The organism is Roseateles cavernae (assembly GCF_040187885.1).
Classification (GTDB): Bacteria; Pseudomonadota; Gammaproteobacteria; order Burkholderiales; family Burkholderiaceae_C; genus Roseateles_E; species Roseateles_E cavernae.
This window is the reverse complement of record NZ_JBDPLH010000005.1, coordinates 1-54313: the sequence shown is the minus strand read 5'-3', so window position 1 is coordinate 54313 and position 54313 is coordinate 1. Positions and strand designations below refer to the sequence as shown.

Sequence of the window (54313 nt, the reverse complement as noted above, 5' to 3'; positions counted from 1 at the left end):
CCGGCGCTGCAGGCTGCGCTGACCGCCGGCAAGCCGACGCTCTTGCATCTGCGCCTGTCCACCGAGGTCTCGACCAGCCGCAGCACGCTGACGGCGATCCGCGAGGCGGCCAGACAGCGTCTGGGACAATGAGAGGATGGAACACATCAACTTCGAACTGCGCGGCGAATTCATCGAGCTGGACAAGCTGCTCAAGGCCACCGGCCTGGCCGATAGCGGCGGCGTGGCCCGCATGATGATCACCGAGCAGCAGGTCCAGGTGGACGGCCAGACCGAGCTGCGCAAGACCGCCAAGATCCGCGCCGGCCAGGTCGTGAGCCTGCAGGGCGCGCGCATCAAGGTGCTGGCCGATCCGCTGCAAGACTAAAAAAGCGCAAGAACTGAAGCACGAGGAAGCTGCCGATGAACTTCTCGACCTGTGATTTCTGCGACGAGCACAAGAGCGATGACAGCGGCGAGGTCCGCGTCATTCCCGGCGGCCTGTATCGCGGCTACGGCGGCCTGGCGCGCTTTGCCGGCCCAGTCACGACGGTGCGCGCCTTGGAGGACAACAGCCTGCTCAAGAGCGCGGTCGAGAGCCCCGGCTACGGCCGGGTGCTGGTGTTCGATGGCGGCGGCTCGATGCAGCGCGCGCTGATCGGCGGCAACCTGGCCGCAGCCGCCGCCAAGAACGGCTGGGCCGGCTTGCTGATCCATGGCTGCGTGCGCGATCTGGCCGAGCTGCGCGCCACCCAGCTCGGCATCCTGGCACTGGGCCACGTGCCCATGCCTACCGAGCGGCGCGGCCAGGGCCTGACCGATGTGGCCCTGCAGCTGCACGGGCTGTGGGTGCGCCCGGGTGACTGGCTCTATGCCGACGAGGATGGGGTCGTGATCAGCGCCAAGCCCCTCAGCCCGCCTTGATCGAACCGGCGCTGGTGAAGAACTCGCCGCCGCCCAGATGATGCAGGGCCCGCTGCGGCGGTGCCAGGTCTTGCCAACGTCCGTTGATGAAGGCCGCGTCGTCGGCCCAGGCCGCCACGACCTCGGCCAGGAACAGGTCGTAGGTCTTCTCGTTGTGCGGCTCGGGGTAGACGCGGCATTCCAGCCAGGCCAGGCAGCCGGCGATCAGCGGTGCCTGCACCTGCGAGGCCGGCGCGGTGGCGAGATTCCAGCGCGCGAACTTGTCCAGATCGCGGCCGCTGCTGTTGCCGACACCGACCACCATCTCGATCTGGGCCGCGCAGGGCACGCTCAGCACGAATTCGCCGGAGGCCTCGATCAGGCGGCGGCTGAAGGTGTTCTTGTCGATGACGACCGCCACCTTGGGCGGCGAGAAATCGAGCGGCATGTTCCAGGCCGCAGCCATCACATCGCGCTGCCCGCCATGCGCGCTGGCCACCAGCACGGTCGGCCCGTGGTTCAGCAGGCGGCTGGCCTTGGCCAGGTCGACGGCGACCCTCATGCAGCGAACACGCTCAGCAAGCGATCGAGCCCACCCGCGTTGATCGCCACCATGGCCTGCTCGCGCACCTTGGGTTTGGCGTGGAAGGCGACCGACAGCGCGGCCGCACCCATCATCGGAAGGTCGTTGGCACCGTCGCCGACCGCGATGGCCTGGGTCTTCGCGTCGGCACCGATCTCGGCGCAGCAGGCCAACAGCATGCGACGCTTCTCCTCGCCATCGCAGATTTCGCCCCAGGCCTGCACACCCAAGCCGCCGGTCAGCGCGCCGTCGACGATTTGCAGCTCATTGCTGCGCACGTAATCCATGCCCAGCTCGGCCGCGACATAGCGGGTGAAGAAGGTGAAGCCGCCCGAGACCAGTACCAGCTTGAGCCCGGCGGCCTTGAGGGCCGCGCACAGCTCGCGAGCCCCGGGGTTGAACCGCAGACGCTCGCGCAAGACCTGCTCCAGCGCGCTGACGGGCACGCCCTTCAAGAGCGCCAGCCGGCGGCGCAGGCTGTCCTTGAAATCGCTGATCTCGCCGCGCATCGCCGCCTCGGTGATGGCCGCCACCTCGGCCTTCTTGCCGGCCGCATCGGCGATCTCGTCGATGCACTCGATATTGATCAGGGTCGAGTCCATGTCGAAGGCAGCGATCCGGAAGTCGGCGAGGCGCAGCGGGGGCGTGAAGCCCTGGATCACGAGATCGTTATTCATCGTCAGTCTTGCTTGATGGGTTGTCCGAGCAGGCGCAGCACCTCGCGGATCGCCTGCGCGCGGTCCTTGGGATCGGAGAGCGCCTTGTCGATGCGCAGCTTGTCGTTGCCGACCAGCTTGATATTGCGGTTCTTCTGCACCAGCTCGATCACGCGCATTGCATCGATCGGCGGATTGGGGCGGAAGTTGATGTTCATCACGCTGGGCGCCGCATCGATCTTGGCCACGCCGTAGGGCTTGGCCAGCACGCGCAGCCGGTGCGTGTCGAACAGGGTCTGGCCCTGGGCCGGCAGCTTGCCGAAGCGGTCGGTGACTTCTTCGAGCAGCTTGTCGATCTGCTCGCTCTTGTCGGCCGTGGCCAGGCGCTTGTAGAGGCTCAGGCGCACATGGACATCGCCGCAATAGGCATCGGGCAGCAGGGCCGGCGCATGCAGATTGATCTCGGTGACGGCGGCCAGCGGGCTCAGCAGATCCGGCTCCTTGCCGGCCTTCAGCGAGCGCACCGCCTCGCTGAGCATCTCGTTGTAGAGCTGGAAGCCGACTTCCATCATATTGCCGCTCTGGTTCTCGCCCAGTACCTCGCCGGCGCCGCGGATCTCCAGATCGTGCATCGCCAGATAGAAGCCCGAGCCCAGCTCCTCCATGGCCTGGATCGCGTCCAGGCGCTGGGTGGCCTGCTTGGTCAGGCCCTGGATGTCGGGCACCATCAGATAGGCATAGGCTTGGTGGTGCGAGCGACCGACGCGGCCGCGCAGCTGGTGCAGCTGGGCCAGGCCGAACTTGTCGGCGCGGGCGATGATGATGGTGTTGGCGCTGGGCACGTCGATGCCGGTCTCGATGATGGTCGAGCACAGCAGCACATTGTGCTTGCCGCCGACGAACTCGCGCATCACCCGCTCCAGCTCGCGCTCGGGCATCTGGCCATGGGCGACGATGATGCGGGCCTCGGGCACCAGCTCCTCGAGCTTCTGGCGCCGGTTCTCGATGGTCTCGACCTCGTTGTGCAGGAAGTAGACCTGACCGCCGCGCTTGAGCTCGCGCAGCATCGCCTCGCGTATCGTGCCGCTGCTCTCGGCCCGCACAAAGGTCTTGATCGCCAATCGCCGCTGCGGCGCGGTCGCGATCACGCTGAGGTCGCGCAGGCCTTCCAGCGCCATGCCCAGCGTGCGGGGGATGGGCGTCGCGGTCAGCGTCAGCACATCGACCTCGGCGCGCATCGCCTTCATCGCCTCCTTGTGGCGCACGCCGAAGCGGTGCTCCTCGTCGATCACCAAGAGGCCCAGGCGGGCGAACTTGACCTCGGCGCTGAGCAGTTTGTGCGTGCCGATCACGATGTCTATCGTGCCGTCGGCCAGGCCCTCCATCGCGGCCTTGATCTCCTTGGCCGAGCGGAAGCGGCTCATCTCGGCCACCTTGACCGGCCACTTGCCGAAGCGGTCGGCGATGTTCTGGAAATGCTGCTCGGCCAGCAGCGTGGTCGGCGCCAGCACCGCGACCTGCTTGCCGCCCATCACCGCGACAAAGGCGGCGCGCAGCGCCACCTCGGTCTTGCCGAAGCCGACATCGCCGCAGACCAGGCGGTCCATGGGCTTCGGGCTGATCATGTCCTGGATCACCGCATGGATCGCGGCGCGCTGGTCGGGCGTCTCCTCGAAGCCGAAGCTGGCGGCGAAGGCCTCGTAGTCATGGCCCGAGTAGCGGAAGGCATGGCCCTCGCGGGCGGCGCGGCGGGCATAGAGGTTCAACAGTTCGGCGGCGGTGTCGCGCACCTGCTCGGCCGCCTTGCGCTTGGCCTTCTCCCACTGGCCCGAACCGAGCCGGTGCAGCGGCGCCTCTTCGGCGGAGACGCCGGTGTAGCGGCTGATCAGATGCAGCTGGGCCACCGGCACGTAGAGCGTGGCCTTGTCGGCGTACTCCAGATGCAGGAACTCGCTGGCCCCATCGCCGATATCGATATTGATCAGGCCCTGGTAGCGGCCGATGCCGTGGTTGCTGTGAACCACCGGGTCGCCGACCTTGAGCTCGGACAGGTCCTTGATCAGCGCATTGACATCGCTGACCTGCTCCTGCTTGCGGCGCCGGCGCGTGGTCGGGGTCGTCGCGAACAGCTCGGTTTCGGTGAAAAGCTGGATCTCTCGGCCTGCCTCGGGCTCGCGCCAGAAGAAGCCGGCGGCCAGCGGCGCTGCGGTGATCGCGAACTTCTCGTCGCTGGCCTCGAACTCGGCCAGGTCCTTCACCGAGGGCGGCTCTATCTTGTTGTCGCGCAGCAGCTCCAAGAGGCTCTCGCGCCGGCCCTCGCTCTCGGCCAAGATCAGCACGCGGTGCGGCGTGCTCTTCAGGTGCGCGGCCAGACGGGCCAGCGGCTCCTGCGCGCCGCGTTCGACCGACACATCGGGCAGTGGCCGCGCATAGTCGACGGCCTCGCTGCCGCGCACCGCCAGCACCGCATGGCTGTGGGTCAGCGCGAAGAATTCCTCCACCTTCAGGAACAGCTCCTCGGGCGGCAGGATGGGCCGATCGGGGTCGTGCTGCAGGAAGCGGTGGCGCTCTCGGGTGTCGGTCCAGAAGCGGGTCAGCGCCGTGTCGACATCGCCGTGCAGCGCCAGGCCCAGCTCGGCGCCGACGAAGTCGAACAGCGTCGCGGTCTGCTCGAAGAAGATCGGCAGGTAGTACTCGATGCCGCCGCTGGCAATGCCCTGGTCGATGTCCTTGTAGATGCGCGACTTGCTCGGGTCGCCCTCCATCTTCTCGCGCCAGCGCGAGCGAAAGGCCTTGCGCGAGGCCTCGTCCATCGGGAATTCGCGGCCTGGCAGCAACCGCACCTCGGGCACCGGGTAGAGGCTGCGCTGGCTGTCGGGGTCGAAGGTGCGGATCGAGTCGACCTCGTCGCCAAACAGATCGACCCGGTAAGGGACCAGCGAACCCATAGGGAACAGATCGATCAGCCCGCCGCGCACCGCGTACTCGCCCGGCGAGACGACCTGGCTGACATGGGTGTAGCCGCCCAGGGTCAGCTGCGACTTCAGGCTGGCCTCGTCCAGGCGCTGCTTCTGCTTGAAATGGAAGGTGGTCGCGGCCAGAAAGCTGGGTGGCGCCAGCCGGGTCAGCGCGGTGGTGGCCGGCAGCAGCACGACATCGACCGGGCGCTGGTCCACCGGCTTGCCTTGGCTCTGCAGCAGGCTCCACAGCGTGGCCAGCCGCTCCGAGATCAGGTCCTGGTGGGGCGAGAAGGTGTCATAGGGCAGGGTCTCCCAATCGGGGAAGACCGCGACGCGCAGATCGGGCGCGAAGAACTTCAGCTCGTCCTCCAGCCGCTGCGTGTCGCCCGGCTCGGCCGTGACGATCAGGCTCAAGCGGCCGGCCTCGCGCTGCTGCAGCGCGAAGCGCGCCAGCAGCAGGGCATCGGCCGAGCCGGTGGGGCGGGGCTGGTTGAACTTTTTTCCGGGGGCGATCAGGGGCAGCTGCATGGATCAGAAACGACAACAGCCCCGTCGCGGGGCCTGGAGGCATTGTAGGCAGGCATGGCATGCTTGCACCCTCACACAGGAGAAGCAGGCGATGAAGCTCGGGATTTATCTGTTCGACGAGGTCGAGGTGCTGGACTTTGCCGGCCCCTTCGAGGTGTTCTCGACCGCCTCGCGCCTGGCCGGGCGCGACGGCAGCGAGCCGCCGTTCGAGGTGCTGACCCTGGGGCCCAGCCTTGACCCGGTGCGCGCCCGTGCCGGCCTGATGGTCACGCCGCAGTACACGCTGGACCAGCACCCCGAGCTGGATGTGCTGATCGTGCCCGGCGGCGTGGTGACGGCCGAGCTGCAGCGCCCGGGCCTGGACGACTGGCTGCTGGTGCAGAGCTGCCGGCTCAAGGTGCTGGCCTCGATCTGCACCGGTGCCTTCCTGCTCGAAAAAGCCGGGCTGCTGACCGAGCGCGAGGCCATCACGCACTGGGAAGATCTGGACGATCTGCGCGCCGCCTCCCAGGCTTCCGGCTCGCTGCTGAAGGTGCTGGCCAAGCAGCGCTGGGTCGAGGCCAAGCCCTGGGTGCACCACGGCGGCACCTGCCGGCTGTTCACATCGGCCGGCATCTCGGCCGGCATCGACCTGAGCCTGCATCTGGTGGCCGAGCTGGCCAGCCCCGAGCTGGCGCGCCGCACCGCCCGCCAGATGGACTATGACTGGCGCGCGGCCAATGGCTCGGTGCTGCAGGCGGCGCTGGGGGCGGCCGACAGCCAATCCTGACCGCATGGCGGGCCGACGCAGCCTGTCGATCCCGCCCGACCTGCTTCGTCGTAGCGGGCGGGGTCAGCGACAAGCCGGTCGCCTGTGACCGGAAGCCTGGCCCGCGATCGGAGGCGGGCATGAGAAAAATCATCGCGGCATTGCAGCTGTCGGTGGACGGCTTGATCGAGGGGCCGGCCGGCGAACTGGACTGGATCGGCAGCTGGGACGACGGCTTTGGGCTGATGCCCCGCATCGACACCTGCTTGCTGGGCGGCGGCATGTATCCGGGCTATGAGCAGTACTGGAACGCGGTCTTGGCCGATCCCGGCTCGGCCGCGCCGGCCGAGCTGGCCTATGCGCGCTTCGCCGCCGTGACCGCCCATCTCGTGCTGTCGACACGCATGGGCCAGCCGGCCTGGCCGAACACCCGTGTGGTCCGCGATCTGGCGGCGATCCGCGCGCTGAAGCAGCAGCCCGGCCGGGACATGCACGCGCTGGGCGGTGCCGCCTTCGTGTCCAGCCTGCTGGAGGACGGCCTGGTCGACGAGCTGTGCCTGCTGATCCATCCGCTGATCCTGGGCCGCGGCAAGCCCTTGTTCCAGGGCCTGGCCGGCCGCCATGGGCTGCGCCTGCTGGAGGCCCGGCCGCTGGCCGGCGGGCTGCTGCGGCTGAGCTATGCGCTCGAGCAGGGGCCGGCCGCCTAGGCCCGCTGCTGTGCCAGCCAGAGCGCGGACAGGGTCTGGTTGCAGTCGGCGATGGTGGCGATGCAATCCAGGCCGCTGCGCTCGACCTCGGCCAGCAGCTGCAGCCAGGCCGGCGCGGCCTCCAGGATCAGCTTGGAGTGGCCGGTGCTGACCCAGCCGCTTGCCGCCAGCTGCTGCAGATAGACCCAGGTCTGACGCCGCGCCAGGCCGGCGAAGGAGCCGATCAGGGCCTGGGCCATCGGCAGATGCAGGCCGCCGCTGCGCCGCGCTGCGGCCTGGCCGGCGGCGCCGGCCGCGGCCATCGCCAGCGTGGCCAGCACGCCGACCAGGCGCTGGAAGCCATTGCCCGACAGGCGCAGCGAGACCTGATCCTGGATGCGGGTCGCGGTGGCGGCATAGAGCTGGAACACATCGGCCTTGCACAGCTGCTCGGCCGAGCCTGTGATGCCTATGCCCTCCTTGGGCATGGTCAGGGTCGAGACCGCCGTCAGCGCGGTGACCTCGTAGCGGGCCAGTTCCTTGCCGACCGGCGAGGTCCAGCCGATCACATCGCCGAACCACAGGATGGCGACCGGCACATCCTCGCCGTCTTCCCCGCGACCATGGGGCCGCGAGCTCAGGCGGATCGCGCCCTCGCGTATCGCCATCCAATGCTGCAGCGGCTGACCGGCCTCGATGATGGCCTGGCCACGGCCGTAGTGCTGCACCGTGGCCAGCTTCAGCCAGCTCTGCGCGGGGGCTTCCTCTACCGCTCCACAGCCGCCGGCCGCGCGCAGATTCGGCATGCCGACCACGCCGGCGGCTGCGGCCGCCTTCTTGTCAATTGCCACCTCGATACCTCTGATTTCTTTGCTTCAGTGTCCATGGCCGCGGCGGCGTCAAAGCCCCGAAAAGCAGGGCTTGCTGCGGGCGGCTGGCGCACACCCGACACACGCGGGAAACACTCGCGTCCGGGCGCGAGTCCCTACCAGATCGACAGGCTGCGCGTCAGCAGGCGCTGGATCCAGCTGCGCGAGGCGGCTTCTGAGACCTCGCCGCGGCCCAGCGACTCCAGATTGGCGCTGGCCACATCGCGCGACTGCACGATATTGCCGGCCTTGATGTCGCGCGGGTCGACCACGCCGGAGAAGCGCAGGGTCTGGGCGCTGCCGTTGAGCGCCATGCTGCGCTCGCCGGCCACCAGCAGATGGCCGTTGGGCAGCACGTTGATGACGGTCACCGCGAGCTGGCTGTTGAAGCTGCTGCTGTTCTCGGTCTGGCCCGAGCCGCGGAAGGAGTCGCTGCCGGCGGCCGTCGCATTGGCGTTCAGCAGCGACTCGAAGAAGCCGCCCGACTTGGCGTCGCCGCTGCCGCTGCCGGGGCCCTTGATCGCGAACTTGTTGTCGCGGCTGGTGTCGGTGGCGTTCTTCTGGCTGGCCTGCAGGCTCTCGGCGATGTCGACCTTCAAGGTGTCCCCGATGTGCTGCGGCCGGCGTTCGCTGGAGAACAGCGAGGCCGTCGGCAGATGGGCCTGGTAGATCGCGCCATTGGGCGTGCGCTCCAGATACTGCGGTGTCGGCAGCGGGGGCGCGCTCAGCGGGCCCTGCACCAGGCGGGGCGAGGGGCCGGCGCAGGCGCTCAGCAACAGGCCCAGAACGGGAAGAAGAGGGAGGGCTTTCATCATGTGCTCAGCTCTCGAAACCGGTGATGACGGCCTTGACGACGGGGGCCAGCTTGCGCCGGGTGCTGGCCCATTTGCTGCTGCGTAGATCGCCGTCCAGCGCATAGCTGCTGTGCGCGATCAGGCGGCCGTCGAGTTTGTGCAGGCTCAAGGTGGCGGCGTTGACATAGGCCCGGTAGTCCTCGGCCAGCGGCGGGATGTCCCACTGGATGCTGGCGGCATAGCGCAGCCAGGTCTCGCAATCGGGCGGCGCGGTGCCGGCCGAGTAGACGCGGCTGCTGATGCGCAGCTCGCGCAGCTCGGCCTGCAGCGCCGGCACCAGGTCGGCCATCTGGACCTCGCGGTTGTATTCGATGCAGACGCTGCGCGGCGGCGCGTCGCCGTGATGCACGGTGTTGACGGCCCGGCCCGGGCCGTAGGCGATGGCGGTCGAGGTGGCGGCGCCGGCGGCCTTGACCAGCTCCCAGGTCGGCAGCGGGCTGACGAGCGCACAGCCGCTCTGTGAGCCGGCCAGCAGCAAGGCCATGCCGGTCGATGCGAGGGCGCGCATCGCTCAGGCCCGCTCGCTCATCAGCTGGCCCAGCACCAGGGCACCGAGGGTCGCGTAAGGGGCCGCACCCTCGACCAGGCTTTGTGCGCTCTCGCTGACCGCACCCAGACCTTGCAGCAGCTGATCACCGGTGTCCTGCGCCAGTTGCACCACCTGCTCGATGCCTTGCTCAAGGCCTTGCTGCGCCACCTCCGACAGGGCGGCCAGGCCGGCCGGACTGAAGGCGCAGATCACATCGCCGGCGCTGGCTTGGCCGGCCGTGGGCTGTGCGGCCTCGGCGGCCGGCGTGCGGGCATTGCCGCTCAGGGGCGCCGCGCTCGCGGCCGGGGGCATTGCGCCTATCGTGTTCGTCATGCAGACCTCCGTTCTGGGATGTCTGCATCCTAGGGAGGCCCGCCCGCCCGAGGTCGGCGCTGAAGCGTCGGAAAGCGACGGTTTGCCGCGCTGTCGGCGCCCTGTTGCTCAGCTGTGCAGCAGGACACAGAAGTGCGGCCAGGGGCTCAGCCGTTCATGCCCTCGAAGGGCATCACATCGACCAGCTCGCCGACCGCCACATCGCCCTGCTCGTGGCCCAGCACCACCAGGCCGTTGGCCTGGCTCATGCTCGACAGAATGCCCGAGCCCTGGTTGCCGGTGATCTGCACCTGCCAGCCGCCATCGCTCGCGCGGCTGACGATGCCGCGCTGATATTCGGTGCGGCCGGCTTTCTTGCGCAGCGGCTGCAGGCAGGCGGCGCGCAGCCAGGGCAGGGGCTGCGGCGCCGCGCCGGCCATGGCCAGCAGGGCCTCGCGCACAAAGGCGTAGAAGGTCACCATCACCGCGACCGGGTTGCCGGGCAGGCCGAACAGGATGGCTTGATTGATGCGGCCGATCGCCATCGGCCGGCCCGGACGCATCGCGATCTTCCAGAACAGCACCTCGCCGAGCTCGGCCATCACGCGCTTGGTGTGGTCGGCCTCGCCGACGCTGACGCCGCCGGTGCTGATGATGGCATCGGCGCTGGCCGCCGCCGTCTCGAAGGCCGCGCGCAGCGCCGCCGGGTCGTCGCGCACGACGCCCAGGTCCAGCACCTCGACGCCCAGCTGCTGCAGCAGCGCCCACAAGGTGTAGCGGTTGCTGTCGTAGACGCAGCCGGCGCTCAGCGGCTCGCCGATCGAGCGCAGCTCGTCGCCGGTCGACAGCATGGCCACGCGCAGGCGCCGGCGCACCGGTACCTCGGCGCGGCCCAGCGAGGCCAGCAGGCCCAGGTCGGCGGGGCGCAATCGCTTGCCGGCGGCCAGCGCCACCTGGCCCAGCGCCAGATCCTCGCCGGCCAGGCGGCGGTTGTCGCCGGCACGCAGCAGGCCGGCGGGGATCACCACCCTGTCGCCGTCAAGCCGGGTGAACTCCTGCGGCACCACGGTGTCCAGCCCCGGCGGCATCAGGGCACCGGTCATGATGCGCTGGCACTGTCCCGGGGCCAGGTCTTGCCCGGCCGGCCCGCCGGCAAAGCTGGTGCCGGCCAGCTGCAGCCGGATATCGCCATGGCCATCGCTGTCGGTGCTCAGATCGCTGCCGCGCAGCGCATAGCCGTCCATCGCCGAGTTGTCGCCGGCCGGCACGTTGATCGTCGAGACGATGTCCTCGGCCAGCACCCGGCCCAGCGCGCTGCGCAGCGCCAGCTGCTCGACGGCCGCCACCCGCGGCACCAGCCGGGCGATGAAGTCCTGCGCCAGCTCGACGCGCAGCGCCTGCGGGTCGTAGCCGGACAGGCAGGAGGCGATCTCTTGGAGGCTGGTGGTCGTTGTCATGGGTGGAGGCTGCGCAGGTCCAGGCGCATCAGGTCTTTGTCGAGGTAGTCGCCCGAGGGCAGCTTGATCGCGCGGGGCAGGCAGCCATAGCGCTCGAAGCCCATGCGGGTGTAGAGGGTCACGGCGCGGCGGTTGCTGCTGGTCACCGACAGGGTCACCTGCTCGATGCCCAGCTCGGCCTGTAGCAGGCGCAGCGCGCTGTAGAGCAGGGCGCGGCCTATGCCCAGCCCCTGCACATCGTCGGCCACCATCATGCCGATCAGATGGGCCAGATGCCGCACCTTCTCGCGCGGCTCGCGCTCGCAGGAGACGGCGCCCACCAGGCGCGGTCCCATCCAGGCGGTCAGCGTGAACAGATTGGCGCCACCGGCGCCCAGGCTCAGCCGGCTGCGGTAGCTCTCGGCGCTGCGCGCCAGCTCGGTGGCGGCATCCGAGGTGAAGGCTTCCTCATGGGCGGCCAGCATCGCATCGCGCAGGCCTTTGTAGGCCTCCAGTTGCTCGGCCTTCAGCACGCGCAGCTCGCAGCCGGGTGGCAGCCGGGGCACGGGCAGGGCGCTGGCGGACTGGGCCTGCATGCCTCAGCCTCCGATGTAGTGCATCTCGACCCGCCGCGCGGTCGCTGCCTCGGGGGCTTGCGAGGCGCGCAGCTGCGAATAGCGGTCGCTGCGGCCACCCCACAACGCCCCCAGTGCGCCGCTGATCTGGGCGTCGCTGTAGTCGCCGCGCAGCAGCGCGCGCAGGTCATGGCCGCTGTGGGCGAACAAGCAGGTGTAGAGCTTGCCTTCGGTGGACAGGCGGGCGCGGTTGCAGTCGCCGCAGAAGGCTTGCGTGACGCTGGAGATCAGGCCGATCTCGCCGCCGCCATCGGCATAGGCCCAGCGCTCGGCGGTCTCGCCCGGCGCGCTGGCCGACAGCGGCCTCAGCTCGAATTCACTGCCCAGCAGCTCCAGCACCTGGCCCGAGGGCAGCACCTCGTCCATGCGCCAGCCGTTCGTCGCGCCGACATCCATGTACTCGATGAAGCGCAGCACGATGCCGGTGTTCCGGAAATGGCGAGCCATTGGCAGGATCTGGTCTTCGTTAGTGCCGCGCTTGACCACCATATTGACCTTGATCGGCCCCAGGCCTGCGGCCTGGGCGGCCTCGATGCCGCGCAGCACCTCGGCCACCGGGAAGCCGACATCGTTCATGCGCTGGAACACCGCGTCGTCCAGCCCGTCCAGGCTGACGGTGACGCGCTGCAGGCCGGCGGCCTTCAGTGTGTGGGCCTTCTTGGCCAGCAGCGAGCCGTTGGTGGTCAGCGTCAGGTCCAGCGCCGCGCCCTCGGGCGTGCGCAGCTCGGCCAGCATCTCGATCAGGCGCTCCAGATGGCGGCGCAGCAGCGGCTCGCCGCCGGTCAGGCGCAGCTTGCTGACGCCATGGGCGACGAACAAGCGGGTCAGGCGCGTGATCTCCTCGAAGCTCAGCAGCTCGGCGTGCGGCAGGAACTCGTGGTACTTGTCGAACACCTCTTTGGGCATGCAGTAGCTGCAGCGGAAGTTGCAGCGGTCGGTGACCGAGATGCGCAGATCGCGCAGCGGCCGGCCCAGCGCGTCGCCCAGCAGGCCGGTGGGGGCCTGCGGATGCTCGGGCACGGGGAGCCGGGGACTGGCGAAGCGCTGGTCCAGCAGAGGTATCACGCGGTCGGTCATGCGGCCATTTTGCCCTGCACCCGGCCCCGCCGTGTGCCAGGGTCTTGCCCGGGCTTGCGCTGGGGCAAGAACAGCAGATGTCGGTGGGGCGTAGGTGGGGCGGCTGGGGCGCTGTAGGACAAGGCCGCGACCCGGCTGCGGCCGGCCGGCGCCGGGCCGCAGGCGACCTACAGTGAAGTCTGTCGAGGCTATCAGAGGAGGGCGCCATGCCTTTGCAAGACTTTGCCAAATCCCGGGCGCTCAGCCTGGGTGTGGAGCTGGAGCTGCAGCTGATCAATCCGGGCGATGGTGATCTGATGCCGGCCGCCAACGAGCTGCTGGCGCGGCTGGACAATGCCGGCCTGCCCGGCGCGGTGACGCCGGAGATCACGCTCTCGATGATCGAGGTCTGCACCGGTGTCTGCGCCAACCATGCCGAGCTGCTGCAGCAGCTCAGTTTCACCCGTGATGCGCTGCTGAAGGAGGCCGAGCCGCTGGGCATCGCGATCTGCGGCGGCGGCACCCACCCCTTCCAGCAATGGACCGAGCGGCAGATCTACGACAAGCCGCGCTTCCTGCAGATCAGCGAGCTCTATGGCTATCTGGCCAAGCAGTTCACGGTGTTCGGCCAGCACATCCATATCGGCTGCCCGGACGGCGACACGGCGCTGTGGCTGCTGCAGGCGATGAGCCGCTATGTGCCGCACTTCATCGCGCTGGCCGCGTCCTCGCCCTATGTGCAGGGGGCGGACACGGCCTTCCAGTCGGCGCGGCTGAACACGGTGTTCGCCTTCCCGCTGTCGGGCACCGCGCCCTTCGAGCTGCGCTGGGAGGATTTCGGCCGCTACTTCGCGCGCATGGAGCGCACCGGCATCGTCGCCAGCATGAAGGACTTCTACTGGGACATCCGGCCCAAGCCCGAGTTCGGCACCATAGAGATCCGGGTGCTGGACACGCCGCTGACTGTGCGGCGCGCGGCGGCGCTGGCCGGCTTCGCCCAGTGCCTGGCGGCCTGGCTGCTCGAAGACAAGCCGATCAAGCCGCATGCCGACGATCAGCTGGTCTATACCTACAACCGTTTCCAGGCCTGCCGCTTCGGGCTTGATGCGGTGCTGGTCTGCCCGCAAAGCGGCGCCCAGCAGCCGCTGGCCGAGAGCCTGGCGGCGCTGCTGCAGACCCTGATGCCGACGGCCGAGCGCCTGGGGGCAGTGGCGGCGCTGACCGAGCTGGCCGTGCTGGTGGCGCAGCGGGGCGGCGATGCCCACTGGCTGCGCAGCCTGCACGATGAGCAAGGCCTGGACCTGCCGGCCCTGGTGACGGCTTCTTGCGAGCGCTGGGCCCAGGACTGAGCGGTCTGCACGAGCAGCGCGCGAGGAATGAATACTGTATATTTAAACAGTATTCATTCCTCGCGCCATGGACCTGAACCGCAAAATCGCCATCCTTGCCGACGCTGCCAAATACGACGCTTCCTGCGCCTCCAGCGGCAGCGACTCGCGCGACTCGCTGGGTGGGCGCGGCATCGGCTCGACCGAGGGCATGGGCATCTGCCACAGCTATGCGCCGGACGGTCGCTGCATCTCCTTGCTGAAGCTGCTGCTGACCAATCACTGCCAGTACGACTGCCTGTATTGCGTCAACCGCTCGTCCAGCAATGTGGCGCGGGCGCGCTTCCGGGTCGAGGAGGTGGTGGACCTGACGCTGGACTTCTACCGCCGCAACTGCATCGAAGGGCTGTTCCTGTCCAGCGGCATCATCAAGAGCCCGGACCACACGATGGAGCAGGTGGTCGAGGTGGCTCGCCGGCTGCGAGAGGCCCATGACTTCCGCGGCTATATCCACCTGAAGACCATCCCCGATGCCAGCGCCGAACTGCTGGCGCGCGCCGGCCGCTATGCGGACCGGCTCAGCATCAATATCGAGATGCCCACCGAGCAGGGCTTGCAGGCCCTGGCGCCCGAGAAGAACGGCGGCGCGATCCGCCGTTCGATGGGTCGGCTGAAGCTGCATATCGATCAGGCGCGGGAGGAGGGCGGCAAGCCGGCGCCGGTACGCGCGCTGCCGGGCGCCGCGCCGCGTGCGGCCACCCCGCCGCGCTTTGCGCCGGCCGGCCAGAGCACGCAGATGATTGTCGGCGCCGATGCCAGCGACGACCGCAGCATCCTGGCCAGCAGTGCGGCGCTGTACGGCCAGTACCGGATGCGGCGCGTCTACTACTCGGCCTTCAGCCCGATTCCCGACGCCGCGCGGGCCCTGCCGCTGAGCGCGCCGCCGTTGATGCGCGAGCACCGGCTCTACCAGGCCGACTGGCTGATGCGCTTCTACGGCTTCGAGCATCGAGAAATAGTCGCGGCCGATGACGGGCTGCTGCGCCTGGATGTCGATCCCAAGCTGGCCTGGGCGCAGGCGCATCCGGAGCGCTTTCCGGTCGACCTGAACGTCGCGCCGCGCGAGCTGTTGCTGCGGGTGCCGGGCCTGGGCGTCGGCTCGGTGGACAAGCTGCTGCAGGCGCGCCGCGTGCGGCGGCTGCGCGCCGAGGATCTGAGGGCGTTGCGGCTGTCGCCGGGCAAGGTGCTGCCCTTTGTCTGCGTGGACGGTCACAAGCCCGGTGCGCCGGCGCGGCCGGCGCCGCGCCAGCAGGCCTTGTTCGCATGATCGTCAGCCTTCAGGGGCCGACCGATATCGACGGTTTCAGGCGCGCGGCGCGCCAGCTGTTGACGCGCTGTGTTGCCCCCGATCAGCTGGTCTGGCGGACCGAGCACGGCACACAAGGGCTGTGGGCGGATGAGGTGGTCATCATCGACGACGCTCCCGCGAAGCCTTTCGGCGTGCCGGCCTGGATGGCGCCGCTGTGCGAGTCCGCGCTGCTGCATCGCGACCCGGGCCGCTTTCATCTGCTCTACAGGCTGCTGTGGCGGCTCGTGAATGAGCGCGACGAGGTCTTGCGGCGGGACGAGCTCGACCCGGATCGCCGTGCCGCCGCCCAGCTGGCGCGCGAGGTGGGGCGCGAGATCCACAAGATGCGCGCCTTTGTGCGCTTCTTCCCGCATGGCGAGGGCGAGGCGCTGCGTCATATCGCCTGGTTCGAGCCCGAGCACCATGTGGTCGAGGCCAATGCCCCGTTCTTCGTGCGCCGCTTCGCGCAGATGCGCTGGGCCATCTTCACGCCTGAGCGCTCGATCGAATGGGACGGCGAGCGCCTGCACACCGGCCCCGGCGTGGACCGTGGCGGCCTGCCGCCGGTCGATCCGGGCGCGGCGCTATGGCTGACCTATTACGAGAACATCTTCAACCCGGCCCGGCTCAAGCTCGCGATGATGACCAAGGAGATGCCGCGCCGCTACTGGAAGAACCTGCCCGAGGCGGCGCTGATCGCCCCGCTGGCCGCCGCAGCGCAGGCGCGCAGCGAGGCCATGGTGGAGGCTCAGCCGACGCCGGCGCGGCGCATCAAGCCGATGCGCCGCCCTTGAGCGCCTGCAAGCTGCCGTAATCGGAATCCGGCAGGCGCGGCCGGTCAGCCTCTTCGGCCGCCAGCGGCTGGACCTCGACCAGGCTGGCCTGGCAGCGCCGGGTCAGCTGCTGGTAGGTCTGGGTGCCCTCCAGCTTCCAGCGCATCTCGTCCTCGCTCAGCGGCCGCATCACCTTGGCCGGCAGTCCGGCGATCAGCGACTTCTCCGGCAGCTTGAGCCCGGCGCGCACAAAAGCGCAGGCCGCGACGATGCTCCAGGCCCCGACCTCGGCCTCGTCCATCACCACCGCGTTCATGCCGACCAGCGCGTCATGCCGCACCATGCAGCCATGCAGCACCGCGCCATGGCCGATATGGCCGTTGGCCTCGACGACGGTCTCCGACTTCGGGAAGCCGTGGATCACGCAAGTGTCCTGAACATTGGCGCCTTCCATCAGCACGATGCGGCCGAAGTCGCCGCGCAGCGAGGCGCAGGGGCCGATATAGCAGCCGGGTCCGACGATCACATCGCCGATCAGCACGGCCGTCGGGTGGACATGGGCGCTGGGATGGACGACCGGGGTGACGCCGTCGATGGCATAGCAGGGCATGGGATCTGTCTCCGGGCAGTGGTTCGGGTGAGTTCGGGATAACCCTTGAATCTTGGGCTTGCGCCAAATCAAGTCGCACCTTACGATCTACCGACCGGTCGGTCAAGAGTGTTTGACCGACAGCGATGGAGTGAGACCAACACGATGACAGCCACCACCGAGGCCTTGCTGCTGATCAGCCAAGAGGGCGCCGTGCGCACCCTGACGCTGAATCGCCCTGCGGCGCTGAATGCGTTCACCACCGCGCTGCTGGTGCAGCTGCGCCAGGCCCTGGAGGCCGCCGCCGAGGACGGCACGGTGCGCTGCGTCGTGATCACCGGTGCGGGGCGCGGTTTCAGCGCCGGCCAGGATCTGTCCGACCCGCTGATCAAGCCGCCGCTGGAGCCCGGAGAGACGCCCAAGGACATCGGTCATCTGCTCGACAACTACTACATCCCGCTGGCGCTGCGCCTGCGCAGCATGCCGATTCCGGTGATCGCTGCGGTCAACGGCGTCGCGGCCGGCGCCGGCGCCAGCCTGGCGCTGAGCTGCGATCTGGTGCTGGCGGCCGAGGGCGCGAGCTTCATCCAGGCTTTCTCGAAGATCGGCCTGGTGCCCGACTGCGGCGGCACCTGGCTGCTGCCGCGCCTGGTCGGCCGCGCCAAGGCGCTGGAGCTGGCGCTGCTGGGCGACAAGCTGCCGGCTGCGCAGGCCGTGGCCATGGGCCTGATCTACCGCGCCGTGCCCGATGCCGAGCTGGCTGCCACGGCCCAGGCGCTGGCGCAGAAGCTGGCGCAGATGCCGGTCAAGGCCCTGGCCGCGACGCGCCGGGCCCTGGACGACAGCCTGCTGATGGACTACGAGTCGGCCTTGAAGAACGAGTCGCAGCTGCAGAGCCGGCTGGGCTTCAGCCCCGACTATCTGGAAGGCACGGCCGCCTTTCTGCAAAAGCGCAAGCCCACGTTCACGGACCGCTGACAGCCCATGGATGCCCAACAAATTGCCGAAGCCGTCCGCGACGCGATGTTCGCGAACGACCGCGCCAGCAAGGCGCTCGGGATGGAGATCCTGTCCATCGCTCCCGGCCGCGCCACGCTGGCCATGACGGTGCGCGAGGACATGCTCAACGGCTTTGAGATCTGCCACGGCGGCCTGATCACCACCTTGGCCGACTCGACCTTTGCCTTCGCCTGCAACTCGCACAACGAGCTCACCGTGGCCTCGGGATTCAGCGTCGACATCGTCGCGCCCGGCAAGCTGGGCGACCGGCTGACCGCCGTCGGCGAGGAAGTGCATCTGGCCGGGCGCACCGGCGTCTACGACATCACCGTGCGCAACCAGCGCGAGGAACTGGTGGCCGTGTTTCGCGGCAAGTCCTACCGGATCAAGGGCAAGCCCATCGTTCAAGGAGTTTCTGAATGACCGTCAAAACGCCCGCCCCCGGCGATCTGGAGCCTATCGAGCGCGCCAGCCTGGATGAGCTGCAGGCCCTGCAGCTGCAGCGCCTGAAGTGGAGCCTGCAGCATGCCTACGAGAACGTGCCGCATTACAAGGCCGCCTTCGATGCCCAGGGTGTGCATCCCTCGGATCTGAAGACCCTGGCCGATATCGCCAAGTTCCCGTTCACGACCAAGAAGGACCTGCGCGACAACTACCCCTTCGGCATGTTCGCGGTGCCGCGCCAGCAGGTCTCGCGCATCCATGCCTCGTCGGGCACGACCGGCAAGCCCACCGTGGTCGGCTACACCGCCAAGGACATCGATACCTGGGCGAATCTGGTGGCCCGCTCGATCCGCGCCTCGGGCGGCCGGCCCGGCGACATCATCCATATCGCCTATGGCTACGGCCTGTTCACCGGCGGCCTGGGCGCGCATTACGGCGCCGAGCGCGCCGGCTGCACGGTGATCCCGATGTCCGGCGGCCAGACCGAGAAGCAGGTCCAGCTGATCCAGGACTTCCGGCCCGACATCATCATGGTCACGCCCAGCTATATGCAGGTGATCATCGAGGAGTTCAATCGCCAGGGCCTGGACGCGCGCGAGTCCTCGCTGAAGGTCGGCATCTTCGGCGCCGAGCCCTGGACCGAGGCGATGCGCCGCGAGATCGAGGCCAAGGCCGGCATCGACGCGGTCGACATCTACGGCCTGTCCGAGGTGATGGGGCCAGGTGTTGCCAACGAGTGCATCGAGTCCAAGGACGGCCCGGTGATCTGGGAAGACCATTTCTATCCCGAGATCATCAACCCCGAGACCGGCGAGCCGGTGGCGGACGGCGAGGAGGGCGAGCTGGTCTTCACCTCGCTCTCGAAGGAAGCCCTGCCCATCATCCGCTACCGCACTCGCGACCTGACGCGCCTGCTGCCACCGACCTCGCGCAGCATGCGCCGCATGGGCAAGATCGTCGGCCGCAGCGATGACATGCTGATCATCCGCGGCGTCAATCTGTTCCCGACCCAGATCGAGGAGCTGGTGCTGCAGGAGGCCCAGCTGAGCGGCCAGTACCAGATCGTCGTCAGCCGCGAAGGCCTGCTCGATGCGGTCGAGGTGCGCTGCGAGCTGCAGCAGGCGGCGGTCGGCGCGGCCGATGTCGGCGCCATTGCCAAATCGCTGCAGCACCGCATCAAGACCCTGATCGGCGTCAGCACCAAGGTGCATATCGGCGCCCCCGATTCGATCGAACGCACGCTGGTGGGCAAGGCCCGCCGCGTGATCGACCAGCGTCCGAAGTAAGGAGCTTTCATATGTATACCCAAGCCATGAGCGTCGGCCCGCAGGACGCGCCGAGCAGCAAGATCAAGAGCGCCGAGGAGATGCAGCGCGAGGCGGCCTTCGAGGCCCGCATTGAAGCCGGCGACTTCATCGAGGCCAAGGACTGGATGCCGGACCACTACCGCAAGACCCTGGTGCGCCAGATCAGCCAGCATGCGCACAGCGAGATCGTCGGCATGCTGCCCGAGGGCAACTGGATCACGCGGGCACCGACCCTGAAGCGCAAGGCGATCCTGCTGGCCAAGGTGCAGGACGAGGCCGGCCACGGCCTGTATCTGTACTCGGCCGCCGAGACCCTGGGCACCAGCCGCGACCAGATGCTGGACGCGCTGCACAGCGGCAAGGCCAAGTACAGCTCGATCTTCAACTACCCCACCGTGACCTGGGCCGATATCGGCGTGATCGGCTGGCTGGTCGACGGCGCGGCCATCATGAACCAGGTGCCGCTGTGCCGCTGCTCCTATGCGCCCTATGCGCGGGCGATGATACGTGTCTGCCGCGAGGAGAGTTTCCACCAGCGCCAGGGCTACGAGAGCCTGCTGGTGATCATGCGCGAGGGCACGGCGGCGCAGAAGGCCATGGTGCAGGACGCGGTGAACCGCTGGTGGTGGCCCTCGCTGATGATGTTCGGCCCGGCCGACAAGGACTCGCCGAACTCCGAGCAGTCGATCCGCTGGGGCATCAAGCGCATCACCAATGACCAGCTGCGCCAGAAGTTTGTCGACGCCACGGTGCCGCAGGCCGACATCCTCGGCGTGACCCTGCCCGACCCCGACCTGAAATGGAATGCCGAGCGCGGCGAACACGACTTCGGCGCGATCGACTGGGCCGAGTTCTGGCGTGTCGTCAACGGCGACGGCCCGATGAACCGCGAGCGCCTGGGCGCCCGCGTCAAGGCCTGGGACGACGGCGCCTGGGTGCGCGAGGCCGCGCTGGCCCATGCGCGCAAGCAAGCAACCAAGGAACAAGCAGCATGACTAGCAATACCTCGACCCAGAACGAATGGCCGCTGTGGGAAGTCTTCGTGCGCAACAAGGCGGGCCTGGACCACAAGCATTGCGGCAGCCTGCATGCGGCCGACGCCAAGATGGCGCTGCAGATGGCGCGTGACGTCTACACCCGGCGCCAGGAAGGCACCAGCATCTGGGTGGTGCTGTCCAGCCAGATCGTCGCCAGCGACCCGGGCGAGAAGGGCATGTACTTCGATCCGATGGAAGACAAGGTGTACCGCCACCCGACCTTCTACGAGCTGCCCGAATCCCTGAACCATATGTAATGTCATGACGACCCCCACGTTCACTTCGTTCACTGCCCCCCGAGGGGGCGCAGGCCTCCCTTGGGGCGGCCCGGCGGGAGTCCTGGCATGAGCCAACAGTCAATCAATGTGGGCGCGAGCCCCGAAGTCCAGTACCTGCTGCGCCTCGGCGACAGCTGCCTGGTGCTGGCCCAGCGCATCTCCGAATGGTGCGGCCACGCGCCCATCCTGGAAGAGGATCTGGCCTTGTCGAATATGGCGCTGGACCTCCTGGGCCAGGCCCGCGGCCTGCTGACCCATGCCGCCAAGCTCGACGGCCAGGGCCATGACGAGGACCAGCTGGCCTTTCTGCGCGACGAGCGCCAGTACCTGAACCCGGTGCTGATGGAGCTGCCGCGCGGTGACTTCGCCTACACCCAGCTGCGCAATTTCGCGGTCGCGACCTGGCTGCTGCTGCTGTGGCAGCGCCTGCAGAGCTCCAGCGATGCCGAGCTGGCGGCGATCGCCGGCAAGGCCGTCAAGGAAGCCGCTTATCACCAGCAGCATGCTGCCGACTGGGTCGTGCGCCTGGGCGACGGCAGCGAGGAGTCCGCCGCCCGCATGCAGGCCGCACTGGCCAGCCTCTGGCCCTACTTCAACGAACTGTTCGACAGCGATGCGGTCGACACCGCCGCGGCCGCGCAAGGCCTGGGTCCCGCCTGGTCCGAACTGAAGCCCGCATGGCAGGCCCAGATGGCCGAAGTGCTGGCCGATGCAGGCCTGGCTTGCCCCAAGGACAGCCCCTATCAGAGCCAGGGCCGTCGCGGCATCCACAGCGAGCATATGGGCCATATGCTGGCAACCCTGCAGTATCTGCAGCGTGCCTACCCCGGAGGCCGGTGGTGATGAACCAGGCCAGCGCGCACGGCCCCGCTTGCGGCCGGCTGGAAGCCGCCTGGGAGGTGCTGCGCCAGGTCCCGGACCCCGAGGTGCCGGTGATCAGTCTGTGCGAGCTGGGCATCGTGCGCGATCTGAAGGAAACCGCCGGTGGCCTGGAGGTGGTGCTGACGCCCACCTACTCGGGCTGCCCGGCCACCGAGCTGATTCAGGACGATGTGCGTGCCGCGCTGGCCGCCTTCGGCGAGATCGAGATCACGATGCAGCGCGCCCCGGCCTGGACCACCGACTGGATCAGCGACGCGGGCCGCGAGAAGCTGCGCGCCTATGGCATTGCCCCGCCGGGGCCGGTCGCGGCGGGCCAGGGCCAGCCGATCCGGCTGGTGCATCGCGCCTCGCTGACCAAGCTGGCCTGCCCACGCTGCGGCAGCGAGCAGACCGAAAAACTCTCGGCCTTCGGCTCCACCGCCTGCAAGGCGCTGTACCGCTGCATGGCCTGCCGCGAACCCTTTGAGCACTTCAAACCGCTATGAGCCTCCACTTCCATCCGCTGCGCGTGCGCGAGGTCCGGCCCGATACCGAGGAGGCCGTGATCGTCAGTTTCGAGGTGCCCGCCGAACTGAGCGAGACCTTCCGTTTCACCCAGGGGCAATACCTGACCCTGCGCCACGAGGTGGCCGGCCAAGACCTGCGCCGCTCCTACTCGATCTGCGCCGGCGTCGATGATGGCGAGCTGCGCGTCGGCGTTCGCAAGGTCGAGGGTGGCGTGTTTTCGTCCTGGGTGCACCAGGCCTTGAAGGCCGGCGACGAGATCCAGGTCTTTCCGCCGCAGGGTCGCTTTTTTGCGCCGCTGGACGCGGCCGCGCGCCGCCACTATGTCGGCATCGCGGCCGGCTCGGGCATCACGCCCATCCTGTCCATCATGAAGACGGTGCTGGCGCGCGAGCCGCTGTCGCGCTTCACGCTGATCTACGGCAACCGCCGCCAGGCCTCGACGATGTTCAAGGAAGAGATCGAGGACCTGAAGAACCAGTACCTGACCCGGCTGTCGCTGCACCATGTGTTCTCGCGCGAAGCGGTCGATTCGCCGCTGATGGCCGGCCGCATGGACCGCGCCAAGATCGCCGAGTTCCTGCAGACCCTGGTGCCGGCCGCCGGCATCGACCAGGTCTTCGTCTGCGGCCCCTTCCAGATGAATGACGAGGTCGAGGCGGCGCTGCTCGGTGCCGGCGTGCCCGAGGAGCGCATCCATATCGAGCGCTTCGGCACGGTCGAGATGCAGACCGGCAAGCCGGCGCCGCACGAGGTGCGCGAGGGCGATGCCGACAGCGCCCGCGTCACGGTGATACGCGACGGCGTCAGCCGGGAGATCGAGTTCAGCAAGACCGACCCCAGCATCCTGGATGCTGCGGCCCGCGCCGGCATGGATGTGCCGTTCTCGTGCAAGAGCGGGGTCTGCTCGACCTGCCGCTGCAAGCTGATCGAGGGTGAGGTGCGCATGGACAAGAATTTCGCGCTCGACAAGAAAGAGCTGGCGGCCGGCTTTATCCTCAGCTGCCAAGCCCATGCGCTGACGCCGCGCGTGGTGATCTCATTCGACGAAAGATAAGCACTCCATGGCCCGAGGCAGAGCCCCAGGTTTCGAATCCACCCGCGAGGAAATCCTCGCCGCCGCCGCGCGGCTGTTCGCGCGCAAGGGCTATCCCGGCACCTCGATGAACGAGGTGGCCGAGGCCTGCGAGGTCTCCAAGCCGACGCTCTACCACTATGTGCGCGACAAGCATGAACTCCTGATGCAAATCTGCGAGAGCCATGTGCAGAGCCTGGCCGGTCTGGTCGAGGAGGTGCGCGCGCAAGACCTGGCCCCCGAGCCGCATCTGCGCGCGCTGATCGCGCGCTTTGTGCGCGAGTATGGCGAGGCGCAGCACCAGCACCGGGTACTGACCGAGGACGTGAAATTCCTCGACGACGCCGACCGCGAGCGCCTGCTGCTGGTCGAGCGCCAGGTGGTGGCGGCCTTTGCCGAGGCGGTGGCCGCAGTTCGCCCGGAGCTGCAGGCCGCGCGCCTGCACAAGCCGCTGACCATGCTGCTGTTTGGCATGATCAACTGGACCTTCACCTGGCTGCGGCCCGATGGTGAGTTGAGTTACGAATCGGTGGCGCCTATGGTGGCCGATCTGTTCTTTGGTGGACTGGGCGCGGTGCAGGCCAGCAAGCCGGCCGCTCTTGTTGAGTAGTTGAGTCAGTGCAAAACAAACCCTTGGAGACGATGACGATGAAGCGCAACCACATGATCAAGAACCTGGTGGCCCTGGCCGCTGCCGCCGTGGCCTTTGCCGCGCAGGCCGACATCAATGTCGGCGTGACGGTGTCGGCCACCGGCGCCGCCGCGTCGCTGGGCATCCCGGAGAAGAACACCATCACGCTGATGCCCACCACCATCGCGGGCCAGAAGATCAACTACATCGTGCTGGACGACTCCTCCGACACCACGGCGGCGGTCTCCAACACCCGCAAGCTGATCACCGAGCACAAGGTCGATGTGGTGGTGGGTTCCACCGTGACGCCGAACTCGCTGGCGATGATCGACGCCGTCTCCGAGGCCAGCACGCCGATGATCTCGATGGCCGCCTCGGCCCGCATCGTCGAGCCGATGGACGCGAAGAAGAAGTGGGTCTTCAAGACGCCGCAGAACGACATCATGATGGCCCTGGCCATCGTCCAGCACATGGTGGACAACGGCGCCAAGACCGCCGCCTACATCGGTTTTGCCGATGCCTATGGCGAAGGCTGGTACCAGGAGTTCGCCAAGATCGCTGCGGTCAAGGGCCTGAAGATCGTCGCCAACGAGCGCTACAACCGCAACGACACCTCGGTGACCGGCCAGGTGCTGAAGCTGGTCGCGGCCAAGCCCGATGCGGTGCTGATCGGCGGCTCCGGCACGCCGGCCGCGCTGCCGCAGAAGGCGCTGAAGGAGCGCGGCTACAAGGGCCAGTACTACCAGACCCATGGCGTGGCCAATAACGACTTTCTGCGCGTCGGTGGCAAGGACGTCGAGGGCACCTTCCTGCCGTCCGGCCCGGTGCTGGTGGCGGCCCAGCTGCCGGCCAGCCACCCGGTGAAGAAGAGCGCGCAGGCCTATATCGCCAAGTACGAGGCGGCCTTCGGCAAGGGCAGCGTCTCGACCTTCGGCGGCCATGCCTGGGATGCCGGTCTGCTGCTGCAGGCCGCCGTTCCGGTCGCGCTGAAGAGCGGCGCCCAGCCCGGCACGCCGGCCTTCCGCGTCGCGCTGCGCGACGCGCTGGAAGCGGTCAAGGAGTTGCCCGGCGCGCACGGCGTGTTCAATATGTCGGCCACCGACCACCTGGGCCTGGACCAGCGTGCCCGCGTGATGGTGAAGATCGAGAACGGCGCCTGGAAATACCAGCCCTGATCGAAGCGGCTTCTGACTGCCGAGCGGGCTGATCTCAGCCCGCTCGCTGCGTCCTTTGCCCACCCGATACCCAGGTCAAGACTGATTTATTTGCTGAGATCGCCATGAGTACTCCCATCCTCCAAAGCCTGATCTCCAACCGCTGGGTGGGGGCCGAGCCGGGCCGCAGCCTGCACAGCGCCATCAACGGCCGCGCCGTGGCCCACACCCATGCCGAGAGCCTGGACTTCGCCGAGTCGCTGGCCTACGCCCGGGGTCAGGCCTTGCCCGCGCTGCTGAAGCTGGACTTCCAGCAGCGCGCCGCCATCCTGAAGGCCCTGGCTGCCTATCTGGTGGAGCGCAAGGAACAGCTGTACGCGATCTCGGCGCATACCGGCGCCACCCGCGCCGACAGCTGGATCGATATCGAGGGCGGCACCGGCACCCTGTTCGCCTATGCCAGCACCGGCCGACGCGAGCTGCCCTCCAGCAATATCGTGCACGAAGGCCCGGCCGTGGTGCTGGGCCGCGAGGGCAGCTTCATCGGCTCCCATGTGCTGGTGCCCAAGCGCGGCGTGGCCGTGCACATCAATGCCTTCAATTTCCCGATGTGGGGCATGCTGGAGAAGTTCGCACCGAGCTTCCTGGCGGGCATGCCCTGCATCGTCAAGCCGGCCACCGCCACCAGCTTTGTGGCCGAGGCCTGCGTGCGCCTGATCCATGAATCCGGCCTGCTGCCGGCCGGCGCGCTGCAGCTGATCGTCGGCAGTTCCGGTGATCTGCTGGACCGCTTGAGCGAGACCGATGTGGTGACCTTCACCGGCTCGGCCGACACCGCGGCGATGCTCAAGGTCAACAAGAACATCGTGGCCCGCAGCATCCCCTTCAATGCCGAGGCCGACAGCCTGAACTGCGCCATCCTGGCGCCCGATGTCGAGCCGGGTGATCCGGAGTTCGAGCTCTTCGTCAAGGAAGTGGCGCGCGAGATGAGTGCCAAGGCCGGCCAGAAATGCACGGCCATCCGTCGCGCCATCGTGCCGGCCCGCCATATCGACGCGGTGGCCGCGATGCTGTGCGAGCGCCTGGCCAAGATCCGGGTCGGCGACCCGGCCGTCGAGGGGGTGCGCATGGGGGCGCTGGCCTCCAAGGAGCAGCAGGCCGATGTGGCCGCGCGCCTGGCCCAGCTGAGCGCCGGCAACGAGATCGTGTTCGGCGAGCGCGACGGCTTTGCGCCCATCGGCGAGGGCGTCGGCGACGGCGCCTTCTTCGCACCGACCCTGCTGCTGTGCCGCGATGCCTTCAGCAACCCGGCGGTGCATGAGCTCGAGGCCTTCGGCCCCGTCTCCACGCTGATGCCTTATGGTGATCTGGACGAGGCCCTGGCCCTGGCCGCCAAGGGCCGCGGCAGCCTGGTCGGCTCCGTCATCACCAAGACCCCGGCGATTGCGGCCGAAGCGGTCTATCACGCCGGCGCCTTCCATGGCCGCTTGCACATCCTCGATCGCGAGGCCGCCAAGGAGTCCACCGGCCACGGCTCGCCGATGCCGGCGCTCAAGCACGGCGGCCCGGGCCGCGCCGGCGGTGGCGAGGAGCTGGGTGGCATCCGTGCCGTCAAGCACTATCTGCAGCGCTGCGCGGTGCAGGGCTCGCCAACGATGCTGACCGCCATCACCGGCGAGTACCAGCGCGGCGCCCAGGTGCAGGAAGAAGCCATCCATCCCTTCCGCAAGCACTTCGAGGAGATCCGCATCGGCGACTCGCTGCTGACGCACCGGCGCACCGTCAGCGAGGCCGATATCGTCAACTTCGGCGGTATCTCCGGCGACTTCTTCTATATGCACTTCGACGAAATCGCGGCCAAGGACACGCAGTTCGGCCAGCGCATCGCGCACGGCTACTTCGTGCTCAGCGCGGCGGCTGGCCTGTTCGTCTCGCCGGCCCCGGGGCCGGTGCTGGCCAATTACGGCCTGGACACACTGCGCTTCGTCAACCCGGTGGCCATCGGCGACACCATCCAGGCCCGCCTTACTGCCAAGCGCCGCATCGACCGCGGCAACCGCCCGGACCAGCCGCCCCAGGGCGTGGTGGCCTGGGACGTGCAGGTGATGAACCAGCGCGGCGAGCTGGTGGCCAGCTATGACATCCTGACCCTGGTGGCGAAGAAACAGGCGGCTTGAGCGCGCGCTGCGGGCCAGCGCATAACCGCCATGCATGGCCGCAGCACAGAATCTCAGCCACCCGGCGCGCGGGGCTGGGCACACTGCGGCCATGCCTGCGAAACCTCTTTCCCCCGATGTGCGGCGCCGCCGTCTGCTGAAGACGGGCGCGCTGCTTTGTGCGATGCCCGGCTGCGCAACTGACAGCGGCAGCGATGCGCGGCTGCCGGCCCGTTTGCAAGACCTGCTCGACGACCCGCAGTGCCCGCTGGCCAGCCTGTCGGTGCTGGTGATGCGCGCCGGACAGCCGGTCTACGAGGGCCAGTTCGGCCGGCGCTGGATCGCGCCGGGCGAGGATCGGGGTCAGGGCTTGCCTGTCACCCGCGACACCTTGTTCCGCGTCGCCTCGGTCAGCAAGCTGGTCGTTGCGCTGGGGGTGATGCGCCTGGTCGAGGCCGGCGTTCTGGACCTGGATGCCGACATCGGCGACGCCCTGGGTTTTGCGCTGCGCCATCCGGCGTTCCCGGCGCAGCGCCTGAGCCTGCGCCTGCTGCTGAGCCACCGCGCCGGCTTGCGCGATGCCGGCGGAGCCTATCTGACGGCGGGGCAGACGCTGGCGTCCAAGCTGCTGCCGGGCGGTGCGCATTTCGGGCGCGGCGAGTCCTGGTCGCCACCCGCGCAGGCGCCGGGCGCGTATTTCGAGTACAGCAATCTGAACTACGGCGTGATCGCCAGCGTGATGGAGCGCGCCGCCGGCCAGCGCTTCGATGTGCTGATGCGCGATCAGGTGTTGGCGCCGCTGGGCCTGGCCGGTGGGTTCGAGCCCAGCCAGCTGGGCGCGGCCGAGCTGGCGAATATCGCCACCCTGTACCGCAAACGCGCCACCGACGACGAGGCGCGCTGGCACACCGCCGGCCCCTGGGTCGTGCAGACCGATGACTTCCGCAGCCAGCGTCCGGCGCCGCCCAGCGGACTGGACGACTATCTGCTCGGCAGCAATGGCTCGCTGTTTGGCCCGCAGGGACGTCTGCGCACGCGGGTGGCCGATCTGGGCACGGTGGCGGCGATGCTGGCCGCCGGTGGGCGCCATCAGGGACGGCGCTTTCTGCAGCCCGCCTCGGTGCAGGCCCTGTTCAGCGAGCAGTGGCGCTATGAGGCGGCGGCGCCCAATGGCGACTCGCTGGGCGGCTTGTTCCAGGCCTGGGGCCTGGGCGTCCAGCACTTCATTGATCGCAGCCAGGGCGGGCGCGGGGATCGCCTGGTCGAAGCCGGCGGCCAGCAGGCCTGGGGCCATCTGGGCTTTGCCTATGGGCTGCAGTCCGGCCTGCTGCTGGACCCGGCCACCGGCCACGGCATCGCCTATGCGATCGGCGGCAGCGGCGCCGACCCAGCCGCGCACCCTGGGCGCTACTCGAGTTTCCCGCGGTGGGAAGAGCGTCTGCAAGCGCTGCTCTGGGGCAGAGCCCGCTGAGGCGCGTCAGAGGCGCGCCACCCACAGCGCGGTGATCGCCAGCGTCAGCACCGTCACCGGCACGCCGGTGCGGGCATGGCGGCGCCAGTCGATCTCGATGCCGCAGCGCCGCGCGGCATCGACGACGATGATGTTGGCGATGGAGCCGACGATCAGCAGATTGCCGGCCATGGTGCTGACCAGGGCCAGCGTCGCGCCGGCATGTGCACCCTCGGCGGCCGGCAGCAGCAGCATCACGGCCGGCACATTGGAAACCAGGTTGGACAGGCCCAGCGTCGCGATGAACAGCGCCAGCGGCTGGCTCAGGTCGATGCCCTGCGCGGCCAGCCAGGCCACGGCCTGCTGGGTCAGCCCGGTCAGCTCCAGCGCATGGTTGACGACGAACAGGCCCATGAACAGGATCAGCAGCTCCCAGTCGATCAGCCCCATCACCTTGGAGGAGTGAAAGCGCTGGCTCAGCAGCAGCAGGCCGGCGCCGACCAGGGCGGCCACATCGCGCGGCCAGTCGGTGAACAGAAAGATCGCCACCAGGGCCAGCGCGACGATCAGGCCTTTGGCGGTCTGCCAGCGGTCCAGCGGCGTGGCCTCGGTCTGCAGCGCCTGCAATTGGGCCGGGCTGGCTTGGAGCGGCGCGGCCGGGCGGCGCAGCGGCCAGGCCAGCAGCGCCCACAGCGCCAGCAGACCGGCCACCACCGGCGGCAGGGCCTGCCATAGATAGGCCGCGAAGGGCAGGCGCAGCACCTCGCCGATCAGCATGTTCTGCGGGTTGCCGATCAGCGTGGCGGCCGAGCCGATATTGCTGGCGCAGGCCAGGCCCAGCAGAAAGGGGATGGGGTCGACCCGGCGGCGCAGGCAGACCTCGGCCAGCACCGGCGCCATCGCCAGGCAGACGATGTCATTGGAGAACACCGCCGACAGCAGGGCCGAGACGGCGATGATCACGCCCATCAGCCCCATCGAGCCCAGCGGCAGCGCGGCGATGCGGCGCGTCACCGCGTCATAGAAGCCGCCCAGCCGCATCTGCGCCGAGATCACCATGAAGGAGAACAGCAGCAGGATGGTAGGCAGGTGGATGGACTGGGCCGCCTGCTCGGGCGTCATCACCTCGAAGCCGACGATGGCGATGGCGCCCAGCAGGGCCACACCGGTGCGGTCTAGATGCAGCCGGGGCAGGCCGCCCAGGATCATGCCCAGATAGACAATGAAAAAGACCGCCAGGACGATGGCGGTCTGCGGATGGAATTCAGACATCCGGCGATTCTAGGCTTGGGGAAAAGTGCCGGGCAGCAGGATGTCTTGGCCCACATTCCTCAACTGCGTATGGCCGCAGAAGGCCATCGTGACATCCAGCTCCTTGTACAGGATCTCCAGCGCGCGGGTGACGCCGGCCTCGCCCATGGCGCCCAGGCCATACACCATCGCGCGGCCAATCATCGTGCCGCGCGCCCCCAGGGCCCAGGCCTTCAGCACGTCCTGGCCGCCGCGTATGCCGCCGTCCATCCAGACCTCGATGCGCGAGCCTACGGCCGCGACGATGGCCGGCAGCGCCTGGATGCTGGAGGGCGCGCCGTCGAGCTGGCGGCCGCCATGGTTGCTGACGACGATGGCGTCCGCCCCGCTGGCCACGGCCAGCTCGGCGTCCTCCACGTCCATGATGCCCTTCAGGATCAGCTTGCCGCCCCAGCGCTCCTTGACCCAGGCCACATCGGCCCAGGACAGGCGCGGGTCGAACTGCTCATTGGTCCAGGCCGCCAGCGAACGCATATCGCTGACGCCCTTCACATGGCCGACCAGGTTGCGGAAGGTGTGGCGGCGCGTCCCGGCCATGCCCAGGCACCAGCGCGGCTTGCCCGCCAGATTGATCAGATTGCGCAAGGTGGGCCTGGGCGGTGCGGTCAGGCCGTTCTTCAGGTCCTTGTGGCGCTGGCCGATCACCTGCAGGTCCAGCGTCAGCACCAGGGCGCTGCAGCGCGCGGCGCGGGCGCGCTCTATCATGCGGGCCATCGCCTCGCGGTCGCGCATCATGTAGAGCTGGAACCAGAAGGGCGCGCTGCTGTGCTCGGCGATGTCCTCGATCGAGCAGATGCTCATCGTCGACAAGGTGAAGGGGATGCCGAACTTCTCGGCCGCCCGCGCCGCCAGGATCTCGCCATCCGCATGCTGCATGCCGGTCAGGCCCACCGGCGCGATAGCCACCGGCATCTTGACCGCCTGGCCCACCATGGTGGTGGCGCAGCTGCGGTTCTCCATGTTCACCGCGACGCGCTGACGCAGCTTGATGGCCTGGAAGTCGGCGCTGTTGGCGCGGTAGGTGCTCTCGGTCCAGCTGCCCGAATCGGCGTAGTCGTAGAACATGCGTGGCACCCGCTTTTGGGCCAGCACGCGCAGGTCTTCGATGCAGGTGATCACGGGCATGGGCAGCGTCTCCTTGTTTGCTTGCCGCATGCTAGACCAGCCGACCCTGGCGGCCGCGGAATCTTGTTCAGGCCAGCACGGAAATTTCTTCCGCCAACCGCCGGCAGTGCGCATGCAGCCAGGCGGCAAAGGCCTCGGCGGCCGCGCTGTCGCTGTGCTGCAGCAGGCCGTAGGGCTTGTCGGCCGGCACGCTCAGCGGGAACAGGCGCACCAGCGCGCCGCTGCGCAGATAGGGCAGGGCCAGGCTGGGCCGGGCCAGTGCCACGCCCTGGCCGCAGACGGCGGCCTCCAGGGTCAGGCCCAGGTCGACAAAGCGTGTGCCCTGGCTCGGCTCGGGCCAGTCCAGACCGGCCGCGCGCAGCCAGGGCGCCCAGGGCTGGAGCGGCGTGCGCAGCAGCGGCGCGGCCGCCAGGTCGGCCGGCCGGGCCAGTGCCGGCAGGCCTGCCAGCAAGGTGGGGGCGGCCATCGGCGTGACGCTGTCCATCAGCAAGACCTGACCCTCGCTCAGCTCGGCATTGCGGATCTCGACATCGGCCTCGGGCGCCGTCTCCTCCAGAAACGGGATGCTCAGTACCAGCTCGAGCTCCAGCTCGGGATGGGCGGCGCTGAAGCCGGGCAGGGCGGGCACCAGGATCTGGCGCGCGAAGGTCGGCGGCACGGTGATGCGCAGACGCTGCTGGCGCTGCGCGGCGCGCTGGTGCAAGGGCATGGCGGCCAGCGCGGCCAGCACGCCGCGCACCTGCTGCAGATATTCCTTGCCGGCGGGGCTGGGGCTGAGCTGCTTGCCGGCGCGCATCAGCAGCGGCGTGCCCAGCAGCTCTTCCAGCGCGGTCAGGCGCTTGGACACCGCGCTGGCGCTGATGCACAAGGCCTCGGCGGCCCGCTCCAGGCTGCCCAGCCTGGCAGCGGCCTCGAAGGCGCGCAGGGCGTCGATGGAGGGGTAGCGCAGGTCGGCGGGCTCGTTCATGGCTGCACTGTAGCCCTGTGCGAAGATTTGGCAGATGACCTCGACCGAGCTGGCCCTGTCCCGACGCCCCACCTGGCTGCGCGCCCTGTGGCTGCTGGCCGGCGGCGTGTGCCTGCTGCTGGGCATCGTCGGCATCTTTCTGCCGCTGCTGCCGACCACGCCCTTCGTGCTGCTGGCGGCCTTCTGCTTTTCGCGCGGCAGCCGGCGCTGCGAGGACTGGCTGCTGAACCATCCACGCCTGGGCCCTGTCGTGCGCGACTGGCGGGCCACCCGCGCCATCCCTTTGCGGGCCAAGCAGTTCGCCACCGGGATGATGGCGCTGAGCTCGCTCTGGGCCGCCTATGTGCTGCCGCTGGCCTGGTGCTGGGTGCCCGGGGCCTGCTGCGCGGCGGTGGCGGCCTGGATGTGGTCCCTGCCTACTCGGCCTCGATCCCCGCCGCCTTGATGATGCGGCCCCATTTGAGGGCCTCCTCGCGCTGGAACTGGGCCAGGCCCTCGGGCGTGGTGGTGTAGGGCTCGGCGCCGCTGCTCTCGAAGAAGCTCTTGGCGGCCGGGCTCTGCACCGCCTTGGCCAGCAGCTCCTGCAGGCGCTGCACCACGACCGGCGGCGTGCCGGCGGGCGTGTAGGCGGCGAACCAGTAGCCCATGTCATAGCCCGGCACACCGGCCTCGGCGATGGTGGGCAGCTCGGGCAGCAGGGCCATGCGCTTGTTGATCGAGACGGCCAGGCCGCGCAGCTTGCCGCCGCGGATCTGCGGCAGGCCGGTGGCGGTGTCGGTGATCATCAGATCGATCTGGCCGCCCAGCAGGTCGGTGACGGCCTGCGGATTGCTCTTGTAGGGCACATGCAGCAGCTGCACGCCGGCCAGCTGCTGCAGCATCTCGCCAGCCACCCGGCTCGACGAGCTGCCGCTGCCGAAACTGAGCTTGCCCGGTGTCTTGCGGGCCTGGGCCAGCAGCTCGGCCACGCTCTTGTAGGGCGAGGCGAGGTTGACGACCAGCACCTGGCCACCCTTGCCCAGTGCGGTGATCGGCGTGAAGTCCTTGACCGGGTCATAGCCCAGCTTCTTGTACAGATGCTCGTTGGCCGCGTGGGTGGTGTTGGTCGTGATCAGCACCGTGTAGCCGTCGGCCGGGGCGCGCGCCACCGCCTGCGCCGCCAGCATGCCGCTGGCACCGGCCTTGTTGTCGACCACCACCGTCTGCCTGCTCTGCTCGCCCAGGCTCTGGCCCAGCGCGCGGGCCAGCTGGTCGGTGGCGCTGCCGGCCGCAAAGGGCACGACAAAGGTCAGCGGCTTGGCCGGGTAGGCCTGGGCCAGCGCCGCCGGGCTCAGCGACAGCGCGGCCAGCAGCAGGGCCAGGCGCTTGAAAGTCATGATCGTCATCTCGCTTGTCTCCTTGTTGAAATTCTTCACATCGGCTCGGGCAGCAGCAGCGGCTGCAGGGCCGGTGGCACGGCCAGCTCCATGTCCAGCAACCAGTAGCTCAGCGCCTTGCCATGGGCATCGAGGTTGAGCGCGCCGTTGACGCCGCCGTCCAGCACCTCGTCGAGCACCAGATTCATGGCCCAGAGCCGGGGCAGCAGATAGCGCTGCACGCCCTGCGGGCGGCGGTGCGCGAAATGCGCGGCCACCGCTTCGGGCGTCAGCTGCTCGACCAGCAGCGGCCACAGTGCGGCATGCCAGGCGGTCACGCTGATATTGCTGCGGTTGCCCTTGTCGCCACTGCGGCTGTGGGCCAGGCGGTAGAGCGGGACTTTCAGTTCATGGCTCATCGCTGCCCTCATTGCAGGAATTCAAACCAGGCCGGCGCGGCCTCGCGCGGCAGCAGGCAGGAGGCCAGCGCGAGGCGCTGGCGCAGCGCGGTGCGCACGCCGCCGCCGCCGGCCGGGCCGCAGGTGTAGAGGGCATTGAGCTCGCGGCACAGGCGCTCGGCCGAGGCCTTGTCGGCATGCTGGGCCGCGATGCGCAGGCGCACATCGCGTGCCGCACCCGCCGGCTGTGCGGCAAGCCACCGGCCGGCGTCATCGCCCAGCAGGCCGGCCACGCCGATCAGATCGACGCGCAGGGCCAGCTCGGGCAGGCGCTCGCGCAGCACCTGGGCCGCCAGCCGTGCGCGGCCCTCGGCGCGCGGCCCGGCATAGGAAATCTCGCCCTCGGCCAGCCAGCCGCTGGGCTGGCAGACATTGACCTTGAGAGTGTCCGGTCGCGGATGGCCGCGCACGCCGGACAGGCGCACGCGGTCCGGGCCCTCCTCGTGCAGCTCGGCCGCGCTGACATCGGCAATCACATCGGGGGTCAGGTAGGCGGCCGGGTCGTGCAGCTCGTAAAGCAGTTGTTCGGTGACGGTGTGGCGGTCGATGCGGCCGCCGCTGCCGGGCGGCTTGGTGATGACGCAGCCGCCGTCGGCATCGATCTCGGCAATCGGGTAGCCCAGCCGGGCAAGACCTGGCACGTCCTTGTAGCCGGGGTCGGCGTAGTAGCCGCCGCTGACCTGGGCGCCGCATTCCAGCAGATGGCCGGCCATCGTGCCGCGCGCCAGCCGGTCCCAGTCATCCGCTGCCCAGCCGAAGTGGGCCATCGCCGGGCCCAGCACCAGCGCCGGGTCGGCGACCCGGCCGCAGACGACGATCTGCGCGCCGGCCCGCAGCGCCTCGGCGATCGGTGCCGCGCCCTGGTAGGCATTGGCCGAGACCCAGGCCGAGCTGTCGGCCTCGCCCAGCGCCTTCTCGAGCAGGGCGCGCTGGGCCGGGCCGCTCAGGTCATCACCGAGCACGATGGCGATGCGCGGCGGCGCCAGGCCCAGCTCGGCGGCCAGCGTGCGGATGCGCCGCGCCGCGCCGCGCGGATTGGCGGCGCCGAAATTGCTGACGATGGCGATGCCGCTGGCCAGGCAGTCGGCCAGCACCGGGCGCAGCAGCTCGTCGAGCAGCGGCTCGTAGCCGCCCTCGGGGTCGGCGCGCCGCGCCAGCTGGGCCAGCGCCAGCGTGCGCTCGGCCAGGGTCTCGAAGATCAGCACGGCCGGCCCGCCGCAGGCTTGCAGCTCGCGCACCAGAGGCAGGGCGGCATCGCTGCGGTCGCCGGAAAAGCCGGCGGCCGAGGCGACACGCAACACAGCAGGTCTTATCGCATCCATGGCATCGACTCTAGGCTCGGACGTCTGAGCTGTGAATTCGATTGTTCAGATCGGTTATTCTGAAATTCAGATGAATGACGATCCCGCTTCCTCGGCCAGCATCTCCAGCCGCCAGCTGCAGGCTTTTGTTGCGCTGGCGCGGCTGCGCAGCTTCACCCAGGCCGCCGTGCACTGCCATCTGTCGCAGCCGGCCTTCAGCGCGCTGATCCAGGGCCTGGAGGCGGCGGTCGGCGCACGCCTGTTCGAGCGCAGCACCCGCCATGTCGCGCTGACGGTGGAGGGCCAGGTCTTCGAGCGCAGCGCCGCGCCGCTGTTGGCCCAGCTGGGCCAGGCCCTGGCCGAGGTGCGCGACCATGCCCAGCTGCGTCGCGGCCAGGTCTCGCTGGCCTTGCTGCCCTCGCTGGCGGCGGGCTGGTTGCCGGGCCTGCTCAGCGAGTTCCGCGCCGCCCACCCGGGCATCGCGCTGCAGGTGGCCGATGTGCTCAGCGAGCCCTGTCTGCAGCGGGTGCGCGAGGGCCAGGCCGACTTCGCGATCGCCGCGGTGCGGGCCGACACGCCCGAGCTGCGCGCCGAGCCGTTCGCCAGCGACCGCTTCCACCTGGTCTGTCCGCAGGGCCACGAGCTGCTGGCGCGGCCCAGCCTGAAGCCGCGCGATCTGCTGCCCTTTCCCTTCATCCACCTGGCCCGCCACAGCAGCGTGCGCCAGCTGCTGGACGCGGCCGTCCATCCCTTGCAGCTGCAGACCCTGATGGAGGTCGAGCAGCTGGCCACCGTGATGGGCATGGTGCGCGCCGGGCTGGGCCTGTCGGTGGTGCCGGCCTTCAGCCTGTTTCATTTCAGCCAGCCGGAACTGGCCACCCGTGAGCTGCGCTGGCGAGGGCTGGCGGACCGGCAGCTGTTTCTGGTGCGGCGGCGTGACCGGGAGCTGAGCACGGCGGCCCGGGCCTTGTACGAGCTGCTGTTGCGACGCCGGCCTTAGAACAAGTCCTGGCTTTCCAGCCGGGGCGCGGCGGCCTTCCGAAGCGGCTTGGGTACCGCCTGGGCGTCGCCCGGCCGCGACAAGCCGCCGATCCGAACGCCCAGCAGCCGCAGCCGCCGGCTCAGATCGACCCGTTTCAGACAGCTGCCGGCCGCATGACGAAGCGCTGCGAAGTCGGCGATCGGCGCATCCAGGGTCAGGTCGCGGGTCACGGTGACAAAACCCTCGAAGCGCAGCTTGATGCCTACCGTCCGGCCCTGGTAGCCCTTGCGTTCCAGATCGCCGGCCAGCTGTTCGCACAGCCGGCTGAAGATGGCGGAAAGCTCGGCGCGGTCATGCACCGCATGCAGATCGCGCTCGAAGGTGGTTTCGCGGCTGATCGAGACCGGTTCGCTATAAGTCACCACCGGCCGCTGGTCGCGGCCATGGGCGGCCTCGTGCAGCCAGCTGCCGTAGCTTGTGCCGAACTGGCTGATCAGCATCGCCGGATCGGCGGCGGCGATCTGGCCGACGGTCTCCAGGCCCAGGGTGGCGAGCTTGGCGGCGGCCTTCGGGCCGATGCCATTGATCTTGCGCGCCGCCAGCGGCCAGATGCGGGTCGGGATCTCGCTGGCCAGCAGTATCGTCAGCCCGTCGGGCTTGTCCAGCTCCGAGGCGATCTTGGACAGCAGCTTGTTGGGGGTGATGCCGATCGAGCAGCTCAGGCCGGTGGCCCGCTGCACCGAGTTCTTGATATCGCGCGCCACCGCGCGCACGCCGCCCAGCGGGTCGTGCCCGACCGGCTCGCGGACGCCGGCGACCTCGCTGAGGTCGATATAGATCTCGTCGATGCCGCGATCCTCGATCACCGGCGCGATCTCGGCCACGGCCGCCTTGAACAGCCGGGAGTATTTGCGATAGGCGTCGAAGTCGGTGGGCAGCAGGATGGCGTCGGGCGCGCGCAGCGCCGCCTTCATCAGGCCCATCGCGGAGAACACACCCAGATCGCGTGCCGCATAGGTCGAGGTGGTGACGACGCCGCGGCCGGTGTAGTCGCGCAGCCGGGCGTACCGGCGGGTGCCGTCGGCCAATGTCTTGGGCTCATGGGCACGGCGGCCTCCGATCACGACGGCCTGGCCCTTCAGCTCGGGATAGCGCAGCAGCTCCACCGAAGCGTAGAAGGCATCCATGTCCAGATGCGCGATCAGGCGGTCGGGGAGGGCAGCGGAATCCGGTGGGCGGGCCATGCGGCGATTGTCAGGCGGCCCTGCTGACAACGCGAAGTCAGCAGCAGGCGCGGCTCACAACCAGACCCAGAGGCTGCGCAGCCAGCGAGGAACACGCAGCACGGGAGCCGGGCTGTAGGTCTGGCGATAGCAGGAACGCATGATGGACCCCTCGAATACTGTTGATGCATACAGTATACGAAGCCAGGCCCGGCTTGCCAAGCGTCTATGCGCAGCTGTTGTTGCCGCAGGAGCTGATGGCCGGGGTTGGCTGAAGCGGCGGCCGGCTCATCCGGCCCGTGCCGGTGTCGAAGCCCAGCTGGCCCATGTGATAGACCAGGGCCGCGTCCATCATCTCGGCATGGGCGGGAAACCAGCCGATCAGCTCCGGCAGCAGCCGGCGCAGCGGTTCCAGGTCTTGCTGCGCATGGGCATGGATCTGTACCTGGCGCATCAGGTCCAGCACCATCGCGTGCTGGCGCGCATGGCAGTTATCTGGCGCGAAGCCGGTGGCGGCCATCCAGCCCTCTTCCATCGCGAAATGGGCCTCGGTATGGGCCAGCAGCTGGGCATACAGGGGCAGGGGGTCGTCACCCCCCTGGGCAAGCAGGGCGGCCAGCGCGTTCAGCAGTTCGACGAACTCCTGATGGGTTCGATCCAGCTGGGGGTGGTCGAGAGCGAGGTCGTCGCTCCAAGTCAGACTGTTCATGGCCGCCAGCCTAGCCCGGCCCTGTCGGGTCGGGCTTGCGCTGGCTCAAGATCAGGCGCCGAGCCGGGCGCGATGCCGCGCCACCTGGGCGCGCACCTGGGCCGGCGCGGTGCCGCCGAGGATGTTGCGGGCGTTCAGCGAGCCGCGCAGCGACAGCACCTCGAACACATCGGAGGCTATGCGGGCATCGAACTTCTGCAGCTCGGCCAGCGGCAGCGCCGACAGATCGACCCCCATGCCGATGGCCGTCTTGACCGCATGGGCGACGATCTCGTGCGCGTCGCGGAAGGCCAGGCCCTTCTTGACCAGGTAGTCGGCCAGATCGGTCGCGGTGGCATAGCCTTTCAGCGCGGCGCGCTCCATCGCCTCGGGCTTGACCGTGATGCCGCCGGCCATCTCGGCAAAGATGCGCAAGGTGTCCTTGAGCGTGTCTACGGTGTCGAACAGCGGCTCCTTGTCCTCCTGGTTGTCCTTGTTGTAGGCCAGCGGCTGGCCCTTCATCAAGGTGATCAGGCCCATCAGATGGCCGACCACGCGGCCGGTCTTGCCGCGCGCCAGCTCGGGCACATCGGGGTTCTTCTTCTGCGGCATGATGGACGAGCCAGTGCAGAAGCGGTCGGCCAGGTCGATGAAGCCAAAGCTCTGGCTCATCCACAGGATCAGCTCTTCCGACAGGCGCGAGATATGCACCATGATCAGCGAGGCGGCGGCCGTGAACTCGATCGCGAAGTCGCGGTCCGAGACGGCGTCCAGGCTGTTCTGGCAGACCTCTTCCATGCCCAGAGTCCTGGCCACGCGCTCGCGATCCAGCGGGTAGCTGGTGCCGGCCAGCGCGGCCGCGCCCAGCGGCAGGCGGTTGACGCGGCGGCGCGTGTCGGCCAGGCGCTCGGCGTCGCGGGCGAACATCTCGACATAGGCCAGCAGATGATGGCCGAAGGCCACCGGCTGGGCCACCTGCAGATGGGTGAAGCCGGGCAGGATGACCTCGGCGTTCTTCTCGGCCACCTCGACCAGGGCCAGCTGCAGCGCACTCAGCAGCGCGTTCAGCTCGTCGATCTCGCCGCGCAGCCACAGCCGCACATCGGTGGCGACCTGGTCGTTGCGGCTGCGCCCGGTGTGCAGGCGCTTGGCCGGAATGCCCACCAGCTCGGTCAGGCGCGCCTCGATATTCAGATGCACATCCTCCAGGTCCAGCTTCCACTCGAAGCTGCCGGCCTCGATCTCGCCGCGGATCTGGGCCATGCCCCGCTCGATCGCGGCGTGGTCCTCGGCCGACAAGATGCCCTGGGCCTTCAGCATCTCGGCATGGGCCAGGCTGCCCTGGATGTCGGCCGCCCACAGGCGCTTGTCAAAGAACACGCTGGCGGTGTAGCGCTTGACCAGCTCGCTCATCGGCTCGGAGAACAGGGCGGACCAGGCTTGGGCTTTGTTGGCGAGTTGGTTGTCTGCGGGCTGGGACATGGTGGGATGGCGACAGGGCCGGCCCGCATGGACGCGAGATCGGCCTGGAGCAAAATAGGGAAAACGCGATTCTATCGAGGGGCTGGCAGACGATGGCGGGACGACATGAGCATGACTGGTCCGACAGTCGCAACCTGACCAGCGTGCTGGGCCTGGCGCCGCTGCCGACCGAGGCGCAGCAGTTCGCGCCGCTGTTCGATGCCCAGCGGGTCTTCGATGTCTGCCACGTCGGCCTGGTGCTGCGTGCCGTGCTGGGCGTGCAGCTGCTGCTGGCGCTGGGGCTGGCGCTGGGGGCCCGCGACTTTTCCCAATGGGCCTTGTGGATGAGCAGCGGCACCGTGGTGACGCTCAGCGGCGTGCTGCTGTGGCTGTTGCTGGTCTGCGGCCTGCGGCGCCTGCTGGCGCGCTGGCGCGAGCCCTGGCAGTGGCTGGTGGTGCTGAGCCTGGGGGCGCTGTGCGCGCTGGGCGGCTGGCAGCTGCTGAACCTGGCCAGCGACGAGCCCAGCGGCTGGTTTCGCCTGCTCAGCGTGGCGCTGGCCGGCGCCGCCACCGCCGCGATGCTGCTGTACTGGCTGAAGCTGCGCGAGCGCACACAGCGCCCGGCCGATGCGCTGGCCCGCCTGGTCGAGCTGCAATCCCGCATCCGGCCGCATTTCCTGTTCAACACGCTGAACACCGCGATGGCCTTGGTGCGTGTCGACCCGCAGCGCGCCGAGGGGGTGCTGGAGGATCTCAGCGAGCTGTTTCGCGTGGCGCTGGCCGAGGCCGACACCGTGGTCAGCCTGGAGGCCGAGGTCGAGCTGGCGCGCCGCTATCTGGACATCGAGCAGATCCGTTACGGCGAGCGCCTGCGGGTGCATTGGCAGCTCGACCCGGCGGCCGCCGGTGCCCGGGTGCCGCCGCTGCTGCTGCAGCCGCTGGTCGAGAATGCGGTGCGCCATGGGGTCGAACCCAATGACGGCGGCGGCGATGTGCAGGTGAGCACGCGCGCGCGCGGCGCCGAGGTCGAGATCCTGGTGGTCAACACGGTCGGCGCCAAGGCCAAGCAGGCCGGCCATGGCCTGGCGCTGCGCAATGTGCGCCAGCGTCTGCGCCTGATGCATGATGTGGCCGCCCGATTTGAGGTGAGCCAGGAGGCCCAGCGCTTCACGGTGCGCCTCCTGCTGCCGCGCTGAGCCCATTGCCATGCATACACAGCCTGCCCTGAAAGTTCTGTTGGTTGATGACGAGCCGCTGGCGCGGATGCGCTTGCGCGGCCTGCTGGAGGCCTGCGACGAGCCGCGCGCCGAGGTGGTGGCGGAGGCCGGCACCGCCTCGCTGGCCCAGGCCTGGTTGAAAGACCATGGCTGCGATCTGGTGCTTCTTGATGTGCAGATGCCCGGCCCGGACGGACTGCAGCTGGCCGAGGCCTTGCGCGAGCTGCCGCTGCGGCCGGCGGTGGTGTTCGTCACCGCCTATGCCGAGCACGCCCTGCGGGCCTTCGAGCTCGATGCGATCGACTACCTGACCAAGCCGGTGCGGCGCGACCGCCTGCAGGCCGCGCTGGCACGGGTGGCGCAGCGCCTGGCCGAGCGGGCGGCGGCGCGCCGCGAACCCGGCGAAGGGGCGGCCGAGGCCGAGGTGATTTCCATCAATGATCGCGGCCGCCTGCTGCGCATCCCGCTGGCCGAGGTGCTGTACCTGAAGGCCGAGATGAAGTATCTGACCCTGCGCACCGCCAGCCAGAGCCTGGTGATGGACGGCAGTCTCTCGGAGCTGGAACAGCGCCTGGGCGAGCGCTTCCTGCGCGTGCATCGCAATGCACTGGTGGCCAAGGCGGCGGTGCGTGAGCTGGAGCGCCATGCGGCGACCGATTTCGGCGAGCTCGATGGCGGCCCGGCGGATGGCGGCGAAGGGGCCGAGGGCTGGGCGGTGCGCATCGCCCATGTCAACGAGTGGCTGGCCGTCTCGCGGCGCCAGGTGGCGGCGGTGCGCGAGGCGCTGGCGGGGCACAGGGACTGAGCCCGGCGCCCGCGGCCCGCTCAGGCGTAGACGTTCAGTTGGGTGCCCAGATTGCCGCTGGTGGCCAGCGGTGGCTGAGGTTGCACCGAGGCCAGCAGCGCCATCGCGCCCTGGCCTTGCAGGTTCATCGCCTTCTTCAGCACCAGCAGCTGGGCGCTGGCTTGCACCGAGCCGGCCTGCGAGCCGTGCAGATTGTTGATCAGGGATGTGGTGTTGATGTCCATGGCGCCTCCGAGCCCTGTTTATCGGCCGCGGATCCGGCAACTTGAGGGGCGGGAATGCCGAAGACCTGGCGCAGATAGGCCAGAAAGGTCTGGTCGTCGCACAAGGTCTTGCCGGTACTGTCGGACAGCTTGGCCACCGGCTGGCCATTGGCCTGGGTCAGCTTCATCACGATGTGCAGGGTGCGCAGGCCCATATCGTTGGACAGCGAGGTGCCGATGCCGAAGCCCAGCTGGGTGCGGTCGGCGAAACAGCGGTACAGCTCCAGCGCCTTGGTGATATTGAGGCTGTCGGAGAACACCAGGCGTTTGGTGTGCGCGTCGATGCGCAGCTTGGCGTAGTGGGCCAGCGCCTTCTCGCCCCACCAGACCGGATCGCCCGAGTCATGCCGCAGGCCGTCGAAGAGCTTGGCGAAATAGAGATCGAAATCGGCCAGGAAGGCATCCATGCCCACCACATCGGTCAGTGCCACCCCCAGATCGCCGCGGTACTCCTGCACCCAGGCCTCCAGCGCCGCCTTCTGGTGGTCGCGCAGGCGCACATCCAGGGCCTGGAAGGTCTGCAGATACTCGTGCGCCATCGTGCCTATCGGCACCAGGCCCAGTTCGCGGGCCAGCAGCACGTTCGAGGTGCCCTTGAAATACTGCGGCAGCTCGGCGGCCAGCGTCGCGATCACCTCGCGATGCCAGTCGCCCGAGAAGCGCCGGCGCAGGCCGAAGTCGAAGAACTCGAAAGGGTGGCCGCGCGCCGGCTCGGCGGCAAAGTCGCGCAGCTGGGCCAGCTTGGCCTGCAGCCGCTCGCGGCCGGTCCGCAGCGCCTCGGCATGGTCGAAGCGGCGGAAATAGAGCTCGTTGACGATGGCCAGCACATAGATCTCGAAGCCCATCACATGGACCTGCGGGCCGCGCGCGATGATTTCCAGATGCGGGCCGTCGGCGCGGGCCCGGATGAAGTCGCGCTGGAAGCGGAAGATGCGCAGGAAGTCGACGAAGTCGGACTTGATGAAGCGCAGCGCGCCCAGATAGGCCAGCTCGTCGGCCGCGAAGCTGAGCGCGCACAAGTGATCGAGCTCGCGATTGACATCGTCCAGCAGCTCGGCCAGCGGGTAGGCCGGGACGTTGCGGCAGACAAAGCTGTACTCGGCCTGGGTCTGCGGGTGCCTATGCAGCATGGCCTGCCACATGGTGAATTTGTAGAGGTCGGTCTCCAGCAGGCTGGAGATGACGGGTCTGCGCGCGCCGCTCATGTGCTCAGCTCGCTGCTGCGGGCGATGCGCAGGCCCTGGGCGCGCATCCGCGCGAGGAACTCGGCCGCCTGGGCCTCGAAGCCGCCGACCGGGCTCATGCCGTCCTCGATCAGCACCAGCTTGCCCAGCTTGCAGCTGGGCAGATGGGCCGCCAGATCCTCCACCGTGGCCTTGACGCAGTGGCTGCTGGCCTCGCCGGCGATCCACAGCTCATCGCAGGCATCCAGGCGCTCGACCAGGCTCTGGTTGAGCTGGGTGCCGGGATCGGTCGGGTCGGGCACCTCGGCCTGCAGCGCGCTGTAGTGCTCGGTCCAGGGGTTCATGCCCTTGAGCACGAACTGGACATGGCGCTGGCGCTGCAGCTGCCAGGCCACGACGGCGGCCTGGACTTCGGCATGGATGTTGTGGCCCCAGCTGCCCAGCTCGCAATGCACGGGCCAGACCATCAAGGTGTAGCGGCCGCGCGCCTCCAGCGCGTCCAGATAAGCCTGGGCGCGGGGCAGGGCCGAGGCATCGCGTGGCCTGAATTCGCCGGCGCGCAGCTGGGCCGCGGTGATCTGGGTGAAGGGCGGCACCGCCGCGCCATCGGCCTTGAACCAGAAGCCGGGATGGGCGATGTCGAGCCGGCGATGCGTGTCCAGCGTGACGGTGATGGCGTCCAGGCCGGCCGACTCGGCGCGTATCAGTGCGGCGATGCGGTGCAGATCGGCATCGGCACCGGCCACCGGCAGGCTGGCGCCATGGATGTCGCAGAAATCGTTCTGCGGGTCGATGATCAACAGATGGCGCGGCAACGCGAACTCCCCAAGTCTCTCGATCGACCCACTATACGAGGCCTCAACCGGTGTTGCGCAGCCCCGCCGCAATGCCGTTGATCGACAGATGGATGCCCCGCTGCACGCGCTCCATCGTCGGGTCCTCGGCGCGCTTGTCGGGCGCGACCGCGCGGTAGCGCCGCATCAGCTCGACCTGCAGATGGTTCAGCGGGTCGATATAGGGGAAGCGGTGCTCGATCGAGCGGGCCAGCGCCGGATTGGCGGCCAGGCGCTGCTTCTCGCCGGTGATCAGGGTCAGCGCTTCCTGGGTGCGGGCGAACTCGGCCTGGATGGCCGCGAAGATCTTCTTGCCCAGGCGCCGGTCCTCGACCAGCTCCAGATAGCGCGCGGCGATGTCCAGATCGGTCTTGGCCAGTACCATGTCCAGATTGGACAGCAGGGTGCGGAAGAAGGGCCACTGCTTGACCATGCGGCGCAGCAGGGTCAGGTTTTGCGTGCGGGCTTCCCCGTCGCCGAGGAAGGCCAGCACGCCCGAGCCGAAGCCGCACCAGCCGGGCAGCGCCACGCGCGACTGGCCCCAGCTGAAGCCCCAGGGGATGGCGCGCAGGTCTTCGATCGCGCGGGTAGCCTTGCGCGAGGCCGGGCGCGAGCCGATGTTCAGCTCGGCGATCTCGCGGATCGGCGTGGCCGCGAAGAAATACTCGGCAAAGCCCGGCGTGTCGTAGACCAGGCCGCGATAGGCCTTGAAGCTGGCATCGGACAGGGCCTGGGCGGCGTCCAGAAAGCTCTTGGGCGCGCTCTTGGTCGGGTGCAGCAGCGTGGCTTCCAGCGTGGCGGCGACCAGGGTCTCCAGATTGCGCCGGCCGATCTCGGGGTTGGCGTATTTGGAGGCGATCACCTCGCCCTGCTCGGTCAGGCGGATCTGGCCGTTGACCGTGCCCGGGGGCTGGGCCAGGATGGCCTGGTAGCTGGGGCCGCCGCCGCGGCCGACGGTGCCGCCGCGGCCGTGGAACAGGCGCAGGGTCAGCGGGTTCTTCTTGCGCAGCTCGTCGAACAGCTCGACCAGCGCGATCTCGGCGCGGTACAGCTCCCAGGAGCTGGTGAACATGCCGCCGTCCTTGTTGGAGTCGGAGTAGCCCAGCATGATGTCCTGCTCGGCGCCGCTGCGCTGGATCAGCGCGGCGATGCCCGGCAGCGCATAGAACTCGGCCATGATGCCGGGCGCCTCGCGCAGATCGCCGATGGTCTCGAACAGCGGCGAGACGATCAGGTCGCTGACCGCTTCGCCATCCAGCGTGCCGCGCACCAGGCCGACTTCCTTCAAGAGCAGCAGCACCTCCAGCAGGTCGCTGACCGACTCGGTGTGCGAGATGATGTAGTGGCGCAGCGACTCGCGGCCATAGCGCTGCAAGGCCTCGCGGGCGGCTTCGAAGATGGCCAGCTCGCCGACGGTCTTGTCGCTGTAGGCCGCACCGATCACGCGCAGCGGCCGGGCATCGCCGAGCAGCTGCAGCAGCAGCGCGCGGCGCTGGGCCTCGTCCAGCGCGCTGTAGTCGGGCGCGATGCGGGCGGTGGCCAGCAGCTCGGCGATCACCGCCTCGTGCTGGTCGGAGCTCTGGCGCAGGTCCAGCGTGGCCAGATGGAAGCCGAAGACCTGGACCGCGCGTATCAGCGGCTGCAGGCGCGGCGCGATCAGGGCCTCGGCATGGTGGCTGCGCAGCGAGTGTTCGATCACGCGCAGGTCGGCCAGCAGCTCATCGGGCGAGCGGTAGGGGTCTTGCGGCGCGACCGCGTGGCGCAGCGCCTCGGTGCCGGTCAGCTCGTGCAAGGTGGCGGCGGTGCGCGCATACATGCCGGTCAGCGCGCGGCGGTAGGGCTCGTCCAGACGGTGCTCGTTGCGGTCCGGGCTGCGCTCGGCCAGGGCCTGCATCTGCGGGCTGATGGTGGCCAGCAGGGCCGAGATCGACAGCTCGGCGCCGAGCTCGTGGATCTCGGTCAGGTAGTGGCGCAGCGCCACCTCGCTCTGGCGCTTCAAGGCGTGGCGCAAAGTGGTGGCGGTGACATTGGGGTTGCCGTCGCGGTCGCCGCCTATCCAGTGGCCCATGCGCAGAAAGCTGTTGAACTGGTGGCCGGGCAGGGCTTCCTCCAGCTCGGCATAGAGCTTGGGGATCTGGCGCAGAAAGGTCGAGTGGTAGTAGGACAGCGCGTTCTCGATTTCGTCGGCCACCGTCAGCTTGGAGTAGCGCAGCATGCGGGTCTGCCAGAGCTGTGTCACGCGGGCGCGTATCAAGACTTCGTTGTCGCGCTTCTCTCGCTCGGTGTGCAGGCCGTCGCGGGCGCCGACCAGCTCGGCCACCGCGCGCTCGGCATCCAGAATGCTCTTGCGCTGCACCTCGGTCGGGTGGGCGGTCAGCACCGGCGAGATGAAGCCGTGCTGCAAGGTCTTGGCGATCTCGCTCGGCCGCACACCGGCCTGGTGCAGGCGCTCCAGCGCAAAGGCCAGCGAGCCTTCGGCCAGGCTGCCGGCGCGGTCGTGGATCTCGCGGCGGCGCACATGGTGGCGGTCCTCGGCGATATTGGCGAGATGCGAGAAATAGCTGAAGGCGCGGATCACGCTGACGGTCTGGTCGCCCGACAGGCTTTTCAGCAGCTTGTCGAAGGTTTTGCCGGCCTGGGTGTCGCGCTTCAGGCGGAAGGCCACCGAGAGCTTGCGCACCCGCTCGACCAGCTCATAGGCCTCGCGGCCCTCCTGTTCCCGTATCACCTCGCCGAGGATGCGGCCCAGCAGCCGGATGTCCTCCATCAGCGGCTTGTTCTTGTCGGCGGCGGGGGAGGGCTTGAGTGTCTTCGCGGGGCGGGAGGCGGGTCTTGCGGGCATGGCAGGGCTCGTCGTGGGTTGATGCGAAAAAGCGGGCGGGGCGATGTAACCGAGTTACTTCAATCTGACTTTAACAGTTTCTTCATCGTTTTCCTGCTGCGCTAGCATGCCGGCCATGAGCGCATCAAACATAGTCAAGCCGGTGATCATCGCGACCCGGGAAAGCCGCCTCGCCCTGTGGCAGGCCGAGCATGTCAAGGCGCGGCTGGAGCAGGATCTGGGCCTGGCCGTCGAGCTGCTGGGCATGACGACCAAGGGCGACCAGATCCTGGACCGCGCGCTGTCCAAGATCGGCGGCAAGGGCCTCTTCGTCAAGGAGCTGGAGACCGCGCTGGAAGAGGGCCGGGCCCATCTGGCCGTGCATTCGCTGAAGGATGTGCCGATGGACCTGCCGGCGGGCTTCGATCTGGTGGCCATCATGGAACGCGAGGACCCGCGCGACGCCTGGGTCTCGAACCGCTACGACAGCCTGGCCGAGCTGCCGCAGGGCGGCGTGGTCGGCACCTCCAGCCTGCGCCGGGTCGTGCAGCTGAAGGCGCAGCGCCCCGATCTGCGCATCGAGCCGCTGCGCGGCAATCTGGACACCCGGCTGCGCAAGCTCGACGAAGGCGGCTTCGACGCCATCGTGCTGGCGGCGGCCGGGCTGAAGCGCCTGGGCCTGGCCGCGCGCATCCGCAGCGTCTTCAGCGTCGAGCAGATGATTCCCTGCGCCGGCCAGGGCGCGCTGGGCCTGGAGGTGCGTGCCGACGCCGCGGCGCTCAAAGACCGGCTGCACGCGCTCTCGCACCTGCCGACCTGGCTGGCCACGCAGGCCGAGCGGGCGGTGTCGCGGGCGCTGGGCGGCAGCTGCAGCATGCCGCTGGCGGCCCATGCGCAATGGCAGGGCGATCGGCTGACGCTGGCCGCCGCGCTGGGCCATGCCGAGCAGCATCAGCTGCCGCTGCTGAAGGTCGAGCTGACGGGCTCGCCGCAAACCGAGGCCGAGGCCCGCCAACTCGGCGAGCAAGCCGCCCAGCTGCTGCGCGAGCGCGGTGCGCGCGACTACCTGCCGGCGCCCTGAGTGGCCCAGCCGCTGACGCTGCTGCTGACCCGGCCGCGCGAGCAGGCCGGCGCCTGGCAAGCGCGCCTGGCCGCCCTCGGCGTGACGGTGCGGACGCTGCCGCTGATCGAGATTGCCGCCGCCGCCGACCGTGGGCCCGCCGAGCAGGCCTGGCGCGAGCTGCCGCAGGCGCGGCTGGCGATGTTCGTCAGCCCGAATGCGGTGACGCATTTCTTCGCGGCCCGGCCGGCCGGCCAGGGCTGGCCCGAGGGCGCGCTGGCGGCCACCGTGGGGCCTGGCAGTGCTCAGGCCCTGCGTGAGGCCGGCGTGCCCGAGGCACACATCGTCCAGCCGCCGGCCGATGCCGCCAGTCTGGACTCCGAACATCTGTGGCCGCTGCTGGCCGCGCAGGACTGGCAGGGGCGTTTGGCCCTGATACTGCGTGGCGATGGCGGGCGCGACTGGCTGGCCCAGCGCCTGCGCGAGCGCGGTGCCCAGGTGAGCGAGTACAGCGTCTACCGGCGCCGCTGCCCCAGGCTTGACGCGCCCGAGCAGGCCACGCTGGAGGCGGCGCTGGCCGCGCCCGCGCAGCATGTCTGGTTGTTCAGCAGCGCCGAAGCGCTCGATCATCTGCAAACCCTGGCCGGCGCCGGCATCGACTGGTCGCGGGCCAGCGCCATCGCCACCCACCAGCGCATCGCCGAGCGCGCACATCGTCTGGGCCTGGTCCATGTGGTTTTGGCGCGACCCGATGCGGCGGCGGTGGCCAAGGCCTTGTGGGCCCTGCAAGAGCGCCCCCTACAATCGTTTTGACCGTGAGCGACAAAATTTCTTCCCCCTCCTCGATGCCCGAGGCGGCCGCCCCTGCGGCGCCGCCCCCCATCCCCGTGGCCGCGCCCGCAGCAGTGGCCGGCGCGAAGGCGCCCCCCTGGGTGCCGGCGCTGGCGGCCGGCCTGGCCGTGCTGTCGGTGGCCGCGCTGGGCCTGGCCTGGCAGGGCCAGACACGGCTCAAGGAGCTGGAGCAGGAGCTGGTCCGGCGCCAGGGCCTGAGCCAGGGCGAGGCCAGCGAGGCCCGCACGCTGGCACGCCAGTCGCAAGACCTGACCCGCGATACCGCTGCCAAGGTGGCGTTGCTGGAAGCGCGGCTGGCCGAGGTGGCGCTGCAGCGCGGCCAGCTGGAGGAGCTGATCCAATCGATGTCGCGCTCGCGCGACGAGAACGTCATCGTCGATATCGAGTCGGCCTTGCGCGTCGCCTTGCAGCAGGCCGGCATCACCGGCAGCGCCGAGCCGCTGGTGGCGGCGCTGCGCCAGGCCGACGAGCGCCTGGCCCGTCACAAGCAGCCGCGCCTGGAGGGCGTGCGCCGCGCGGTGGCGCGCGATCTGGACCGCGTCAAGGCGGTCAGCGTGGTCGATGTCTCGACCTTGGCGATCAAGCTGGACGAAGTGGTGCGCCTGCTCGACGAGCTGCCGATGCTGTCGGCGGCGGACAAGACCAGCGAAGCGATGGCGGTTCGCCAGGCTCGGGTCGAACGGGCGGCAGCCAAGCCTGCCAGGCCGGCTTCGGCGGCGGCCTCGGCACCGGCCGAGGATGGCCTGCTCGCGCAATGGATGGGCGTTGCCGAAGAGCGCTGGCGCGATCTGGCCGGCCATGTCTGGCTGGAGGCCAAGTCCTTGCTCCGGGTGACCCGTATCGATCATCCCGAGGCCATGTTGCTGGCGCCCGAACAAGCCTTCTTCCTGCGCGAGAACCTGAAGCTGCGCCTGTTGAACGCGCGTCTGGCGCTGCTGAGCCGGCAGTTCGACACCGCCCAGGCCGATCTGCGCGATACCCAGTCGCTGCTGGACCGCTATTTCGATGGCCGCTCGCGCAAGGTGGTGTCCGCCTCCGAACTGCTGCGCCAGGTGGCCGGCCAGGCGCGCCAGGTCAATGTGCCGCGTCCCGACGACACGCTGGCGGCCTTGCTGGCCGCCGGTGGCCGTTGACGCGAAAGGCGACGCTTTCCTATGCGCACGATGATCTGGTTGGTGCTGCTGTTCGCGGTGGCCGTGGTGGCCGCGCTGACCTTGGGCAGCAATGACGGCCTGGTGAGTTTCTACTGGAATGGCTGGCGGCTCGATGTCTCGCTGAACCTGTTCCTGCTGGTGCTGGTGGGCAGCTGCTTCGCGCTGGTCACGCTGATCCATACGCTGAATGCCTTGACCAGCCTGCCCCAGCGTGCCCGCGAATGGCGGCTGGCGCAGCGCGAGCGTACCGCCCAGCTGGCGCTGCGCGAGGCGCTGTCCGAGTTCTTCGGCGGCCGCTATGGCCGTGCCCAGAAGGCGGCGCAACGCGCGCTGACGATACAGGCGCAGACCGCCGAGCTGCCGCAGGACGGCGCTTTCATGGCCCTGAGCCATCTGCTGGCCGCGCACAGCGCGCACCGGCTGCAGGACCGGCGTCGCCGCGACGAGCAGTTGCAGCAGGCGCTGGATCTGGCCCAGCGCGTGCCGCAGGCCAAGGCCTCGGAAGAGGGCGCGCGGTTGCTGGCGGCCGAATGGGCGCTCGATGATCGCGACGCGAGCCGGGCGCTGGATCTGCTGGCCGAGCTGGGCCCCGGTGTGGCACGCCGCACCCAGGCCCTGCGGCTGAAGCTGCAGGCCTCGCGTCTGGCCAAGCAGCCGCTGGAGGCGCTGCGCACCGCCCGGCTGCTGGCCAAGCATCAGGGCTTTTCCAAGGTTGCCGCCCAGGGGCTGCTGCGCTCGCTGGCCTTCGAGGCGCTGGAGGCCGCACGAGACGTCGATCAGCTGCGCCAGGTCTGGCTGCAGCTCGACGGCACCGATCGCCGCGATGTCTTTGTTGCCGCACGTGCCGCCCAATGCGCGGCCGGGCTTGGCGCACCGGAGGATGGACGAGGTTGGCTGCGGCCGTTCTGGGAGCAGCTTGACGAGCTGGGCAATGACGAGCGCGTCGTGCTGTCCGAGGCCCTGGTGCTGGCGGTGCCGGGCCTGGGTCCGGAGTGGTTGCAGCGGCTGGAGTCGGCGGTGCAGCGCTTCCCGCGCGATAAGCACCTGGCCTACGCGCTGGGTCATGCGCTGGCCGAGCGTCAGCTCTGGGGCAAGGCCCGCTTGATGCTGGAGCAGGCCGCCGAAGACCGCAGCCTGCCGGTGGCCGCACGCCGTCGCAGCTGGCTGACCCTGGCGGCGCTGGCGACCCACGATGGCGATATGGAGCGCCGCGCCCGCTGCTTCGAAGCGGCCGCCACCGCTCAATGAGAAAGATGACAGCCAAGTGGCAAACATTTGCCCACGCTATAAATACCGTGCTATAGTAGCGGGCTTGGAGCGGCTGTAGCTCAGTTGGATAGAGTACTTGGCTACGAACCAAGGGGTCGTGGGTTCGAATCCTGCCAGCCGCACCAAAAAACCTCGGATCCTGCCATCCCACGACGGGCAGGGTCGAGTCAGAAGAAGAAAGTACGTCGTGCGGCTGTAGCTCAGTGGGATAGAGTACTTGGCTACGAACCAAGGGGTCGTGGGTTCGAATCCTGCCAGCCGCACCAAAAAACATCGGATCCTGCCATCCCACGACGGGCAGGGTCGAGTCAGAAGAAGAAAGAACGTCGTGCGGCTGTAGCTCAGTTGGATAGAGTACTTGGCTACGAACCAAGGGGGCGTGGGTTCGAATCCTGCCAGCCGCACCAAAAAACCTCGGATCCTGCCATCCCACGACGGGCAGGGTCGAGTCAGAAGAAGAAAGTACGTCGTGCGGCTGTAGCTCAGTGGGATAGAGTACTTGGCTACGAACCAAGGGGTCGTGGGTTCGAATCCTGCCAGCCGCACCAAAAAAACAGAAGGCAAATCAACGGCTTAGAGGCTGCCACCTCTAGGCCGTTTTCTTTTGCTGGGGGACTTTTGGGGGAGTGGCTTTTTGCTCCCGCTCCAGCTGCTCTTTCTTCAGCGTCGCCAGGCTCTTGTTCCAGCGGCCTGTGTCGTCCTTGACCTTCTCCAGCGCCTGGTGCAGCTCGACGATCTGCGCCACGCTGTAATGCTGGGTCATGGTCTTGCTGCTGTGCCACAGCAGATCGCTGATCGTGCCCTCGGCGACGCCGGCCTCGCGCAGGCGCATGCCCACGGTGTGGCGCAGGTCGTGCACATGCAGGTCGCCCAGCTTGGCGGACTTGCGGCCGTTCTGCCAGGCGGTGTTGTTCATCGTCTGGATCGGCCTATACGGCATCACCGGCGCCTCGCTCAGGTTCTTCACCCGCTCGCGGCGATAGACGAACACACACTCGGCATGCTGGCCGCGCACCGAGTCGATGATCGACTGGGCCACGCTGTTGCACACCACCACCCGGCTGCGGCGCCGGCCCTTCACATGCTCCTTGGGCACCTCGAAGATCGAGATCCCCAGCTCGGGCACCTTGATCTCCCACTCCCAGCGCAGGCTGCAGGCCACATCGTCACGCACGCCGGTGTTCAGGACGAACAGCGCCATGCGGGCCAGGTGGTCGGGCAGCTTGGGCAACAGCTTGCGCTGCTGGGCCCAGCTGATGGGCTGGGGCTCGCGCTGGTGGCCGACAAGCGGCAACAGCGTGAGATGCGGGGCCTGCTGCAGCCAGGTGATGCCGTTCTCATCCCGCCAGCTTGTGGCCGCCAGGTTGAGGATGCGGCGCACCACGCCAAGCGCCAGGTTGATGGTCTTGTTTGCACGGCCGTCGGCCTGCCGCTTGGCGATGTAGGGCGCCAGCGAGCCGTCGTGAACGTGCGGCAAGAGCAGCTCGCCGATGGTGGGCATCACGCTTTTGAGCATGTGGATCTCGGTCTCCAGGGACACCTTGTCCTGGTGCGTCAGCACGTAGTGCGCTGCGGCCTCGCTGAAGGTGCGATCCGGCCGGGCGCCGTGCATCACCACCATGCGCAGCTTTTCCAGCTCCCGAATCAGCCAGCGGTCCGCCTCTTCAAAACTGAGGAAGCCACGCTGGCGAAGTCGAGTCTTGCGCCACCACTTGTCGACTTGCCAGGTATCGTCTTTGTCGGGGTAGATCCCCGATGTTTGTTGGCCCATGTGTGGACTCCTTTCTGTAGGCTGGGCCGTCCGTTCCGGGGCGCATTGTGCGCCTCGCCGGGCTCGTTGGCGGCTTCGGCCGGCTGGCCAGCAGCGGCAGCCTTGAACTCCTCGAAGAGCGCATCAAGGTCTTGCCTGTCGAAAATCAGGCTGCTGCCCTGGGGCATGGCGACCAGCCGCGGGCGCCATGCCTCGTCGAATGTGCGGCGCTTGACGCCGACGTAGTCCATGGCCTCTTGGTAGGAGAGGCCGCGCTTAAGCTGCTGCACGATTGGCCTCCATGAACAGCCCACTGCTGTGGCCCTGCAGAGCTGCAGCGCAAGCGGGGTTGAGCCAGACCACCTCGGTGCGGGTGCTGGTGCCTCGGGCGGCCGAGATCCGGGCGCTGGTGGTGTGGCGCGCCCAGCTGGCCAGCCGCGTGTCGTACAGCGGGCTGGGGTAGCCGCACAGCACCACCATGCCGGCGAGGCCGTCGACGGCCTCCAGCAGCTCGGCGTGTTGCTCGGTGCTCATCTCGTGCCGATAGGTCTTGCGGCTGGGCCGATCGCGGGTCTCGGGCATGTAGGGCGGGTCGACGAAATGCAGGGTCTGCGGGCCGTCGTGCGTGCGCATCACCTCGATCGCGGGGCGGTTCTCGATCAGCACGCCGGCGAAGCGCTCGCCGATCAGGCGCAGGCTGGCGGGGTAGCGCTCCCAGATGTGCTGCGCCGTGCCGTAGCTGCGGCGCGTGTCGGTGCGGAAGCCGCTGGTGCCCTTGGTGGCGCTGGCCGAGCCGAATCCCATCGCTGCCCGCACCGCCGTGCGCCTGGCCCGCTCCACCGGGTCGGGCGTGGGCTGGTAGGCCAGCTCGAACTCGGCGCGGGCATAGGGCGTGAGGTGCGAGGCCTCGATCAGCGCCGCGCGCTGGCCAGGATCTCGCAGCACGGCGAAGAAGTTGACGATGTCGTCGTCGAGGTCGTTGTACACCTCGGCATAGGCGCGCGGCTTTTGCAGCAGCACGCCGGCCGCACCGCCGAAGGGCTCGACATAGCAGGCATGCGGCGGGAAGAAGCGCTGCACCCAGGGCGCCAGCCGGAACTTGGCGCCGTGGTAGCGGAGGGCGGGGCTGGTGGGGGTCATCAGAACAGGCGCTCTTGCCCGACCTCTTCGGCCTCGGCCGCGCTGGCTTGCAGCGTGCCGGCGAGCAGCTCGTCGGGGATGTCGAAATAGCCCAGCACGCCGCGATAGCGGATGAAGGGCACGGGGCGGGCCTGGTGCATCACATGGCCGTAGGGGCCGGTGAAGAAGGGGCTGGGGTGCTGGGTGACGCAGTCGGCCAGCTCGGCCACGCCGACGATGCCGCCGAGCTCGTACTGCTGCGGCAGGTGCTCACGCAGCGCGGGCATGTAGTCGAGCAGGGCCTCCAGGCCTGCCTGGTCGAACTGCTGGCCCGCGTGGATGGCGACGGGGCCGCGCACCTTCGTCGGCCAGGTGCGGTTCTCGACGGGCTTGAAGCCGTGCACGATGAGCCAGGCCCAGGGCTGG

55 protein-coding genes and 4 tRNA genes (1 of these 59 cut by a window edge) are annotated in these 54313 nt (G+C 68.8%); 32 read left to right on the top strand and 27 right to left on the bottom strand.

The features are described 5' to 3' along the window. The 3 genes in view from ABGI63_RS15255 to rraA are tightly spaced (at most 35 nt apart) and all read left to right on the top strand, a layout consistent with a single transcriptional unit that may run on beyond the window. Positions 1-132: the 3' portion of a thiamine pyrophosphate-binding protein gene (locus ABGI63_RS15255; RefSeq protein ID WP_349743242.1), read on the top strand. It extends 1590 nt beyond the left edge of the window; 132 of the gene's 1722 nt are visible here — the last part of the coding sequence; the start codon falls outside the window, past its left edge; its stop codon occupies positions 130-132. Positions 133-136: 4 nt separating this feature from the next. Next, positions 137-367, top strand: a complete 231-nt coding sequence (locus ABGI63_RS15250; RefSeq protein WP_262969463.1) for an RNA-binding S4 domain-containing protein — start codon at positions 137-139, stop codon at positions 365-367. A 35-nt stretch (positions 368-402) separates the two neighbouring features. Next, positions 403-903, top strand: a complete 501-nt coding sequence (gene rraA, locus ABGI63_RS15245) for a ribonuclease E activity regulator RraA (protein WP_349743241.1) — start codon at positions 403-405, stop codon at positions 901-903. Here rraA and ABGI63_RS15240 read toward each other — a convergent pair. From ABGI63_RS15240 to mfd, 3 genes are read right to left on the bottom strand one after another with little or no spacing between them, the layout of a single operon-like run. Continuing rightward, positions 890-1444 (bottom strand): flavin reductase family protein, encoded by a 555-nt coding sequence (locus tag ABGI63_RS15240; protein WP_269840482.1) that lies wholly within the window; start codon positions 1442-1444, stop codon positions 890-892. The two genes, rraA and ABGI63_RS15240, sit on opposite strands and share 14 nt — an antisense overlap. Beyond that, positions 1441-2142, bottom strand: coding sequence for a phosphoserine phosphatase SerB (gene serB / locus ABGI63_RS15235; RefSeq protein WP_349743240.1), 702 nt, complete (start codon positions 2140-2142; stop codon positions 1441-1443). The genes ABGI63_RS15240 and serB overlap by 4 nt, the downstream gene beginning before the upstream one ends. A 2-nt stretch (positions 2143-2144) precedes the next feature. Beyond that, positions 2145-5609: a transcription-repair coupling factor gene (gene mfd, locus ABGI63_RS15230; protein ID WP_349743239.1), complete on the bottom strand. Its 3465-nt coding sequence runs from the start codon at positions 5607-5609 to the stop codon at positions 2145-2147. 91 nt (positions 5610-5700) lie between these two features. Between mfd and ABGI63_RS15225 the strand changes: the two genes are divergently transcribed. Both ABGI63_RS15225 and ABGI63_RS15220 read left to right on the top strand, forming a co-directional pair. Then, entirely contained in the window at positions 5701-6378 is a 678-nt protein-coding gene (locus tag ABGI63_RS15225) for a DJ-1/PfpI family protein (RefSeq protein WP_349743238.1), read from the top strand. A gap of 119 nt (positions 6379-6497) precedes the next feature. Beyond that, positions 6498-7064, top strand: coding sequence for a dihydrofolate reductase family protein (locus ABGI63_RS15220; protein ID WP_349743237.1), 567 nt, complete (start codon positions 6498-6500; stop codon positions 7062-7064). Here ABGI63_RS15220 and ABGI63_RS15215 read toward each other — a convergent pair. From ABGI63_RS15215 to moaA, 7 genes are all read right to left on the bottom strand, one after another. Beyond that, positions 7061-7894, bottom strand: a complete 834-nt coding sequence (locus ABGI63_RS15215) for a Crp/Fnr family transcriptional regulator (protein WP_349743236.1) — start codon at positions 7892-7894, stop codon at positions 7061-7063. The genes ABGI63_RS15220 and ABGI63_RS15215 overlap by 4 nt on opposite strands. A 134-nt stretch (positions 7895-8028) precedes the next feature. Then, positions 8029-8727 carry a flagellar basal body L-ring protein FlgH gene (locus ABGI63_RS15210; protein WP_349743234.1) on the bottom strand — a complete coding sequence of 233 codons (699 nt, stop codon included), beginning with the start codon at positions 8725-8727 and terminating at the stop codon, positions 8029-8031. Between the two features lie 4 nt (positions 8728-8731). Continuing rightward, the gene (locus tag ABGI63_RS15205; RefSeq protein ID WP_349743233.1) at positions 8732-9274 is read right to left on the bottom strand and encodes a cell division protein FtsI; all 543 of its coding nucleotides are present in this window, start codon (positions 9272-9274) and stop codon (positions 8732-8734) included. A gap of 3 nt (positions 9275-9277) precedes the next feature. After that, the gene (locus ABGI63_RS15200; RefSeq protein WP_349743232.1) at positions 9278-9628 is read right to left on the bottom strand and encodes a hypothetical protein; all 351 of its coding nucleotides are present in this window, start codon (positions 9626-9628) and stop codon (positions 9278-9280) included. Positions 9629-9774: 146 nt separating this feature from the next. Further along, positions 9775-11064, bottom strand: coding sequence for a molybdopterin molybdotransferase MoeA (moeA, locus tag ABGI63_RS15195; protein ID WP_349743231.1), 1290 nt, complete (start codon positions 11062-11064; stop codon positions 9775-9777). Beyond that, complete coding sequence (locus ABGI63_RS15190) at positions 11061-11639, bottom strand: GNAT family N-acetyltransferase (protein WP_349743230.1); 579 nt, start codon at positions 11637-11639, stop codon at positions 11061-11063. Before ABGI63_RS15190 ends, moeA begins: the two co-directional genes overlap by 4 nt. 3 nt (positions 11640-11642) lie before the next feature. Then, the gene (moaA, locus tag ABGI63_RS15185; RefSeq protein WP_349743229.1) at positions 11643-12755 is read right to left on the bottom strand and encodes a GTP 3',8-cyclase MoaA; all 1113 of its coding nucleotides are present in this window, start codon (positions 12753-12755) and stop codon (positions 11643-11645) included. Between the two features lie 206 nt (positions 12756-12961). On the opposite strand from moaA, the gene ABGI63_RS15180 reads away from it, so the two are divergent. The 3 genes from ABGI63_RS15180 (at position 12962) to ABGI63_RS15170 (ending at position 16204) form a co-directional block, all read left to right on the top strand. After that, a complete protein-coding gene (locus ABGI63_RS15180) occupies positions 12962-14083 on the top strand; it encodes a YbdK family carboxylate-amine ligase (protein WP_349743228.1) in 1122 nt (373 codons plus the stop codon). A gap of 67 nt (positions 14084-14150) precedes the next feature. Further along, positions 14151-15389 carry a putative DNA modification/repair radical SAM protein gene (locus tag ABGI63_RS15175; RefSeq protein WP_349743227.1) on the top strand — a complete coding sequence of 413 codons (1239 nt, stop codon included), beginning with the start codon at positions 14151-14153 and terminating at the stop codon, positions 15387-15389. After that, positions 15386-16204, top strand: coding sequence for a TIGR03915 family putative DNA repair protein (locus ABGI63_RS15170; protein WP_349743226.1), 819 nt, complete (start codon positions 15386-15388; stop codon positions 16202-16204). The genes ABGI63_RS15175 and ABGI63_RS15170 overlap by 4 nt, the downstream gene beginning before the upstream one ends. Here the strand turns inward: ABGI63_RS15170 and ABGI63_RS15165 are convergent. After that, complete coding sequence (locus ABGI63_RS15165; RefSeq protein WP_349743225.1) at positions 16182-16793, bottom strand: phenylacetic acid degradation protein PaaY; 612 nt, start codon at positions 16791-16793, stop codon at positions 16182-16184. The genes ABGI63_RS15170 and ABGI63_RS15165 overlap by 23 nt on opposite strands. 144 nt (positions 16794-16937) lie before the next feature. On the opposite strand from ABGI63_RS15165, the gene ABGI63_RS15160 reads away from it, so the two are divergent. The 12 genes from ABGI63_RS15160 to ABGI63_RS15105 all read left to right on the top strand — a co-directional run bounded on the left by ABGI63_RS15160 (position 16938) and on the right by ABGI63_RS15105 (position 28710). After that, positions 16938-17750 carry an enoyl-CoA hydratase-related protein gene (locus ABGI63_RS15160; protein WP_349743224.1) on the top strand — a complete coding sequence of 271 codons (813 nt, stop codon included), beginning with the start codon at positions 16938-16940 and terminating at the stop codon, positions 17748-17750. A gap of 6 nt (positions 17751-17756) precedes the next feature. Next, on the top strand, positions 17757-18194 hold the full coding sequence (gene paaI, locus ABGI63_RS15155; protein ID WP_137941891.1) for a hydroxyphenylacetyl-CoA thioesterase PaaI: 438 nt from the start codon (positions 17757-17759) through the stop codon (positions 18192-18194). Further along, complete coding sequence (gene paaK, locus ABGI63_RS15150) at positions 18191-19501, top strand: phenylacetate--CoA ligase PaaK (protein WP_349743223.1); 1311 nt, start codon at positions 18191-18193, stop codon at positions 19499-19501. The genes paaI and paaK overlap by 4 nt, the downstream gene beginning before the upstream one ends. Positions 19502-19512: 11 nt before the next feature. After that, complete coding sequence (gene paaA, locus ABGI63_RS15145; protein ID WP_349743221.1) at positions 19513-20517, top strand: 1,2-phenylacetyl-CoA epoxidase subunit PaaA; 1005 nt, start codon at positions 19513-19515, stop codon at positions 20515-20517. After that, the gene (gene paaB / locus ABGI63_RS15140; protein WP_266005993.1) at positions 20514-20816 is read left to right on the top strand and encodes a 1,2-phenylacetyl-CoA epoxidase subunit PaaB; all 303 of its coding nucleotides are present in this window, start codon (positions 20514-20516) and stop codon (positions 20814-20816) included. The genes paaA and paaB overlap by 4 nt, the downstream gene beginning before the upstream one ends. Before the next feature lie 87 nt (positions 20817-20903). Then, on the top strand, positions 20904-21680 hold the full coding sequence (paaC, locus tag ABGI63_RS15135) for a 1,2-phenylacetyl-CoA epoxidase subunit PaaC (protein ID WP_349743220.1): 777 nt from the start codon (positions 20904-20906) through the stop codon (positions 21678-21680). After that, entirely contained in the window at positions 21680-22204 is a 525-nt protein-coding gene (paaD, locus tag ABGI63_RS15130; protein WP_137941896.1) for a 1,2-phenylacetyl-CoA epoxidase subunit PaaD, read from the top strand. The genes paaC and paaD overlap by 1 nt, the downstream gene beginning before the upstream one ends. Next, positions 22201-23280 carry a 1,2-phenylacetyl-CoA epoxidase subunit PaaE gene (paaE, locus tag ABGI63_RS15125; protein ID WP_349743219.1) on the top strand — a complete coding sequence of 360 codons (1080 nt, stop codon included), beginning with the start codon at positions 22201-22203 and terminating at the stop codon, positions 23278-23280. The genes paaD and paaE overlap by 4 nt, the downstream gene beginning before the upstream one ends. Positions 23281-23287: 7 nt before the next feature. Then, on the top strand, positions 23288-23908 hold the full coding sequence (locus ABGI63_RS15120; protein WP_137941898.1) for a TetR/AcrR family transcriptional regulator: 621 nt from the start codon (positions 23288-23290) through the stop codon (positions 23906-23908). Positions 23909-23946: 38 nt separating this feature from the next. After that, positions 23947-25104 (top strand): ABC transporter substrate-binding protein, encoded by a 1158-nt coding sequence (locus tag ABGI63_RS15115; RefSeq protein ID WP_349743217.1) that lies wholly within the window; start codon positions 23947-23949, stop codon positions 25102-25104. A gap of 104 nt (positions 25105-25208) precedes the next feature. Further along, a complete protein-coding gene (gene paaZ / locus ABGI63_RS15110) occupies positions 25209-27260 on the top strand; it encodes a phenylacetic acid degradation bifunctional protein PaaZ (RefSeq protein WP_349743216.1) in 2052 nt (683 codons plus the stop codon). Positions 27261-27351: 91 nt separating this feature from the next. Then, positions 27352-28710: a serine hydrolase domain-containing protein gene (locus ABGI63_RS15105; RefSeq protein ID WP_349743215.1), complete on the top strand. Its 1359-nt coding sequence runs from the start codon at positions 27352-27354 to the stop codon at positions 28708-28710. Between the two features lie 6 nt (positions 28711-28716). Here ABGI63_RS15105 and ABGI63_RS15100 read toward each other — a convergent pair whose 3' ends face one another. From ABGI63_RS15100 to ABGI63_RS15090, 3 genes are all read right to left on the bottom strand, one after another. Continuing rightward, positions 28717-29961: an anion transporter gene (locus ABGI63_RS15100; RefSeq protein WP_349743214.1), complete on the bottom strand. Its 1245-nt coding sequence runs from the start codon at positions 29959-29961 to the stop codon at positions 28717-28719. Between the two features lie 9 nt (positions 29962-29970). Beyond that, a complete protein-coding gene (locus tag ABGI63_RS15095; RefSeq protein WP_349743213.1) occupies positions 29971-31125 on the bottom strand; it encodes an alpha-hydroxy acid oxidase in 1155 nt (384 codons plus the stop codon). A 67-nt stretch (positions 31126-31192) separates the two neighbouring features. Then, the gene (locus tag ABGI63_RS15090; RefSeq protein ID WP_349743211.1) at positions 31193-32092 is read right to left on the bottom strand and encodes a LysR substrate-binding domain-containing protein; all 900 of its coding nucleotides are present in this window, start codon (positions 32090-32092) and stop codon (positions 31193-31195) included. Between the two features lie 34 nt (positions 32093-32126). On the opposite strand from ABGI63_RS15090, the gene ABGI63_RS15085 reads away from it, so the two are divergent. After that, positions 32127-32537 (top strand): YbaN family protein, encoded by a 411-nt coding sequence (locus tag ABGI63_RS15085; protein WP_349743210.1) that lies wholly within the window; start codon positions 32127-32129, stop codon positions 32535-32537. On the opposite strand, the gene ABGI63_RS15080 is transcribed toward ABGI63_RS15085, so the two are convergent. Genes ABGI63_RS15080 through ABGI63_RS15070 form a run of 3 tightly spaced genes read right to left on the bottom strand, consistent with a single transcriptional unit; the run spans position 32509 to position 35227 of the window. After that, on the bottom strand, positions 32509-33468 hold the full coding sequence (locus ABGI63_RS15080) for a Bug family tripartite tricarboxylate transporter substrate binding protein (protein WP_432767430.1): 960 nt from the start codon (positions 33466-33468) through the stop codon (positions 32509-32511). The two genes, ABGI63_RS15085 and ABGI63_RS15080, sit on opposite strands and share 29 nt — an antisense overlap. 35 nt (positions 33469-33503) lie before the next feature. After that, positions 33504-33866 (bottom strand): AtuA-related protein, encoded by a 363-nt coding sequence (locus ABGI63_RS15075; RefSeq protein ID WP_262969433.1) that lies wholly within the window; start codon positions 33864-33866, stop codon positions 33504-33506. 8 nt (positions 33867-33874) lie between these two features. Next, positions 33875-35227: an acyclic terpene utilization AtuA family protein gene (locus ABGI63_RS15070; RefSeq protein WP_349743208.1), complete on the bottom strand. Its 1353-nt coding sequence runs from the start codon at positions 35225-35227 to the stop codon at positions 33875-33877. Positions 35228-35297: 70 nt separating this feature from the next. Between ABGI63_RS15070 and ABGI63_RS15065 the strand changes: the two genes are divergently transcribed. After that, complete coding sequence (locus ABGI63_RS15065) at positions 35298-36206, top strand: LysR family transcriptional regulator (RefSeq protein ID WP_349743207.1); 909 nt, start codon at positions 35298-35300, stop codon at positions 36204-36206. Here the strand turns inward: ABGI63_RS15065 and ABGI63_RS15060 are convergent. The 3 genes from ABGI63_RS15060 to argH form a co-directional block, all read right to left on the bottom strand. Continuing rightward, on the bottom strand, positions 36203-37432 hold the full coding sequence (locus ABGI63_RS15060; RefSeq protein WP_349743206.1) for a DNA polymerase Y family protein: 1230 nt from the start codon (positions 37430-37432) through the stop codon (positions 36203-36205). The genes ABGI63_RS15065 and ABGI63_RS15060 overlap by 4 nt on opposite strands. A 205-nt stretch (positions 37433-37637) precedes the next feature. Beyond that, positions 37638-38120 carry a hemerythrin domain-containing protein gene (locus tag ABGI63_RS15055; RefSeq protein WP_349743205.1) on the bottom strand — a complete coding sequence of 161 codons (483 nt, stop codon included), beginning with the start codon at positions 38118-38120 and terminating at the stop codon, positions 37638-37640. Between the two features lie 51 nt (positions 38121-38171). Next, on the bottom strand, positions 38172-39581 hold the full coding sequence (argH, locus tag ABGI63_RS15050; protein ID WP_349743204.1) for an argininosuccinate lyase: 1410 nt from the start codon (positions 39579-39581) through the stop codon (positions 38172-38174). Positions 39582-39673: 92 nt separating this feature from the next. Between argH and ABGI63_RS15045 the strand changes: the two genes are divergently transcribed. Next, positions 39674-40756 carry a sensor histidine kinase gene (locus ABGI63_RS15045; RefSeq protein ID WP_349743202.1) on the top strand — a complete coding sequence of 361 codons (1083 nt, stop codon included), beginning with the start codon at positions 39674-39676 and terminating at the stop codon, positions 40754-40756. 10 nt (positions 40757-40766) lie between these two features. Beyond that, entirely contained in the window at positions 40767-41582 is an 816-nt protein-coding gene (locus ABGI63_RS15040) for a LytR/AlgR family response regulator transcription factor (protein ID WP_349743201.1), read from the top strand. Positions 41583-41602: 20 nt separating this feature from the next. Here ABGI63_RS15040 and ABGI63_RS15035 read toward each other — a convergent pair whose 3' ends face one another. From ABGI63_RS15035 to ppc, 4 genes are read right to left on the bottom strand one after another with little or no spacing between them, the layout of a single operon-like run. Beyond that, complete coding sequence (locus ABGI63_RS15035; protein ID WP_349743199.1) at positions 41603-41806, bottom strand: putative motility protein; 204 nt, start codon at positions 41804-41806, stop codon at positions 41603-41605. Continuing rightward, entirely contained in the window at positions 41782-43050 is a 1269-nt protein-coding gene (gene pncB, locus ABGI63_RS15030; protein ID WP_349743197.1) for a nicotinate phosphoribosyltransferase, read from the bottom strand. Before pncB ends, ABGI63_RS15035 begins: the two co-directional genes overlap by 25 nt. Next, the gene (locus tag ABGI63_RS15025) at positions 43047-43844 is read right to left on the bottom strand and encodes a cysteine hydrolase family protein (RefSeq protein ID WP_349743196.1); all 798 of its coding nucleotides are present in this window, start codon (positions 43842-43844) and stop codon (positions 43047-43049) included. Before ABGI63_RS15025 ends, pncB begins: the two co-directional genes overlap by 4 nt. A gap of 43 nt (positions 43845-43887) precedes the next feature. Then, positions 43888-46704, bottom strand: coding sequence for a phosphoenolpyruvate carboxylase (gene ppc / locus ABGI63_RS15020; RefSeq protein ID WP_349743195.1), 2817 nt, complete (start codon positions 46702-46704; stop codon positions 43888-43890). 115 nt (positions 46705-46819) lie between these two features. Here ppc and hemC point away from each other — a divergent pair, with 115 nt between their 5' ends. From hemC to ABGI63_RS14980, 8 genes are all read left to right on the top strand, one after another. After that, positions 46820-47764: a hydroxymethylbilane synthase gene (gene hemC / locus ABGI63_RS15015; protein ID WP_349743194.1), complete on the top strand. Its 945-nt coding sequence runs from the start codon at positions 46820-46822 to the stop codon at positions 47762-47764. After that, positions 47765-48556, top strand: coding sequence for a uroporphyrinogen-III synthase (locus ABGI63_RS15010; protein ID WP_349743193.1), 792 nt, complete (start codon positions 47765-47767; stop codon positions 48554-48556). It begins immediately after the preceding gene. 2 nt (positions 48557-48558) lie between these two features. Further along, complete coding sequence (locus ABGI63_RS15005) at positions 48559-49728, top strand: uroporphyrinogen-III C-methyltransferase (protein ID WP_349743192.1); 1170 nt, start codon at positions 48559-48561, stop codon at positions 49726-49728. Positions 49729-49749: 21 nt separating this feature from the next. Beyond that, the gene (locus ABGI63_RS15000) at positions 49750-50997 is read left to right on the top strand and encodes a heme biosynthesis HemY N-terminal domain-containing protein (protein WP_349743191.1); all 1248 of its coding nucleotides are present in this window, start codon (positions 49750-49752) and stop codon (positions 50995-50997) included. A 69-nt stretch (positions 50998-51066) separates the two neighbouring features. Continuing rightward, a tRNA-Arg gene (locus ABGI63_RS14995) sits at positions 51067-51143 on the top strand. Between the two features lie 64 nt (positions 51144-51207). After that, positions 51208-51284: transfer RNA gene (locus ABGI63_RS14990), tRNA-Arg, on the top strand. Positions 51285-51348: 64 nt separating this feature from the next. Continuing rightward, positions 51349-51425 (top strand) — tRNA-Arg (locus ABGI63_RS14985). Between the two features lie 64 nt (positions 51426-51489). After that, positions 51490-51566: transfer RNA gene (locus ABGI63_RS14980), tRNA-Arg, on the top strand. Positions 51567-51607: 41 nt separating this feature from the next. Here the strand turns inward: ABGI63_RS14980 and ABGI63_RS14975 are convergent. The 3 genes from ABGI63_RS14975 to ABGI63_RS14965 form a co-directional block, all read right to left on the bottom strand. Then, on the bottom strand, positions 51608-52789 hold the full coding sequence (locus tag ABGI63_RS14975; RefSeq protein ID WP_349743190.1) for a tyrosine-type recombinase/integrase: 1182 nt from the start codon (positions 52787-52789) through the stop codon (positions 51608-51610). 255 nt (positions 52790-53044) lie between these two features. Beyond that, positions 53045-53908: a DNA adenine methylase gene (locus ABGI63_RS14970; RefSeq protein WP_349743189.1), complete on the bottom strand. Its 864-nt coding sequence runs from the start codon at positions 53906-53908 to the stop codon at positions 53045-53047. Further along, the coding region (locus tag ABGI63_RS14965) for an ASCH domain-containing protein (RefSeq protein ID WP_349743188.1) at positions 53908-54313 on the bottom strand (406 nt) is incomplete at its 5' end. The genes ABGI63_RS14965 and ABGI63_RS14970, both read right to left, overlap by 1 nt.

Excerpts from the sequence above, each read along its gene's own strand:
- ABGI63_RS15170 (WP_349743226.1), top strand. The coding sequence starts at position 15,386 with ATGATCGTCAGCCTTCAGGGGCCGACCGATATCGACGGTTTCAGGCGC.
- ABGI63_RS15105 (WP_349743215.1), top strand. The coding sequence starts at position 27,352 with ATGCCTGCGAAACCTCTTTCCCCCGATGTGCGGCGCCGCCGTCTGCTG.
- paaA (WP_349743221.1), top strand. The coding sequence starts at position 19,513 with ATGTATACCCAAGCCATGAGCGTCGGCCCGCAGGACGCGCCGAGCAGC.
- ABGI63_RS15115 (WP_349743217.1), top strand. The coding sequence starts at position 23,947 with ATGAAGCGCAACCACATGATCAAGAACCTGGTGGCCCTGGCCGCTGCC.
- moeA (WP_349743231.1), bottom strand. The coding sequence starts at position 11,064 with ATGACAACGACCACCAGCCTCCAAGAGATCGCCTCCTGCCTGTCCGGC.
- paaD (WP_137941896.1), top strand. The coding sequence starts at position 21,680 with ATGAACCAGGCCAGCGCGCACGGCCCCGCTTGCGGCCGGCTGGAAGCC.
- paaC (WP_349743220.1), top strand. The coding sequence starts at position 20,904 with ATGAGCCAACAGTCAATCAATGTGGGCGCGAGCCCCGAAGTCCAGTAC.
- ABGI63_RS15000 (WP_349743191.1), top strand. The coding sequence starts at position 49,750 with ATGCGCACGATGATCTGGTTGGTGCTGCTGTTCGCGGTGGCCGTGGTG.
- paaB (WP_266005993.1), top strand. The coding sequence starts at position 20,514 with ATGACTAGCAATACCTCGACCCAGAACGAATGGCCGCTGTGGGAAGTC.
- ABGI63_RS15040 (WP_349743201.1), top strand. The coding sequence starts at position 40,767 with ATGCATACACAGCCTGCCCTGAAAGTTCTGTTGGTTGATGACGAGCCG.
- ABGI63_RS15085 (WP_349743210.1), top strand. The coding sequence starts at position 32,127 with ATGACCTCGACCGAGCTGGCCCTGTCCCGACGCCCCACCTGGCTGCGC.
- ABGI63_RS15205 (WP_349743233.1), bottom strand. The coding sequence starts at position 9,274 with ATGCGCGCCCTCGCATCGACCGGCATGGCCTTGCTGCTGGCCGGCTCA.
- ABGI63_RS15220 (WP_349743237.1), top strand. The coding sequence starts at position 6,498 with ATGAGAAAAATCATCGCGGCATTGCAGCTGTCGGTGGACGGCTTGATC.
- ABGI63_RS15060 (WP_349743206.1), bottom strand. The coding sequence starts at position 37,432 with ATGGCCCGCCCACCGGATTCCGCTGCCCTCCCCGACCGCCTGATCGCG.
- serB (WP_349743240.1), bottom strand. The coding sequence starts at position 2,142 with ATGAATAACGATCTCGTGATCCAGGGCTTCACGCCCCCGCTGCGCCTC.
- ABGI63_RS15250 (WP_262969463.1), top strand. The coding sequence starts at position 137 with ATGGAACACATCAACTTCGAACTGCGCGGCGAATTCATCGAGCTGGAC.
- ABGI63_RS15045 (WP_349743202.1), top strand. The coding sequence starts at position 39,674 with ATGGCGGGACGACATGAGCATGACTGGTCCGACAGTCGCAACCTGACC.
- ABGI63_RS15160 (WP_349743224.1), top strand. The coding sequence starts at position 16,938 with ATGACAGCCACCACCGAGGCCTTGCTGCTGATCAGCCAAGAGGGCGCC.
- ABGI63_RS15165 (WP_349743225.1), bottom strand. The coding sequence starts at position 16,793 with ATGCCCTGCTATGCCATCGACGGCGTCACCCCGGTCGTCCATCCCAGC.
- paaK (WP_349743223.1), top strand. The coding sequence starts at position 18,191 with ATGACCGTCAAAACGCCCGCCCCCGGCGATCTGGAGCCTATCGAGCGC.
- rraA (WP_349743241.1), top strand. The coding sequence starts at position 403 with ATGAACTTCTCGACCTGTGATTTCTGCGACGAGCACAAGAGCGATGAC.
- ABGI63_RS14970 (WP_349743189.1), bottom strand. The coding sequence starts at position 53,908 with ATGACCCCCACCAGCCCCGCCCTCCGCTACCACGGCGCCAAGTTCCGG.
- paaZ (WP_349743216.1), top strand. The coding sequence starts at position 25,209 with ATGAGTACTCCCATCCTCCAAAGCCTGATCTCCAACCGCTGGGTGGGG.
- ABGI63_RS15065 (WP_349743207.1), top strand. The coding sequence starts at position 35,298 with ATGAATGACGATCCCGCTTCCTCGGCCAGCATCTCCAGCCGCCAGCTG.
- ABGI63_RS15180 (WP_349743228.1), top strand. The coding sequence starts at position 12,962 with ATGCCTTTGCAAGACTTTGCCAAATCCCGGGCGCTCAGCCTGGGTGTG.
- ABGI63_RS15175 (WP_349743227.1), top strand. The coding sequence starts at position 14,151 with ATGGACCTGAACCGCAAAATCGCCATCCTTGCCGACGCTGCCAAATAC.
- paaE (WP_349743219.1), top strand. The coding sequence starts at position 22,201 with ATGAGCCTCCACTTCCATCCGCTGCGCGTGCGCGAGGTCCGGCCCGAT.
- mfd (WP_349743239.1), bottom strand. The coding sequence starts at position 5,609 with ATGCAGCTGCCCCTGATCGCCCCCGGAAAAAAGTTCAACCAGCCCCGC.
- argH (WP_349743204.1), bottom strand. The coding sequence starts at position 39,581 with ATGTCCCAGCCCGCAGACAACCAACTCGCCAACAAAGCCCAAGCCTGG.
- ppc (WP_349743195.1), bottom strand. The coding sequence starts at position 46,704 with ATGCCCGCAAGACCCGCCTCCCGCCCCGCGAAGACACTCAAGCCCTCC.
- ABGI63_RS15090 (WP_349743211.1), bottom strand. The coding sequence starts at position 32,092 with ATGAACGAGCCCGCCGACCTGCGCTACCCCTCCATCGACGCCCTGCGC.
- ABGI63_RS15100 (WP_349743214.1), bottom strand. The coding sequence starts at position 29,961 with ATGTCTGAATTCCATCCGCAGACCGCCATCGTCCTGGCGGTCTTTTTC.
- ABGI63_RS15070 (WP_349743208.1), bottom strand. The coding sequence starts at position 35,227 with ATGGATGCGATAAGACCTGCTGTGTTGCGTGTCGCCTCGGCCGCCGGC.
- moaA (WP_349743229.1), bottom strand. The coding sequence starts at position 12,755 with ATGACCGACCGCGTGATACCTCTGCTGGACCAGCGCTTCGCCAGTCCC.
- paaI (WP_137941891.1), top strand. The coding sequence starts at position 17,757 with ATGGATGCCCAACAAATTGCCGAAGCCGTCCGCGACGCGATGTTCGCG.
- hemC (WP_349743194.1), top strand. The coding sequence starts at position 46,820 with ATGAGCGCATCAAACATAGTCAAGCCGGTGATCATCGCGACCCGGGAA.
- ABGI63_RS15190 (WP_349743230.1), bottom strand. The coding sequence starts at position 11,639 with ATGCAGGCCCAGTCCGCCAGCGCCCTGCCCGTGCCCCGGCTGCCACCC.
- ABGI63_RS15225 (WP_349743238.1), top strand. The coding sequence starts at position 5,701 with ATGAAGCTCGGGATTTATCTGTTCGACGAGGTCGAGGTGCTGGACTTT.
- ABGI63_RS15210 (WP_349743234.1), bottom strand. The coding sequence starts at position 8,727 with ATGATGAAAGCCCTCCCTCTTCTTCCCGTTCTGGGCCTGTTGCTGAGC.
- pncB (WP_349743197.1), bottom strand. The coding sequence starts at position 43,050 with ATGAGCGGCGCGCGCAGACCCGTCATCTCCAGCCTGCTGGAGACCGAC.
- ABGI63_RS15055 (WP_349743205.1), bottom strand. The coding sequence starts at position 38,120 with ATGAACAGTCTGACTTGGAGCGACGACCTCGCTCTCGACCACCCCCAG.
- ABGI63_RS14975 (WP_349743190.1), bottom strand. The coding sequence starts at position 52,789 with ATGGGCCAACAAACATCGGGGATCTACCCCGACAAAGACGATACCTGG.
- ABGI63_RS15080 (WP_432767430.1), bottom strand. The coding sequence starts at position 33,468 with ATGACTTTCAAGCGCCTGGCCCTGCTGCTGGCCGCGCTGTCGCTGAGC.
- ABGI63_RS15120 (WP_137941898.1), top strand. The coding sequence starts at position 23,288 with ATGGCCCGAGGCAGAGCCCCAGGTTTCGAATCCACCCGCGAGGAAATC.
- ABGI63_RS15095 (WP_349743213.1), bottom strand. The coding sequence starts at position 31,125 with ATGCCCGTGATCACCTGCATCGAAGACCTGCGCGTGCTGGCCCAAAAG.
- ABGI63_RS15075 (WP_262969433.1), bottom strand. The coding sequence starts at position 33,866 with ATGAGCCATGAACTGAAAGTCCCGCTCTACCGCCTGGCCCACAGCCGC.
- ABGI63_RS15240 (WP_269840482.1), bottom strand. The coding sequence starts at position 1,444 with ATGAGGGTCGCCGTCGACCTGGCCAAGGCCAGCCGCCTGCTGAACCAC.
- ABGI63_RS15200 (WP_349743232.1), bottom strand. The coding sequence starts at position 9,628 with ATGACGAACACGATAGGCGCAATGCCCCCGGCCGCGAGCGCGGCGCCC.
- ABGI63_RS15035 (WP_349743199.1), bottom strand. The coding sequence starts at position 41,806 with ATGGACATCAACACCACATCCCTGATCAACAATCTGCACGGCTCGCAG.